42 protein-coding genes, 2 tRNA genes, 1 other RNA gene and 20 pseudogenes (2 of these 65 running past the window's edge) are annotated in these 56,879 nt (G+C 65.5%); 39 read left to right on the forward strand and 26 right to left on the reverse strand.

The window, feature by feature from the left end:
- Together AC0IX7_RS04790 and AC0IX7_RS04795 are read left to right on the forward strand one after the other, a co-directional pair.
- Positions 1-280, forward strand: partial view of an ExbD/TolR family protein gene (locus tag AC0IX7_RS04790; protein ID WP_187502377.1) — the 3' portion only. Its footprint begins 149 nt before the window's first position; the window shows 280 of its 429 coding nt (coding positions 150-429); its start codon lies beyond the left edge, outside the window; the stop codon is at positions 278-280.
- A gap of 200 nt (positions 281-480) precedes the next feature.
- Positions 481-840 (forward strand): tetratricopeptide repeat protein, encoded by a 360-nt coding sequence (locus tag AC0IX7_RS04795; protein WP_471810729.1) that lies wholly within the window; start codon positions 481-483, stop codon positions 838-840.
- Positions 841-1,561: 721 nt separating this feature from the next.
- Here the strand turns inward: AC0IX7_RS04795 and dcd are convergent.
- Entirely contained in the window at positions 1,562-2,116 is a 555-nt protein-coding gene (dcd, locus tag AC0IX7_RS04800; RefSeq protein ID WP_055878967.1) for a dCTP deaminase, read from the reverse strand.
- Between the two features lie 244 nt (positions 2,117-2,360).
- Between dcd and AC0IX7_RS04805 the strand changes: the two genes are divergently transcribed.
- From AC0IX7_RS04805 to AC0IX7_RS04820, 4 genes are all read left to right on the forward strand, one after another.
- Positions 2,361-3,050 (forward strand): N-acetylmuramoyl-L-alanine amidase, encoded by a 690-nt coding sequence (locus AC0IX7_RS04805; protein WP_471810730.1) that lies wholly within the window; start codon positions 2,361-2,363, stop codon positions 3,048-3,050.
- A 195-nt stretch (positions 3,051-3,245) separates the two neighbouring features.
- An RNA gene (gene rnpB, locus AC0IX7_RS04810) (RNase P RNA component class A) lies at positions 3,246-3,630 on the forward strand.
- 48 nt (positions 3,631-3,678) lie between these two features.
- Positions 3,679-4,131 carry a hypothetical protein gene (locus AC0IX7_RS04815; RefSeq protein ID WP_471810731.1) on the forward strand — a complete coding sequence of 151 codons (453 nt, stop codon included), beginning with the start codon at positions 3,679-3,681 and terminating at the stop codon, positions 4,129-4,131.
- Positions 4,023-5,657, forward strand: coding sequence for a hypothetical protein (locus tag AC0IX7_RS04820; protein WP_471810732.1), 1,635 nt, complete (start codon positions 4,023-4,025; stop codon positions 5,655-5,657). The genes AC0IX7_RS04815 and AC0IX7_RS04820 overlap by 109 nt, the downstream gene beginning before the upstream one ends.
- A 154-nt stretch (positions 5,658-5,811) precedes the next feature.
- Here AC0IX7_RS04820 and AC0IX7_RS04825 read toward each other — a convergent pair whose 3' ends face one another.
- A complete protein-coding gene (locus tag AC0IX7_RS04825; protein ID WP_187502373.1) occupies positions 5,812-6,450 on the reverse strand; it encodes a carbonic anhydrase in 639 nt (212 codons plus the stop codon).
- Entirely contained in the window at positions 6,447-8,027 is a 1,581-nt protein-coding gene (locus tag AC0IX7_RS04830; protein ID WP_471810733.1) for a SulP family inorganic anion transporter, read from the reverse strand. Before AC0IX7_RS04830 ends, AC0IX7_RS04825 begins: the two co-directional genes overlap by 4 nt.
- Before the next feature lie 227 nt (positions 8,028-8,254).
- Between AC0IX7_RS04830 and AC0IX7_RS04835 the strand changes: the two genes are divergently transcribed.
- Both AC0IX7_RS04835 and AC0IX7_RS04840 read left to right on the forward strand, forming a co-directional pair.
- Positions 8,255-8,794, forward strand: coding sequence for a J domain-containing protein (locus AC0IX7_RS04835; RefSeq protein WP_187502371.1), 540 nt, complete (start codon positions 8,255-8,257; stop codon positions 8,792-8,794).
- The gene (locus AC0IX7_RS04840; RefSeq protein WP_471813744.1) at positions 8,794-9,099 is read left to right on the forward strand and encodes a (2Fe-2S) ferredoxin domain-containing protein; all 306 of its coding nucleotides are present in this window, start codon (positions 8,794-8,796) and stop codon (positions 9,097-9,099) included. Before AC0IX7_RS04835 ends, AC0IX7_RS04840 begins: the two co-directional genes overlap by 1 nt.
- A gap of 132 nt (positions 9,100-9,231) precedes the next feature.
- Here AC0IX7_RS04840 and AC0IX7_RS04845 read toward each other — a convergent pair whose 3' ends face one another.
- From AC0IX7_RS04845 to AC0IX7_RS04880, 8 genes and pseudogenes are all read right to left on the reverse strand, one after another.
- A complete protein-coding gene (locus AC0IX7_RS04845; protein ID WP_471810734.1) occupies positions 9,232-9,639 on the reverse strand; it encodes a SufE family protein in 408 nt (135 codons plus the stop codon).
- 219 nt (positions 9,640-9,858) lie between these two features.
- Positions 9,859-10,098, reverse strand: coding sequence for a hypothetical protein (locus AC0IX7_RS04850; protein WP_187502368.1), 240 nt, complete (start codon positions 10,096-10,098; stop codon positions 9,859-9,861).
- 12 nt (positions 10,099-10,110) lie between these two features.
- A complete protein-coding gene (locus AC0IX7_RS04855) occupies positions 10,111-10,338 on the reverse strand; it encodes a hypothetical protein (RefSeq protein ID WP_471810735.1) in 228 nt (75 codons plus the stop codon).
- A 37-nt stretch (positions 10,339-10,375) separates the two neighbouring features.
- A pseudogene (locus AC0IX7_RS04860) lies at positions 10,376-10,668 on the reverse strand (hypothetical protein).
- A 27-nt stretch (positions 10,669-10,695) separates the two neighbouring features.
- A complete protein-coding gene (gene pspC, locus AC0IX7_RS04865) occupies positions 10,696-11,079 on the reverse strand; it encodes an envelope stress response membrane protein PspC (protein WP_471810736.1) in 384 nt (127 codons plus the stop codon).
- Position 11,080: 1 nt separating this feature from the next.
- Positions 11,081-11,353 (reverse strand): annotated as a pseudogene (gene pspB, locus AC0IX7_RS04870) (envelope stress response membrane protein PspB); the annotation flags it as partial.
- A gap of 15 nt (positions 11,354-11,368) precedes the next feature.
- Entirely contained in the window at positions 11,369-12,034 is a 666-nt protein-coding gene (gene pspA, locus AC0IX7_RS04875; protein WP_187502363.1) for a phage shock protein PspA, read from the reverse strand.
- A 52-nt stretch (positions 12,035-12,086) separates the two neighbouring features.
- Positions 12,087-12,230: a hypothetical protein gene (locus AC0IX7_RS04880; RefSeq protein ID WP_181321087.1), complete on the reverse strand. Its 144-nt coding sequence runs from the start codon at positions 12,228-12,230 to the stop codon at positions 12,087-12,089.
- Between the two features lie 171 nt (positions 12,231-12,401).
- Between AC0IX7_RS04880 and pspF the strand changes: the two are divergent.
- A pseudogene (gene pspF, locus AC0IX7_RS04885) lies at positions 12,402-13,437 on the forward strand (phage shock protein operon transcriptional activator).
- A gap of 138 nt (positions 13,438-13,575) precedes the next feature.
- Here the strand turns inward: pspF and AC0IX7_RS04890 are convergent.
- Positions 13,576-14,785: pseudogene (locus AC0IX7_RS04890) on the reverse strand (cation:proton antiporter).
- Between the two features lie 244 nt (positions 14,786-15,029).
- Here AC0IX7_RS04890 and AC0IX7_RS04895 point away from each other — a divergent pair.
- Positions 15,030-15,949 (forward strand): annotated as a pseudogene (locus AC0IX7_RS04895) (right-handed parallel beta-helix repeat-containing protein).
- Positions 15,950-16,136: 187 nt separating this feature from the next.
- On the opposite strand, the gene AC0IX7_RS04900 reads toward AC0IX7_RS04895, so the two are convergent.
- On the reverse strand, positions 16,137-17,780 hold the full coding sequence (locus AC0IX7_RS04900) for an alkaline phosphatase family protein (RefSeq protein ID WP_471810737.1): 1,644 nt from the start codon (positions 17,778-17,780) through the stop codon (positions 16,137-16,139).
- 108 nt (positions 17,781-17,888) lie between these two features.
- Here AC0IX7_RS04900 and AC0IX7_RS04905 point away from each other — a divergent pair, with 108 nt between their 5' ends.
- The 4 genes from AC0IX7_RS04905 (at position 17,889) to AC0IX7_RS04920 (ending at position 23,394) form a co-directional block, all read left to right on the forward strand.
- Complete coding sequence (locus AC0IX7_RS04905) at positions 17,889-19,928, forward strand: protein-disulfide reductase DsbD family protein (protein WP_471810738.1); 2,040 nt, start codon at positions 17,889-17,891, stop codon at positions 19,926-19,928.
- A gap of 196 nt (positions 19,929-20,124) precedes the next feature.
- A complete protein-coding gene (locus AC0IX7_RS04910) occupies positions 20,125-21,651 on the forward strand; it encodes a circularly permuted type 2 ATP-grasp protein (protein WP_187502436.1) in 1,527 nt (508 codons plus the stop codon).
- A complete protein-coding gene (locus AC0IX7_RS04915; RefSeq protein ID WP_471810739.1) occupies positions 21,651-22,670 on the forward strand; it encodes an alpha-E domain-containing protein in 1,020 nt (339 codons plus the stop codon). The genes AC0IX7_RS04910 and AC0IX7_RS04915 overlap by 1 nt, the downstream gene beginning before the upstream one ends.
- Positions 22,585-23,394, forward strand: a complete 810-nt coding sequence (locus tag AC0IX7_RS04920) for a transglutaminase family protein (RefSeq protein WP_471810740.1) — start codon at positions 22,585-22,587, stop codon at positions 23,392-23,394. The genes AC0IX7_RS04915 and AC0IX7_RS04920 overlap by 86 nt, the downstream gene beginning before the upstream one ends.
- 149 nt (positions 23,395-23,543) lie before the next feature.
- Here AC0IX7_RS04920 and AC0IX7_RS04925 read toward each other — a convergent pair whose 3' ends face one another.
- On the reverse strand, positions 23,544-24,320 hold the full coding sequence (locus AC0IX7_RS04925; RefSeq protein ID WP_471810741.1) for an arginyltransferase: 777 nt from the start codon (positions 24,318-24,320) through the stop codon (positions 23,544-23,546).
- Between the two features lie 139 nt (positions 24,321-24,459).
- The gene (locus AC0IX7_RS04930; protein WP_187502354.1) at positions 24,460-25,719 is read right to left on the reverse strand and encodes a threonine ammonia-lyase; all 1,260 of its coding nucleotides are present in this window, start codon (positions 25,717-25,719) and stop codon (positions 24,460-24,462) included.
- Between the two features lie 57 nt (positions 25,720-25,776).
- Between AC0IX7_RS04930 and AC0IX7_RS04935 the strand changes: the two genes are divergently transcribed.
- Together AC0IX7_RS04935 and AC0IX7_RS04940 are read left to right on the forward strand one after the other, a co-directional pair.
- Positions 25,777-26,631: an NAD(P)-dependent oxidoreductase gene (locus AC0IX7_RS04935; protein ID WP_471810742.1), complete on the forward strand. Its 855-nt coding sequence runs from the start codon at positions 25,777-25,779 to the stop codon at positions 26,629-26,631.
- A gap of 179 nt (positions 26,632-26,810) precedes the next feature.
- Positions 26,811-28,430: an amidohydrolase gene (locus tag AC0IX7_RS04940; protein WP_471813745.1), complete on the forward strand. Its 1,620-nt coding sequence runs from the start codon at positions 26,811-26,813 to the stop codon at positions 28,428-28,430.
- A gap of 18 nt (positions 28,431-28,448) precedes the next feature.
- Here the strand turns inward: AC0IX7_RS04940 and AC0IX7_RS04945 are convergent.
- The 6 genes and pseudogenes from AC0IX7_RS04945 to AC0IX7_RS04970 all read right to left on the reverse strand — a co-directional run bounded on the left by AC0IX7_RS04945 (position 28,449) and on the right by AC0IX7_RS04970 (position 36,616).
- Positions 28,449-29,337: pseudogene (locus AC0IX7_RS04945) on the reverse strand (acyl-CoA thioesterase).
- Positions 29,338-29,459: 122 nt separating this feature from the next.
- A pseudogene (locus AC0IX7_RS04950) lies at positions 29,460-30,588 on the reverse strand (acyl-CoA dehydrogenase family protein).
- A 138-nt stretch (positions 30,589-30,726) separates the two neighbouring features.
- Complete coding sequence (locus AC0IX7_RS04955) at positions 30,727-31,905, reverse strand: acyl-CoA dehydrogenase family protein (RefSeq protein WP_471810743.1); 1,179 nt, start codon at positions 31,903-31,905, stop codon at positions 30,727-30,729.
- Positions 31,906-31,909: 4 nt separating this feature from the next.
- Entirely contained in the window at positions 31,910-33,214 is a 1,305-nt protein-coding gene (locus tag AC0IX7_RS04960) for an amidase family protein (protein WP_471810744.1), read from the reverse strand.
- A 37-nt stretch (positions 33,215-33,251) separates the two neighbouring features.
- Positions 33,252-35,281 (reverse strand): annotated as a pseudogene (locus tag AC0IX7_RS04965) (3-hydroxyacyl-CoA dehydrogenase NAD-binding domain-containing protein).
- A 114-nt stretch (positions 35,282-35,395) separates the two neighbouring features.
- Positions 35,396-36,616: a serine hydrolase domain-containing protein gene (locus AC0IX7_RS04970; RefSeq protein ID WP_471810745.1), complete on the reverse strand. Its 1,221-nt coding sequence runs from the start codon at positions 36,614-36,616 to the stop codon at positions 35,396-35,398.
- A gap of 193 nt (positions 36,617-36,809) precedes the next feature.
- On the opposite strand from AC0IX7_RS04970, the pseudogene AC0IX7_RS04975 reads away from it, so the two are divergent.
- From AC0IX7_RS04975 to AC0IX7_RS04990, 4 genes and pseudogenes are all read left to right on the forward strand, one after another.
- Positions 36,810-38,515: pseudogene (locus tag AC0IX7_RS04975) on the forward strand (class I adenylate-forming enzyme family protein).
- Positions 38,516-38,887: 372 nt separating this feature from the next.
- Positions 38,888-40,034: pseudogene (locus AC0IX7_RS04980) on the forward strand (AI-2E family transporter).
- Between the two features lie 53 nt (positions 40,035-40,087).
- Positions 40,088-40,164 (forward strand) — tRNA-Asp (locus tag AC0IX7_RS04985).
- 97 nt (positions 40,165-40,261) lie between these two features.
- Positions 40,262-40,338: transfer RNA gene (locus tag AC0IX7_RS04990), tRNA-Asp, on the forward strand.
- Positions 40,339-40,632: 294 nt separating this feature from the next.
- Here the strand turns inward: AC0IX7_RS04990 and AC0IX7_RS04995 are convergent.
- From AC0IX7_RS04995 to AC0IX7_RS05015, 5 genes are all read right to left on the reverse strand, one after another.
- Positions 40,633-40,833, reverse strand: coding sequence for a DUF2842 domain-containing protein (locus AC0IX7_RS04995; RefSeq protein WP_471810746.1), 201 nt, complete (start codon positions 40,831-40,833; stop codon positions 40,633-40,635).
- On the reverse strand, positions 40,830-41,120 hold the full coding sequence (locus AC0IX7_RS05000) for a 5-formyltetrahydrofolate cyclo-ligase (RefSeq protein WP_471810747.1): 291 nt from the start codon (positions 41,118-41,120) through the stop codon (positions 40,830-40,832). The genes AC0IX7_RS04995 and AC0IX7_RS05000 overlap by 4 nt, the downstream gene beginning before the upstream one ends.
- Positions 41,099-41,362 (reverse strand): 5-formyltetrahydrofolate cyclo-ligase, encoded by a 264-nt coding sequence (locus tag AC0IX7_RS05005; RefSeq protein ID WP_471810748.1) that lies wholly within the window; start codon positions 41,360-41,362, stop codon positions 41,099-41,101. The genes AC0IX7_RS05000 and AC0IX7_RS05005 overlap by 22 nt, the downstream gene beginning before the upstream one ends.
- Positions 41,363-41,562: 200 nt before the next feature.
- Positions 41,563-41,886 carry a cell division protein ZapA gene (locus AC0IX7_RS05010; RefSeq protein ID WP_471810749.1) on the reverse strand — a complete coding sequence of 108 codons (324 nt, stop codon included), beginning with the start codon at positions 41,884-41,886 and terminating at the stop codon, positions 41,563-41,565.
- A 64-nt stretch (positions 41,887-41,950) separates the two neighbouring features.
- A complete protein-coding gene (locus tag AC0IX7_RS05015; RefSeq protein WP_471810750.1) occupies positions 41,951-42,145 on the reverse strand; it encodes a hypothetical protein in 195 nt (64 codons plus the stop codon).
- A 144-nt stretch (positions 42,146-42,289) separates the two neighbouring features.
- Between AC0IX7_RS05015 and gap the strand changes: the two are divergent.
- The 19 genes and pseudogenes from gap to nuoG form a co-directional block, all read left to right on the forward strand.
- Positions 42,290-43,299, forward strand: a pseudogene (gene gap / locus AC0IX7_RS05020) (type I glyceraldehyde-3-phosphate dehydrogenase).
- A gap of 178 nt (positions 43,300-43,477) precedes the next feature.
- Positions 43,478-43,887: pseudogene (locus AC0IX7_RS05025) on the forward strand (MOSC domain-containing protein).
- Positions 43,884-45,075, forward strand: a pseudogene (locus tag AC0IX7_RS05030) (phosphoglycerate kinase). The pseudogenes AC0IX7_RS05025 and AC0IX7_RS05030 overlap by 4 nt, the downstream one beginning before the upstream one ends.
- 48 nt (positions 45,076-45,123) lie before the next feature.
- Complete coding sequence (gene relB / locus AC0IX7_RS05035; protein ID WP_187502342.1) at positions 45,124-45,354, forward strand: type II toxin-antitoxin system RelB family antitoxin; 231 nt, start codon at positions 45,124-45,126, stop codon at positions 45,352-45,354.
- Positions 45,351-45,680 (forward strand): type II toxin-antitoxin system PemK/MazF family toxin, encoded by a 330-nt coding sequence (locus AC0IX7_RS05040; RefSeq protein WP_471810751.1) that lies wholly within the window; start codon positions 45,351-45,353, stop codon positions 45,678-45,680. The genes relB and AC0IX7_RS05040 overlap by 4 nt, the downstream gene beginning before the upstream one ends.
- 14 nt (positions 45,681-45,694) lie before the next feature.
- Positions 45,695-46,614: pseudogene (locus AC0IX7_RS05045) on the forward strand (class I fructose-bisphosphate aldolase).
- 74 nt (positions 46,615-46,688) lie between these two features.
- Positions 46,689-47,378: a thiamine phosphate synthase gene (thiE, locus tag AC0IX7_RS05050; protein WP_471810752.1), complete on the forward strand. Its 690-nt coding sequence runs from the start codon at positions 46,689-46,691 to the stop codon at positions 47,376-47,378.
- A 195-nt stretch (positions 47,379-47,573) separates the two neighbouring features.
- Positions 47,574-48,583: pseudogene (locus tag AC0IX7_RS05055) on the forward strand (L,D-transpeptidase family protein).
- Between the two features lie 270 nt (positions 48,584-48,853).
- A pseudogene (locus tag AC0IX7_RS05060) lies at positions 48,854-49,096 on the forward strand (M23 family metallopeptidase); the annotation flags it as partial.
- A 180-nt stretch (positions 49,097-49,276) separates the two neighbouring features.
- Positions 49,277-49,840 (forward strand): elongation factor P, encoded by a 564-nt coding sequence (gene efp / locus AC0IX7_RS05065; protein ID WP_254687355.1) that lies wholly within the window; start codon positions 49,277-49,279, stop codon positions 49,838-49,840.
- A pseudogene (locus tag AC0IX7_RS05070) lies at positions 49,803-50,761 on the forward strand (inositol monophosphatase family protein). The gene efp and the pseudogene AC0IX7_RS05070 overlap by 38 nt, the downstream one beginning before the upstream one ends.
- A gap of 453 nt (positions 50,762-51,214) precedes the next feature.
- The gene (locus AC0IX7_RS05075) at positions 51,215-51,589 is read left to right on the forward strand and encodes an NADH-quinone oxidoreductase subunit A (protein ID WP_121903273.1); all 375 of its coding nucleotides are present in this window, start codon (positions 51,215-51,217) and stop codon (positions 51,587-51,589) included.
- The gene (locus AC0IX7_RS05080; protein WP_187504417.1) at positions 51,580-52,128 is read left to right on the forward strand and encodes a NuoB/complex I 20 kDa subunit family protein; all 549 of its coding nucleotides are present in this window, start codon (positions 51,580-51,582) and stop codon (positions 52,126-52,128) included. Before AC0IX7_RS05075 ends, AC0IX7_RS05080 begins: the two co-directional genes overlap by 10 nt.
- Positions 52,125-52,973 carry an NADH-quinone oxidoreductase subunit C gene (locus tag AC0IX7_RS05085; protein WP_471810753.1) on the forward strand — a complete coding sequence of 283 codons (849 nt, stop codon included), beginning with the start codon at positions 52,125-52,127 and terminating at the stop codon, positions 52,971-52,973. The genes AC0IX7_RS05080 and AC0IX7_RS05085 overlap by 4 nt, the downstream gene beginning before the upstream one ends.
- Complete coding sequence (locus tag AC0IX7_RS05090) at positions 52,970-54,205, forward strand: NADH-quinone oxidoreductase subunit D (protein WP_471810754.1); 1,236 nt, start codon at positions 52,970-52,972, stop codon at positions 54,203-54,205. The genes AC0IX7_RS05085 and AC0IX7_RS05090 overlap by 4 nt, the downstream gene beginning before the upstream one ends.
- Complete coding sequence (locus AC0IX7_RS05095) at positions 54,202-54,444, forward strand: hypothetical protein (RefSeq protein ID WP_471810755.1); 243 nt, start codon at positions 54,202-54,204, stop codon at positions 54,442-54,444. Before AC0IX7_RS05090 ends, AC0IX7_RS05095 begins: the two co-directional genes overlap by 4 nt.
- A pseudogene (locus AC0IX7_RS05100) lies at positions 54,444-55,201 on the forward strand (complex I 24 kDa subunit family protein). Before AC0IX7_RS05095 ends, AC0IX7_RS05100 begins: the two are co-directional and overlap by 1 nt.
- A pseudogene (gene nuoF / locus AC0IX7_RS05105) lies at positions 55,110-56,412 on the forward strand (NADH-quinone oxidoreductase subunit NuoF). The pseudogenes AC0IX7_RS05100 and nuoF overlap by 92 nt, the downstream one beginning before the upstream one ends.
- Positions 56,412-56,879, forward strand: a pseudogene (gene nuoG / locus AC0IX7_RS05110) (NADH-quinone oxidoreductase subunit NuoG); it runs 1,523 nt beyond the window's last position. Before nuoF ends, nuoG begins: the two co-directional pseudogenes overlap by 1 nt.

Here is a 56,879-nt window from a genome sequence, read left to right on the forward strand (position 1 = left end):
TAGCCCGAACCAGCCGCAGAACCCGGTCAATCCCGAGAAGAACAAGATCTCGATCGATGCCGCCGGTGTTATCGCGTGGAACGGTGCGCCGGTCGACGAAGTCACGCTGCGCCAGTATCTGGATCAGTCCGCCGGGATGACGCCCGAGCCCGAACTCCACTTCCAGCCTGATCCGCAGGCGCGGTACGAAGTGGTCGATCGTACGCTGGCCGTCATCAAGCGGTCTGCGATCACGAAGCTCGGCTTCATCGGCAACGAGCAGTATCGCAACGACTTCTAAGTCGCCTGCGTACAGTATCGAACGTCCAAAGGGCGGTCCTCCGGGGCCGCCCTTTTTTCTTGTGTTCGACGGCTTGGGGCCGCGCGTGGTGGCCGGCAGCGAAACTTGATCAATGTACTTGTATCGACAGTCATCGAAGTGACATACCGTTGTCACAAAAATGAAACCTTCCGATCGGCGAAGGTCAGCGGAGATGAGAGATGCGCAAGTCCGTCCTGTTCGTTCTCGCAACCCTTGGCGCGGCAACGCCGGCGCTGGCGGCCCCATCCGCTTACCAGGATCGCACCGGCTACACGGCCATCGCGGCGGGCGACCTATCGACGGCGGAACAGCGCATCGTCGCCGAGCGGAAGATTTTCCCGCAGCGTCCCGAACTGATGCTCAACCTGGCGTCGGTATACCGCCGGACCGGCCGCGACTCGGAAGCCCGGGCGCTGTATTCTGCGGTTCTGCAGCGGCCCGCGGTCGCGATGGACCTGCCGTCGGGTGCGGTGGTTTCGTCGCACGATCTCGCGAGCCGCGCGCTGGCCCGTCAGACGCAGCAGATCGCGACTCGCTGATCTCGACGATGCTCGGGAGCGTCCGACCTGTCCTCTCGCGAAGGCGGGGCCCTAATTTAGGTCCTGCCTCCGCGAGGGCACGAAGAGTGGGTGGCCTGGAGGCTGGAGGCGCTCGCCGGGCCGAATGACGGCGTGCGGGTCGAGGAGCGTTCGCCTCAACTGGGGGGCTTCTGGTTCCGCGGCCTGCGTTCCTAGGCGTAGCTCGCTTCGGGGCATCATATTTTGCAGCGTTCAGTCTACGAAGGCCGGTGGGCAAAACTTGTAAGCTGAGCGTTCCGCTCCGTTATTGCGACCGTTCCAATTGAGCCCGACCTCGCCGGGGATGGCGGGTTTGGACGGATCCCAGAAATGGGCGCGCGGAAAAAGTCGGACTCTCCGCGTTTACCAGGCGGAGAACGGCTAGTGGGGCTGCCGCCCACGGACGTACCCCTCTTCGCGACGCGCCGGAGGAGCGGTAAACGGATCTGTCAGCAGAATCTTTGCGTCATCGCCCGATACTTCGGTGGCGGAATGCCAGCTACAACTCGTTGGTGATAACCGCGGGCTGACACGTAGCTTCGGCGTTCTGGTCGAGGAGCGAGACTGGGCGTCGAACGCTGCGTTCAAGTCGACCGGCCTGCAATCTTAGCTTCCGCCCGAGCAAACGCGATAATCTACCGCGTTCAAGCCAAACGACGAACCGAGCCGGACGACAGACAAGCCTCTCACGCAGTCCCCGACCTTACAAGCGCGGCAACGTCACCCCGCGCTGCCCCATATATTTGCCCGCGCGGTCGGCGTAGCTCACTTCGCACGGCTCGTTCCCCTTGAGGAATAGGAATTGGCACGCGCCTTCGTTGGCGTAGATCTTGGCCGGGAGCGGCGTGGTGTTGGAGAATTCCAACGTCACATGGCCTTCCCATTCGGGCTCGAGCGGGGTCACGTTGACGATGATCCCGCAGCGCGCATAGGTCGACTTGCCGAGGCAGATAACCAGCACGTCGCGCGGTACGCGGAAATACTCGACGGTGCGGGCGAGCGCGAAGCTGTTCGGCGGGATGATGCAGACGTCGGTCTTGCGATCGACGAAGCTGTTGGCCGCGAAGTCCTTCGGGTCGACGATCGCGCTGTCGACGTTGGTGAAGATCTTGAACTCGTCGGCGACGCGCGCGTCATAGCCATAGGACGACAGCCCGTACGAGATGCAGCCATCGCGGCGCTGCGCTTCGTGGAACGGTTCGATCATCGCATCGCCCAGCGCGCGCTCGCGGATCCAGCGGTCGGACATCACGGACATGGCAACTCCCTTTTTCGGGAGCGGCTTTCGCGCGGATGTCGCCCGACGGCAAGAGGGGTAGGCGGAAAGAGCGTAGGTGCGTTCCGCGCTCGGCTGTTTCGCGCACCGCGCGTTGGCTATTGATGCGGTCGGGCGGTGGCGTCACAATGCGGCGTCGCAATCGTCATGATCGGGCGCCACGATCGGGCGCCATGATCGGGACTGCGCCGTCGGAGCAAGCCCGGCGGCTCGAAGGGAAGCTGGCTTGAAGTTCATCGAGACACCGTCGCCCAATTTCGACGACCGCACGCTGCCCATTACGATGATCGTGTTGCATTATACCGGCATGCAGGACGGCGCGTCGGCGATCGCACGGTTGCGCGATCCCGAGGCGAAAGTGTCGTCGCATTACCTGGTCGAGGAGGACGGCACGGTCCTGCGGATGGTCGCAGAGGATAAGCGCGCCTGGCACGCGGGCCGGTCGCACTGGCGCGGGATCGAGGACGTCAATTCGGCGAGTGTCGGCATCGAGATCGTCAATCCGGGGCATGAGTTCGGCTATCGTCCTTTCCCGCCCGAGCAGATCGCGTCGGTCGTGGCCCTGGTCGCGGAGATCAAGGATCGGCACGAGATCACGCGCGGGAATATCGTTGGACATTCGGACATCGCCCCGACCCGCAAACGTGATCCCGGCGAGCTGTTCCCGTGGCACGAACTGGCGCGGCGCCGGCTGGCGTTGCCGCGGCCGACCAAGAATCTGATGGATCCGGGCTGGACCGAGGGTGGATTCTGCCTCGCGCTCGAACGCTTCGGGTATGACGTGGAGAACCGGATGGCCGCGACGATGGCGTTCCAGCGGCGGTTCCGACCGGAACTGGTCGACGGCGAGGTCGATGCGGAGTGCCGGTGTATCCTGCTGGCGTTGCTGCTGCCGAAGCCGATGGGCGACGACTGAGGTCTTCCCCTCGTCCCTGGAAGGGAGGGGCTGGGGGTGGGTTTGGTTCCGTATCGCGAGACGGTCGCGACCAAAGCTGGCCGACCCACCTCGTCCCCTCCCTTCCAGGGAGGGAAGACCGTCGCACTTACGCGCGAGCATTTTGGCCACGAAAACGGTGGTGCATCCGACCCACCCGCGCTAGGGCTCGCCTCGCCAGAGGGTCGGGCGGCCGCGGGTGTCTTTACGACACGCGAGGAAAGTCCGGGCTCCGCGAAACGACGGTGCCGGGTAACGCCCGGCGAGGGTGACCTCAGGGAAAGTGCCACAGAGAGCAGACGGCCAACCCTCGGCGCAAGTCGGGGCGGTCAGAGTGAAAGGGTGCGGTAAGAGCGCACCGCGCGCCTGGTAACAGGGGCGGCACGGCAAACCCCACCGGGAGCAAGATCGAATAGGGGTGGCACATGGGCTTCGTTTCAGCTCGTCACCCGGGTTGATTGCTTGAGGCGGCGGGCAACCGTCGTCCTAGAGGAATGGTCGCCTAACTTTCGACCGAAGGGTCGGAAATGGACAGAACCCGGCTTACAGACCCTCTGGCATCCTTCCCCGAACCATTGCAGACTGCGACGAAATTGCGTCGGGGGAAGTGATGCGTATCGACAGGGCCGGGTTGATCGGCGCGGGCATGATGGCGGTCGCCGTCGCGACGGTGCAGGTGGCCGTTCCGGTCACGGCGCAGGCTCCCACGACGACGGTGCAGCAGGATTTCGATGCCGCCGCCGCACTCGATGTGAAGGGTGACAGGCCCGCGGCGTTGGCGGCGTGGGAAAAGCTCGAGGCACGTACCAAGCCGGGCTCGCGCAGCCGCGGCATCGCGCTGATCCGCAAGAGCGCGGCGCTATTCAAGCTCGATCGATCCGACGATGCGGTGACCGCGGCGCGGGCGGGGCTGGCATTGTTGCCCGCGACCGACCCGACGCTCGCCGAGGATCGTTGGCGAGCCTTTACGACCTTGGGATCATCGCCCAGAACGCGCTCGACTATGCGGGCGCGAGCGACGCCTATGCGAGCGCGGAGGCGGCGGGCGGCACGCCGTCGCTGAAGGCCGCATCGTTGCTGGCGCTGGCGGAGACGAGGACGTTTACCGATCCCGCCGCCGCAGAGGCGGCGCTGGCCCGTGTCGATGCCCTGGTGAAGACCGCTCCGGCGGATGCCAGGGTGAAGGCCATGATCGCACGTCGCCATGCAATCCTGTCGCTCAATCGCGGCGCATACGAGCCTGCGCGGGCCTATGCGATCGACGCGGTCAAGCAACTCGGCGGGCTGACGTCCCAGACCGATTCGAACGACGTATCCGCGCGCTCCGACGCGGCGATCGCCTCGCTGCTAGCCGGCAAGCCCGACGACGCGCGGCGGTATATGGCGATGACCGGGGCGGGGCGGCTCACCAAGGGCGAGTTCGACCCAGCCGTGCAGATGGACGTACCGCCGTGTGGCGGCGAGGCCGATTTGCGCCCCGCCGACATGGCGGTGGTCGAGTTCACGATCGGCGACGACGGTGTGGTGAGAGATGTTTCGCCGATCTATGCCGCGGGCGGCGGTGCGGTCGCGCTGGAGTTCGCACGGGCGGTGCGCGACTGGTCCTGGACGCCGGAACAGGCAAAGGCGTTACCGGCATTCTTCCGACGCAATGTCCGGATCGAGATGCGGTGCTCGACCTTGTTCGAGCGACCGTCGATCGGCAAGTTCCTCGATTCCGACATGGCGACGTGGCTCGAATCGAAGGGCTTTCGCTACCGGCCGAGGAACGTGGGGCGGATGCCGTCGCGGTCGTCCGCCAACGTGCGGCGCTCGCTGCCGCGGAGGCGAAGTCCGGACCTAATTCGCTCGCGACGCTGCCGCCGCTGTACCAGTTGGTCAATAATGCGGTCGTCGGCCGCGAGGAATCCAACGTGTTCGCAAGGCGCGCGCTCGCGATCGCCGAAGCCCAGGGGCGCCCGCATCGGCAAGGCTGCCGCTCGATATCAGCGTGCGCGTGACGGCCAGTGCGGACAGCTGGAAGGACGGGGCGTTCACCCGCGCCGTCACGCCGCTGCTGTCGATGCCGGTCTATGCGAACGATCCCAAGGCACGGTCGGCGATCCTGTTGTTGATCGCCGAGCGGACCAATGCGCGAAACCGCCGTGCTGTGCTGTTGCAGCAGGTTGCGGACGACAAGGGACTGGCTGCGAACGATCCCATGCGCGTCGGGGCGCTGATCCGTTTGGCCTCGCTCCAGCAACAGGCAGGCGATACGGCCATGGCGCGCGCGACGTTCGACCGGTCCGGGCTGGCGGCAAGCCAGTGTGCGATCCTCGACGCGCCGCCACGATTCCTTTCGGCTGGCGGCGTCTTTCCGAACGAGGCGCAGGCGTGGGGTTTCGAAGGGTGGACCAAGACGCAGTTCGACGTTGGCGCCGACGGCAAGGTTCTCAACCAGCGCGCCGTGCTGAGCTACCCCCGTTCGTGTTCACCAAGGCCGGCGTGCAGACGATCGCGGGCGCACGGTACACCAAGACGTTCCGGCCCGATGGCGGCGTCGGCTGCGGCGGCCTGTCGCAGAGCGTGCGGTTCAAGCTGCCGGGGTGAGGTTCTGATTTGTCCTTCCCCTGGCGGGGGGCAGGCGTCAGACTGACGGAGGGGAGATAAGCGAAAACCTCTGGCTCGTATCCTCCCCTCCGTCTGGCGAGTGCCAGCCACCTCCCCTGGCGGGGGAGGATTGGGGTAGTGCAACCCTCTCGGCTTACACCAGCACCTTGTCCGGCCGGCCGACCTCTTCGAGAACCGTCTTCGAATCGATTTCCATCATCGGTTTGATCAGGCCGTCGCGGATGTCGTAGACCCAGCCGTGCAGCAGCACTTCCTGCCCGCGGGCGAAGGCGCCCTGGATCGTCGCGGTGCGCGCGAGACGGATGAGTTGGTCGCGGACGTTGACCTCGACCAGCCGGTTGACCTTCTGTTCGCGGTCGGGCTGCGCATCGATCTCGTCCGCATGGTCGTGCAGGACGCCGCGCGCGGTCGAGAGCCAGTCGTCCACGGCGCCGCTCGTGCCGCCGTCGAGCGTCGCGCGGATCCCGCCGCACGCATAATGGCCGCAGATGATGATGTGGCGCACGCCCAGCACGTCGACCGCGTATTGCAGCACCGACATCAGGTTCATGTCGTCGTCGTTGACGAGATTGGCGATGTTGCGGTGGATGAACATGTTGCCCGGCGGCGTCATCGTCATCTGTTCCGGACTGACGCGGCTGTCCGAACAGCCGATCCACAGGAACTCCGGGTTCTGCCCGACGAGCTGGCGCTGGAAGAAGTCGGCGCTTTCCTCGATGATCTCGGCCGACCACGCCTTATTGGCGAGCAGCAGCTGCTTGTATTGCCTCATGCGAAACGGACCTCGGTCTGGGGGGCGTTGATCAGCTTCACCGTACGAAGCGCGAGATCGCCGCGGATCAGTACGGTGATGCCGCGGTATTGCGCGCCCTTGATGAACGCGTTGATGATGTCGACGTTGTCGAGATCGACATAGCTGGTCGACGAGAGATCGATCAGCAGGTTCGCGTTGTCCGGCACGCGATCGAGCGACTTCTGCAACTCGTATTTATGGATGAAATACAGGTTGCGGCGGGCACGGACGAGGCAGTCCTCATCGTCGCAGGCGAAGGTGATCGCAGTGCGAAAGTTGCGCGCGACGACGAACACGAAGCCGACGGCGAGACCGATGACGATGCCTTCGAGAAGGTCGGTGAACAGGATGGCGACCACGGTGACGACGAACGGGATGAACTGCGTCCAGCCCTGCTTGAAGCGCTCGGTATACAGCTTGGGTTTGGTCAGCTTGTAGCCGGTTGCGATCAGCACCGCGGCGAGCGCCGAGAGCGGGATCATGTTGAGCACTGTCGGGATCAGCGCGACGCTGACCAGGAGCCAGAAGCCGTGGAGCATTGTCGACAGCTTGCTCTCGGCCTTCGCGTCAACGTTGGCGGACGAGCGCACGATCACCGAGGTGACGGGCAGGCCGCCGATCAGCCCAGACAGGATGTTGCCGCCGCCCTGTGCCATCAGTTCCCAGTTCTTGTCGGTCGAGCGGCGGCGCGGATCGATCTCGTCGACCGCCTTGACGCTCAGCAAGGATTCGAGGCTGGCGACGATCGCGAGCGTGACCGCGCTGCTCCAGACGATGCCCATCGTGACCCCGGAGAAATCGGGAAAGGTGAACAGCGACGGGAATTGCGACAGCGTCTGCGTGATCGGGACCTGGACGAGGTGGGTGGCCTGCAGCTGCCAGTCGGGCTTGACGACGCCCAACAGCATGTTGCCGAAGATGCCGATCAGCACGACGACCAGCGGGCCGGGGACGAAGCGAAGCGGGCCGTCCTTGGGCTTGGCGCCATCCCACCAGAACAGGAAGGCGAGGCTGAGGCCGGCGATCAGGATGGCCCCGGGCGTCACGCTGGCCGAGAGGCTCTCGACGATCCGCGAGAAGGTGTTGACGCCGTTCGCGGTGCTGAATTCGAAGATGCCCACGGCTTCACGGTCGAAACCGACCGCGTGCGGGATCTGCTCAAGGATCAGGATCAGGCCGATCGCGGCGAGCATCCCGGTGATCACCGAGGACGGTACGAACTCGCTGAGGATGCCGGCGCGGGTCAGCGAGAAGCAGATCTGGAGCACCCCGGCGAGCACGACGGCCATCAGGAACATCTGGTAGCTCGGCATGCTTTCGATCGCGGTCAACACGATCACCGTCAGGCCGGCGGCGGGACCGCTGACCGACAATGGCGACTTGGAGAACAAGCCGACGGCGATGCCGCCGACGATCCCGGAGATGATGCCGGCGAACAGAGGCGCACCCGACGCAAGCGCGACGCCGAGACAAAGGGGTAGCGCGACGAGCGCGACGACGATGGAGGCGGGAAGATCCGCGCGCCATGTGGTGAGCTTTGGAATAAGAGTCGGCACCGATGCTCCTGTCGCTAAGGTGTCGGCTGGGAATACGTCCGACCCGGACGCGTCTATCCATGCCACATGACAAATAGTTCATGTTCAGTAAGCGATGAACGGTGACTGACTCAAGGTGGAATGTCGCGGCGCGGACGATTGGTGCCGAACGGGTCGATTTCGGTGTCGACCAGCTAATACTCGGTGCGCGGTTGCGTTGTCGGCGGGGACGCCTATCTCGGGCCGCTATGGCGAGAAGCACGACACGTTCGTCCGATTGGGGATTTCCGCGCTGGCGCGAGTATGGCGCGAGCTCCGAAGCGGTGACCGTTCGGCTGTGCGATCGGCATGGCTGCAACGAGCCGGGCAATTGTCCGGCGCCGAAATCGCCGAACAGTCCGGACCGCTGGTATTTCTGCATGCACCATGCCGGCGAATATAATCGCGGCTGGAATTACTTCGAAGGATTGAGCGCGGAAGAGGCCGCCGAGCGCGAGGCTGCCGAAACGCGGACCGCTGACGGGTATACCGATCCTAAGCATTACGCCTGGGCCGGGTCTGGCGACGGCAGCCGGTCGCGCGACGAGATGCGCGCGTTGGAAGTGCTGGACCTGGAACCCGACGCGACGTTCGAGGATGTCCGCGCGGCGTGGCGGCGGATGGCGAAGGCGAACCATCCGGATGTGCGTCCCGGCGATAAGGACGCGGCCAAACGCTTCCAGGGCGTGCAGGCGGCATATGAGGTGCTGAAGGCGGCCGAGGATCAGCGGACGTGGAAGCCGGCGTGATCCGCGTTCTTGCCAGCCGCTGGCAGGGAAGCGTTCTAGTCTGCGGGAAGTGTTCGAAGAAGCTTGGTGGCGGGTTTGGCGAGAAGGGGCGTACGCCGCTGGTCAAGCTGTTGCGTCAGGCGCTCGGCGTGAAGAAAGGTCGCAAGGCTGATCGCGGGGTCGTCGAGGTGAAGTGCCTCGGGGTGTGTCCGAAGAACGCGGTGGTGATGGTGGATGGCGCGCGGCCCGACCGGTGGATGCTGGTGCCGGCGGGGGCGGATGTCGGCGAGGTTGTGCAGACGCTTACCGGACCCGACTCTGCCTGAGCGATCCTCCCCCGTAAGGGGGAGGTGGCTGGGGCTTGCCAGACGGAGGGGGAGGAGAGTGCAACCGCTGCTCCGTGTCCTCCCCCTCCGTCGCCTTCGGCGCCACCTCCCTGGCGGGGGAGGATCGAAGTTTTACCCCGCGTAGCGCTCGGCCGTTTCCCGGATCAGCGCGATCATGTTCGGAATTCCCTGCGTCCGGTTCGAACTCAACTGCTTGCTCAGATCGAACGGCGCTAGTTCCGCCTTGATATCGGTCGCGACGATTTCGCCGGGCGCCTGATCCTGCACCGTCAGCAAAACCAGCGCGATGATCCCCTTGGTGATCGCGGCGTTCGAGTCCGCCAGGAAATGCAGCCGGCCATCGTCGGTGGTGGTCGGATACACCCACACCGACGCCGAACATCCGCGCACCAGCGTCGCATCGGTTTTCAGCGCATCCGGCATCGGTTCGAGGTCTTTGCCGAGATCGATCAGCAGGCGGTAGCGATCGTCGGGTTCGAGGAAGTCATATTCCTCGCGGATGTCGGTGAGGGTGGCCATGGGGTGGTCGATTACGCCGGTGAGGGGCCACTCGCAACAGTCCGTCCGGTCATACTCGTGGACCTGAGCCACCTACGTTACCCGAAGCCCAATCGCGCCGCCCTAAGCCCATTTCCGTCACCCCAGCGAAAGCTGGGGTCTCATCATAACGGGGAGACCCCAGCTTTCGCTGGGGTGACGGGTGACGGTCGGGGGATGCCGGGGGCGGCGCGGGATGTTTTAAAGATCCACCCCGGCGGCGATCGCCTCGAGCTTCTTGATGCGCTCCTTCAGGTCGGCGATCTCGATCCGCGATCCTGTCGATACCGCGACCGGCATGCCGCCGTCGTGCATCTGGCCCAGCTCCATCCGCCGCAGCGAGAGCCAGCCGCGCCATCCCGCCAGCCCGCCGGCGACGATCATCGCCAGCCCCGCAAGGCTCGCCAGCGCCAGGATGATATAGACGTTGGGTTCGATCATGTCCGCCTCCTGTTAGCGGTCGCGGAGCCGCTCGATCTCTCGGTCGAGATCGACGCTCTTGTGGTTGTCGGTGATCACGCGCTCCAGCACCTGGATGCGCTCCTTCATCTGCTGCACTTCATCGCGCAATCGCAGGGCGTCGATGCTGTCGACCGGGCTCTGCGGGATGTTTTCCATCGCGCAGTAACGAGCAGTCAGGACCCTGGCGACCATCACGATCAGGACGATGCAGACGACCATGGAAAAGGATTCATCGATACTCTCCAACGTCGTGGGCTTAGCGGTGGCGAAGCGCTTCGATTTCGCGCGCGGTACGCTCGGCGGGATCGGTAGCGATGCGTTCGAGGACCGCGATCCGTTCCTCGAGACGGAAACCTGCCCGGTCAGTCGCTCATTCTCGCTGCTGAGCAGTTCGACCTGCCGCTCGGCATTGGGCTCGCGCTTCATCGTTCTGCCCCAATCGTCGCTCGGTGCGTAACCGTGTCGTGCACGGATCCAGTTGTTGATCACCCACCCCGCCGTCGAGATCGCGATGATCGCGATGACAAATAAAGGTTTACCCCAGTCCATCGTCGGTCTCCCAATAGATGCCGCGTCTCAGCGCAGGCTGTCGATCTCTGCCGCAAGGCTGGTGCTATTGCGGCTGGTGTAATGCGTCTCGATGTCGGCGAGGCGGCGGTCGATGTCGCGGAACTTGCTCCGGACCTCGGCGGTCGAGCGCTTCGGGTTCGAGCGGACACCCTGCCAGAACTTCGCGTCGTCGGGCGTCTCGTACAGCCCGATTGGCTTGGCGTGCCCCATCCAGGCGACCAGCCAATAGGCGAGCAGCGTCCAGGGAAAGCCGCCGGCGAGCGTGAGCACGACCATCGCGACGCGGACGAAGAGCACGTCGATCCCGGTATAATCGGAGATCCCGGCGCAGACGCCCTTCCACTTGGCATTCTGCTTATCGAGGTAAAACTGGGTGCGCCTGCCGGACATTTCAGTTCCTCCGATCAGAAGTGCGGTCGGATTGCTGGTCCGACAGATATGGCGATTGCGTGGTGCCTAGGCCCGGCTTCCAGTCCGGATTGTCGGCGGCGATAATCCGTTCGACGGTCATCACGCGGTCTTCGAGGCGGCGGGCGAGCATCTGCATCTCGTCGAGCAGCTTCTCGTCTTCTTCGGTGATCCGCGGCGCCTGCTTCCACTTGGTGATGTAGTGCAGGATCACCCACGGGAGCCCGATGAACAGTACCGCGCAGACGAGAACGGGGTCAGGTCATCCATCTCAATCGTCCTTCTTCATGCGCGCCTTGAGCGCGGCGAGCTGGGCGTTGACCTTGTCGTCGCTGCGCAGTTCGGCGATTTCCTCTTCGAGCGTCTTAACGACGCCGAGCCCCATCGCGTCCGCGCGGCCCTCGGCCTCGTCGACGCGGCGATCGAGGATCTCGAAGCGGCTGAACGCCTCGTGCGTCTTCGGGCCGTTGTACATTTCCCGAAGTCGCGTCCGGTTGTTCGCGCTCTCGAGCCGGGTCTGCACCGCGTTCTGCTTGGTGCGCGCCTCGCGGAGCTTGGTCTGGAGTTTGGCGATGTCCTCTTCCGACGCACGGAGCGCATCGTCGAGCACGCCGACCTCGGCCTTCAACTGCTCGGCCATGTCGAACGCCTTCTGACGCTCGACCAAGGCAGCCTTGGCGAGGTCCTCGCGGTCCTTGCTCAGCGCCAGTTCGGCCTTCTCGGTCCAATTGTCCTGAAGCTGCTCCAGCTTCGAGATATGGCGGCGCATCTCCTTCTGGTCGGCGATGGTGCGCGCGGCGGAGGCGCGAACCTCGACCAGCGTCTCCTCCATCTCGAGGATGATCATGCGGATCATCTTCGACGGATCTTCGGCCTTCTCGATGAGATCGGCGAAGTTGGCGGCGACGATGTCGCGGGTGCGGGAAAAGATGCCCATGTAAATCCTACTCCAGGGGTCGGCCCGAGGCTCTCGGGGAGCCGTCGGGGTCTTATGCCACGATTGCGGTATGGACCGCGATGGGCGTTGCGTTGGTTGCGATCGCTGGGCCGACTGCGCCGAGGACGCAGGTTGCGCTGACGACGATGGTGCAGAGGGTGGCGGCGACGGTGCGGGCGATGTTGGTATTGAACATGGTGGGTCCCCTTGAGGTTGGTTGGTTCCGCTATTCAGCGGGTTGCCTCAAGCATTGCATCTGTCGTGCCAGTTTTGAAAATGGCCGAATTGCAGGGGTTTGCGCGATTTTCCGTGTTGAGCGCCGCCCGCAAGCTTGCCAAGAGTTGGGAATTCGCGCCACATCTTCGCCATGGAGCGAACCACACAGGTCATCGGCGAATCCGGCACGTTCATGGCAGCGCTGGAGCGCGCGTCGCGCGCGGCGGCTTTGACCGACCTGTGCTGGTGATCGGCGAACGTGGTACGGGCAAGGAGCTGGTCGCCGAGCGCCTGCATCGCCTGTCGCCGCGGTGGGACCAGCCGCTCGTCATCATGAACTGCGCGGCGCTGCCCGAGACGCTGATCGAGGCGGAATTGTTCGGGCATGAGGCGGGCGCGTTCACCGGTGCGACCAAGGCGCGGGTAGGGCGGTTCGAGGAGGCCGATGGGGGACCTTGTTCCTCGACGAACTGGGGACGCTGTCCATGGCGGCGCAGGACCGCCTGCTCCGTGCGGTCGAATATGGCGAGATTACCAGGATCGGGTCGTCGCGGCCAATGCGCGTCGACGTGCGGATCGTGGCCGCGACCAACGAGCATCTTCCCGACAAGGTGGATCGGCACGAGTTCCGCGCCGATCTGCTCGACCGGTTGTCGTTCGAGGTCGTCACATTGCCCCCTTTACGCGCGCGGACCGGCGACGTGGTGGTGCTTGCGGAGCATTTCGGGCGGCGGATGGCGTCCGAACTGGGCCGTGAGCGCTGGGAGGGCTTTGGCCCCGTGGCGATGGACGCGCTGACCGCATACCGCTGGCCCGGGAACGTCCGTGAGTTGCGCAACGTCGTCGAGCGCGCGGTGTATCGCTGGGAACAGGCCGGGCCGATCGATGCGATCGAGATCGACCCGTTCCAGTCGCCGCATCGGCCTGGGGCTTCGACCGCGCCGAAGCCCGCGGCCGTAACCCCGCAACCGGCCGAAGCGGAGGATAGCGAAGACCCGGTCGTCGCCTGCGAGGAAGGCCCATCGGACTTCAAGTCCCGCGTATCCCGCTTCGAACGCGACCTGCTGTCCCGCGCGCTGTCCGAACACCGCTTCAACCAGCGCGCCACCGCCGAGGCGCTGGGCCTGAGCTACGACCAACTCCGCCACGCGCTGAAGCGCCACGACCTGCTCAACGCGGGAGCTTGAGTCGCAGTGCTTCCCTCCCTGGAAGGGAGGGGCCGGGGGCGGCTTCCGCATCGTGAAACGTCGGCGGCATGAGCTGGCCGACCCACCCCAACCCCTCCCTTCCAGGGAGGGGCGAAGAAGATGTACCGCCGGGCAGCGTCAGCCGCTCTTCCCAACCAGCCCCGCCAGCTTCTTCAACTTCGGCGCAACCATCGGCACGGTCAGCATCGTGCTCGCCAGCGCCATCAGCAGCAGCGCGGTGAACGTCTCGTTGGTGATGATCTTCTTATCGAGGAGGATGTTGACGAAGATGATCATGATCAGCGCCTTGGTCTGAAGCAGCCAGCCGATCGCCGACGCCTCGCCGGGCCGCCATTTCAGGATCCGCCCGGCGGCGTGCACCCCCGCCAGCTTGCCGCCGACCGAGGCGACCAACAGCAGCGCCGCCGCGCCGAACACCGCAAAGCCACCGACCGCCCACTGCGTCTTCAACCCCGTCGACAGGAAGAACACCGGCATCACCGCGAGCAGCACGAAGTGACGGAACTGGTCCATCTTCGCGGTCGTGAACCATTTCGAGATCAAGCACCGCGCCGGACAGGAACGCGCCGACCATGAAGTGCAGCCCCGCCCAGTCCGCCGCGAATCCGCAGCCCGCAAGCCAGATCAGGCTGACATACCAGCGGTCGCGCTCCTCGATCATCCCCATCAGTTTCCGCACGATCAACGTCGCCACGGCGAACCCGACCAGGAAGCCACCCTGCCGTCCGACGCGCTCCCAATCGAGCAAGATCAGCGCGAGCACGCCCCAGATCGCGATGTCGTCGAGGCTGGCGTAGCGCAGGATGCGCTGGCCGATCGGCTGGCGCAGCACGTCGAGCTTTTCGAGGAACAGCACAAGGATGGGGAGGGCGGTGACCGCGCAGGCCATGCCGATGCCGAGCACCACCTGCCACATCGCGCCGTCCGGTCCGCGCCAGCCGAGGTATTGCAGCATCAGCGTCGCAGCGATGCTGCCGGTCATCAATGGCACCGCGAGCGCGAGCCCTGCGGTGACGCCGGTCTCGGCGCGCCGCTTCCACGCCTCGCCGAGATCGAGTTCGATCCCCGCGACCCAGACGAACATCATCACCGCCCACCATGCGATGCCGTTGAGCGAGCCCATCGTCGCGGGGGTGAAGATCGTCGCATAATAATCGGGATACGCCGCGCCGAGCACGCCCGGCCCGAGCAGGATGCCACCGATGATCTGCACCACCACCAGCGGCGCCCAGTAATCGGTCCGCCCGAGCCGCCACACCAGATACGGCACGGTGAAGATGATGAGCATCGCAAGGAGGAAGACCTCCGTCGGCGTCATGGCGTGCATGTGATCCCCCGCGTCCGGTCGGTTCCCCCGCCGGCTTCGTTACGGTAGCGGTATTATGCTGCGCGGAGAGCCGCGGCAATACGCGGCTGTGTCTCCGGGGCGTGCCGTGACTGACCCTCCACCCTTGCGCCATTCCGGGACAGGTAGGGCGCCGGGGACCGTTGGGTGCGCTGGGCAGCGATGGTATTCGCGAGCAGCACTAGGCCCGCGGCGCGCACGCACCGGGACCGCGAGGGGATTTACCATGAAACGATCGTTGCTTGCGCTGACGCTGCTGTCCGTACCGTCGCTGGCACAGACCAACGCGCCGTTCACCGTCAACGGTCGCGGGTTCGGCTCGCTCCAGGACGCGGTGTCGTCGATCCAGCAAGGGACGGCGACGATCCTGATCGCGCCGGGTACGTATCGGCAGTGCGCAGTGCAGGCTGGCGGGCACATCACCTTCAAGGCGGTGCAGCCGGGCACCGCGATCTTCGAGAGCGTCGCGTGCGAGGGCAAGGCGGCGTTCGTCCTGCGTGGGCTGGGCTCGGCAGTCGATGGCATCGTCTTCCGTGGCTACAGCGTGGGCGACGGCAATGGTGCGGGTATCCGGATCGAGATGGGCAACCTCGCGGTAACGAACTCGATGTTCCTCAACAGCCAGGAAGGCATATTGGGCGGTGGGCCCACGACCAAGCGGATCACGATCGATCGCTCGACCTTTTCCGGGCTGGGCCAGTGCGACGTGTCGCCGGGCTGCTCGCACGCGATCTACCTCGCCAACGACGGCAGCGTGACGGTGACCAATTCGCGGTTCGAGCGCGGCACCGGCGGGCATTACGTCAAGCTGCGCAGCCCGACGGTGACGATCACCGACAACAGCTTCGACGATACGGGCGGGCGCAAGACCAACTACATGATCGACCTGTCCGATGGCGGCACCGGCCTGATCGCGCGCAACACGTTCGTGCAGGGCACGCACAAGGAGAATCACAGCGGGCTGATCGTCGTCGCCGCGGAGGCGAAGACGTATCGCTCTACCGGGTTGCGGATCGAGGCGAACGATGCGCGGCTGTCGCCGGGGACACGACCAGCCCTGCATTCGTAGCCAATTATAGCCGCGACAAGCTGGCGATCGGCGCGAACCGGCTGGGGGCCGGGCTGCGGGCGTTCGAGACGCGGTGACGGAACTGTCTGATACCACCACGCCATCCTGACGAAAGTCAGGATCTACAGCCACTCAGGAGGGGGCAGGATGACGGGCGAAGGGGAAGGCGTTATGCTCGAGCAAGAGATTGTTCTCCCGCGAAGGCGGAGCCCAGACTGGACTCCCGCCTTCGCGGGAGAACATACTACGCGAGCGAGACCTGCCTCAATTCGGGCAGGTGCTCGCAGCCCCCGGATCGAGATCGAGGCACCGTCCGTCCAGCCCGTTCACTGGCAACCCGATCGTCGCCGCCAGAGTCGGCACGATGTCGACCGTCTCGACCGACAGCGGCTGCTCGAACCCGCTCATCCCCTTGCGCCAGAACAGGATCGGCACGCGGCGGTCGTAATCCCACGGCGAGCCGTGCGTCTCGACATAGCCGCCCGCCGGCGACACGATCGTCGTCACGCGCGGCTTGAGCAGTACCACCAACTGCCCCGACCGATCCGGATCGAACGACGCCCGCGCGCGCTCGATCAGCGTCCAGTTTTCGGGTGGGGTCTTCGCCATCGGCGTCGCCATGATCTCGGCGGCGGAGTACGCCCCCGCGATCTGCGGCAGCGCGCGATAGCGGCGCAGCGCCTCGGCGAGCACCTTCGCGCGGGTCTTCTCCGGCAGCGTGTCGGCGATATACACGTCGCCCTCGGTCCCGAGCAGCACGCTGCCCGACAGCCCCATATCCTTGGCGATCGCGGTGCCGACCTGCTTGGCCAGCACGTTCTCGTCCATGTGCGCCTCCATCGGCATCGCGCGCTGCTGCTGGCGCTCGGTCGCATCGTGCGCGCCGTGATCAGCGGTCAGCACGACCTCGTAATCCACCCCGGTCTCGTCCATCACGTTGAAGAAATCGCCGAGCGTCTTGTCGAGCTGTGCCATCTGGATGCACATTTCGGAGCCCTGCGTGCCGTAGGTATGCCCGATATAATCGGTTGCCGACGCGCCGATGTCGATGATGTCGGTCTGCGGGCCCTTGCCGAGTTTCATGTCCTGGACGAGCGCGGCAGCCATCGCGAACACCGCCGCGTCGGACGCAGGCGATACGCGGAAGCCCTTCGCATCGCCCGCCTCGCGTTCGAAGCGTCCCTGACCGTAGGTCTTGCCCGCGATCACGATCGGATGGTTCACGCCTGCGCAATAGCCCGGCAGCGGCAGCGCCGCCTGCGGCTTGGCGATCAGCGCGGCGACCGCGTCGCGCGTGCGCTGCACCGCCGGCGGCACAGCACGCCCTGCATAGGAGACATAGGTCTTGCCGTCCCACCACCAGAGCTCGTCGACCTTGTGGCCGCCCATCATCACCGCCGCGCGATCCTTCCCCGCGACCGACACAGAGCGCGTCCGCGGATCGCGCGCCTTCATCATCTCGCCGAGCGTCGGCACCTTCAGGTGCATGTCGGACACGGTGTAGCTGTCGTGCGTGCTGCCTGTGACGCGCTCGTCCTCCGAGCAATAGACGATCTTGTCGGGCCGTCCCGCGCGCTGGTCGACCCAGTTGTTGGCGATGATCCCGGTATGCGCGGGCCGCATGCCCGTCAGGATCGTCGAATGGCCGGGGCACGTCTCGGTCGCCGCGTGGCTCTGGTACCCGCTCGGAAACACCGCGCCGTTAAGCAGCCGGGTGAAACCGCCGGTGTAATGGTTGCGATATTGCTGGAACAGGTCGGCGGCGAACTGGTCGACCGAGATCGCGACGATGAGCTTCGGCGGAGTCGTCGGAGTCGGGGCAGGCGACGCGGCTGTCGGCGCTGGTGAAGTCTGGGCGGATACCGATGCGGCCGTCGTCAGGAGCAGGGCGGCGATAAGTGCTTTCACGAACAGTCCTTTAGCCAGCGACGTCCCTCGAACGAGGCCGTCGCTTTGAAGTGCAATACGACAAGGTCACCGCTATGGCTTTGCGCGATGAACGACACAAGGATGGCCATGCGCAGTTTACGTTGCGTCCTGATGACGGTCTTGCTGACCGTGTGCGGGCTGGCAAGTGCGCCCACGTTTGCGGAATCGCTCAACGGCTCGAGCCAGCATCTGATGATGAAGCTGGTCGCCGAGAGCGATCACCCCAAGGCCGGCGCACCGCTGACGATCGCGCTGGCGACGACGCCCGAAACCGGCTGGCACGGCTATTGGCGCAACCCCGGCGACGCGGGTTTTCCGGCGACGTTCGACTGGACCTTGCCCGCGGGCGCGAAGGCGGGCGAGCCCGAATGGCCGGTGCCGACGACGCTGCTGATCGCGGGCCTGATGAACTATGTGTACGAAGCGCCCTATGCGCCGCTCGTGACGATCCAGGTTCCGGCGGGGCTGGCGGCGGGGACGAAATTCCCGATCCGTTTGAAGACGAGCTATCTTGTGTGCTCGGCGACGATCTGCGTGCCCGAGGAAAAGGCGCTGTCGCTCGACCTGACGATCGGCGACGGCGCGCCGTCGCAGGCGGCGGCGTTCGCCGGCTGGCGGCAGGCGATCCCGAAGCCGCTCGATGCCGGCGCGACCTATGCGGCGAGCAACGGGACGATGCGGATCGCGGTCCCGTTCCCGGCGAGCGCGAAGGCGGACAAGGCGTATTTCTTCCCCCTCACCACCGGCGTAATCGAGAACGGCGCCGCGCAGAAAGTGACCCGCGACGGCGACCGGCTGACGATCGAGACGAAGGTCGCGGCCAACGCGAAGACCGGCGGACAGATCGAGGGCGTGCTGCGGATCGGCGACGGGCAGGGGCTGGGCGTCAAGGCGACTCCCGGCGCCGTGGTCGGCAGCAGTTCGAGCACGGAGACCAGCGAAAGCATCTGGCTGACCGCGCTGATCGCGTTCGCGGGCGCGGTGCTAGGCGGATTGATCCTTAACATCATGCCCTGCGTCTTCCCGATCCTCAGCCTGAAGGCGCTCAGCCTCGCGCGCGGCGGTGCAAGCGAGAAGGACGCGCGCGGGGAGGCCCTGGCCTACACCGCGGGCGTCGTGCTGGTATGCCTCGGACTCGGCGCGGCGATCCTGGCACTTCGTGCAGGCGGCTCGGCCGTCGGCTGGGCGTTCCAGTTGCAGCATCCGGCGGCGATCGTCGTCCTGTTGCTGTTGAGCGTGGCGATCGCGTTCAACCTTGCCGGGCTGTTCGAGGTGCCGACGCCGCGCTTTGCCGGCGAGAGCGGCGCGAGCGGGGCGTTCGCGACCGGTGCGCTCGCGGCGTTCATCGCTACGCCGTGCACCGGGCCGTTCATGGGCGCGGCGCTCGGCGCGGCGCTGGTGCTGCCGTGGCCGGCGGCGCTTGCCGTGTTCGGCGGGCTCGGGATCGGCTTGTCGCTGCCGTTCCTCGCGATCGGGTTCGTGCCCGCGTGGCGGCGGTGGTTGCCGAAGCCCGGCGTGTGGATGGAAACGTTTCGCCACATCCTGTCGGTGCCGATGTTCCTGACCGCGATCGCGCTCGGCTGGGTGCTGGGGCGCCAGACCGGGGTGGATACGCTGACGCTCGCGCTGGTCGCGGTGCTGGCTGTCGGCGCAGTGCTCTGGGTCGGTGGCACCCGGCAGCGCAAGGGCAAGTCGTTCGGCGTCGCGGTACAGGTCGCGCTGGCCGTGGTGTTCGTCGGCAGCGCGGTTCTGATCGCGCGCGCGCCGCCGGCGGCGGCCAAGGTCGCGACCGCTGGGGACGAGCCATTCACCGAAGCAAAGCTCGCCTCGTTGCGGGCGGAAAAGCGTCCGGTGTTCGTGTATTTCACCGCCGACTGGTGCCTGACGTGCAAGGTCAATGAGAAGGCCGCGATCGACACGGCGGGCGTTCGCGACGCGTTCGCCAAGCATAAGGTGGCCGCGCTGATCGGCGACTGGACCGACGGCGATCCGGTGATGGGCCGCTTCATCCAGGCCCACAACCGTGCCGGTGTGCCTTTGTACCTGTACTACGCGCCAGGTGCCGCCGAGCCGACCGTGCTGCCGCAGGTCCTGACGCCGGGCTTGCTCGAAGGGCTGGGCGCCTAAGCGGATTCCCTCCCTGGAAGGGAGGGTTAGAGTGGGTCGGCCCATTGGCTGGCGTGGCAACCGCCTCAAGCCAACCCACTCCAGCCCCTCCCTTCCAGGGAGGGAGCAGGTCAATCAGTCATATTCTTGACTTGTGCAGCGCAGCGAAGCGTTGCAGCATGGAACCGTAACGCTTGATGGGGAATTGACCGTTCCGATGGGGAAACAGGCGTTCGACGAAATCATGGGGACGCCGGGCGATACGACCGCTCGTCCCGAACTTGCGGCTCTCGGGCATTGGATCGAGGAGACGCCCGACGCCGAGCTGCGCCGTCGGCAGGAAGCCGCCGAGACCACGTTCCGCCAGCTCGGCATCACCTTCGCGGTGTACGGCGAGAACGAAGCGGCCGAGCGGATCATCCCGTTCGACATCGTGCCCCGCGTATTCCTCCACGACGAATGGACCCGCCTGTCCGAAGGCCTCGTCCAGCGCGTCGAGGCGATCAACGCATTCCTCAACGACATCTATGGTGAGCGGCGCATCCTGAAGGAGGGCATCCTTCCCGAGGACCTCGTGCTCGGGAATGCGCAGTTCCGCCCCGAAATCGCCGGCATCCGCCCGCCGCACGGCGTGTGGGCGCATATCTGTGGGATCGATCTGGTCCGCACCGGGCCCGACGACTTCTTCGTCCTCGAAGACAATGCTCGCACGCCGTCGGGCGTCAGCTACATGCTCGAGAACCGCGAGGCGATGCTCCGGCTCTGCCCCGAGCTGTTCCGCGAGTTCCGCGTCGCAGCGGTCGACAGCTATCCCGACCTGCTGCTCGAGACGATGAAATCGGTCGCGCCGCACGGTACGGGTTCGAATCCGACCTGCGTGCTGCTGACACCCGGCCACTATAATTCCGCCTATTACGAGCACAGCTTCCTCGCGGACTCGATGGGAATCGAACTCGTCGAGGCCGCAGATCTGGTGGTCGACGATGATATCGTCTGGATGCGGACGATCGCGGGGCGAGTGAAGGTCGACGTGATCTATCGTCGGATCGACGACGATTATCTCGATCCGCTCGTGTTCCGTCCTGACTCCGCACTCGGTGTGCCGGGGCTGATCGCAGCCTATGCGGCAGGTAACGTCGCGATCATGAATGCGCCGGGCAACGGCATCGCCGACGACAAGGCGATCTACAGCTACATGCCCGACATTGTGAAATTCTACTCTGGCGGCGAGTGCAAGCTGCGCAACGTCGAGACTTGGCGCTGCCGCGAACCGCAGGCGCTGAAGTACGTGCTCGACAATCTCGAGGACGTCGTCGTGAAGCTGGTCGACGGCTCGGGCGGCTACGGCATGCTGGTCGGGCCGACCGCTTCGAAGCAGGAGATCGAGGATTTCCGTGCCGCGCTGATTGCCGAGCCGCATCGCTACATCGCGCAGCCGACGCTGGCGCTGTCGACCGTCCCGACGATGGCCGATGGCGGCCTGTCCCCACGCCACGTCGATTTCCGTCCCTTCGTGCTGAGCGGGTCGAAGGGCGTGCAGGTGGTCCCTGGCGGTCTTACCCGCGTCGCGCTGAAGGAAGGCTCGCTGGTAGTGAACTCCAGCCAGGGCGGCGGGACCAAGGACAGTTTCGTCCTGATGAAGGATCAGTCGCAGCGGATGGGAGCGGGCGGGATGACGCAGACGATGGGCGGCATGTCGCAGACGCTCGGCACGATCCTGCCGTCGCCGGGAGCGAATAGCTGATGCTCTCGCGTACCGCATCGTCGCTCTACTGGCTCGGCCGCTATTTCGAACGTGCCGACTTCATTGCAAGACTGGTCGAGGCCACGGTGCGTCTAGACGTCCTGTCGTCTCAGCCTGCGGGCGAGGCGGCCTGGGCCTCCGCGCTCGCCGTCACGGAGACCGAGGAGCCGTTCGCGACGCTCGGCGGCAATCTCAGCCAGACCGAAGTCGTGCGCTTCCTGACGCTCGATTCGAGTCATCCCGGCTCGATCGTCCGCTGCGTCGACATGGCGCGCAACAACGCGAAGGCAGTCCGCACCGCGCTGACCCGCGAGGCCTGGACCGCGATCAATCGCGCGTGGCTGCTGTTCGAGAACCGGACGACGCCGCGCAGCACGACCGACCAGCTGAACCTGGTCGAGGCGGTGAAGACCGAGACGCGCGGGTTCGAGGGCGCGGTGCACCGGATGCTGCGCAACCAGACGACGTGGTTCATCCGGCTCGGCCAGGCGGTCGAGCGCGCGGACAACACCGCGCGACTGCTCGACGTCAAATACCATATCCTGTTGCCCGAGGGCGAACGGCTCGGCGGGGCGATCGATCGCGACCAGTGGACGACGATCCTCCAGACCGTGTCCGCGGTGACCGCCTATCGTTGGCTCTACAATGACGGGCTGCGCCCTGCCGACGTGATCGACCTGCTGCTTGCGCGTGCGGAATTGCCGCGCAGCCTGGCGGCGTCGGTCGAGGAGACGGTCGACGTGCTCAATTTGCTGGCGAAACGCACGGGCAATCACGGGGAGGCGGACAGGATGGCACGAATGCGCGCATCACGCATGGCCAAGACGCGATCGGGCGAGGTCATCGCCTCGGGACTGCACCAGTTTCTACAAGCCTTCATCGCCGAGAATGCGCTGCTCCACGGCGCGATCGGCCGCCAGTTCAAGTTCCATAATGCGGTTGTCGATCGATCATCACACGATCTACCGCTTCACCCAGCCGCAGGGCCGGCTCGTCCAGATGCTTCGGCTGACCCCTGAGAACACGCATGACCAGACCGTGGCGTCATGGCGGATCGACGTCGATTGCGACGCGCGGTTGCGGCCGGGACGCGACGGTTTCGGCAACGCGGTGACGATGCTCTATGCCGAGGGGCCGGTCGACGGGATCGAGATCACCGTCAAGGGCGAGGTGCTGACCAGCCACTCGGACGGCGTGCTGCGCGGCGTGCACGAGACGTTGCCGCCTGCGTTGTTCCTGCGTGCGACCGAGGCTACGGCGCATGATGCCACGATCGCAGAGTTCGCCGCGGATGCCGTGGTCGGCGCGCGCGACCGGATCGGCGCGCTGCACCGGCTCAATCGGGCTTTGCACCAGCAGTTCGTGTTCGATGCCGGCCGCCCCGAGCCGGGTCTCACCGCGGGTGCCGCGTTCCGCAAGGACAGCGCCACGCCGCGCGACATGGCGCAGATGTTCGCGGTCGCCGCGCGGTCGCTGGGGGCGCCGGCACGCTATGTGTCGGGCTATCATCACACTGATTTCGAGGTGGTGCATTTCCCTACCCCGCATGGCTGGGCGGAGGCGCATGTCGACGGGCTTGGCTGGGTCGGGTTCGATCCGTGCACGGGGATGTCGCCCGAGGAGCATTACGTGCGGGTTGCGATGGCGCTCGATGCGGCCGGGGCGGCACCGGTTGCTGGCTCGCGGCTGGGTGAGGGTGGCGAGGAGCTCGACGTCGACGTGGTCGTTCAGCGCGAGGACTGATTGCAGTCAGGCTCGGTAGCGTTTGGGATCGTGTGCGCGACTCAAAACATTGTTTCCCCGCGAAGGCGGGGACCCAGACTGGGCTTCCGCCTTCGCGGGAGAACAAGAAGTAGAGTGCAACGGATCAACACTCGGGCTAGCAAACTGCTTCAAACCAGCGCCGCAACCCGTTCCGGCTGCGTCACCAGATCGGCCTCAGTCAGCCGCCGCCAGCCCGCCGGCCCCAAGACCTCCAGCGGCCGGTACCGCGTCTTGTATTCCATCCGCGGTGAGCCCTTCACCCAATAGCCGAGATACACGAACGGCAGCCCCGCATCGCGCGCGCGGAGGATGTGGTCGAGGATGATGAAGTTGCCCAGCCCCGGCCGGTTCGCATCGTCGGCGGCGAAGAAGCTGTAGACCATCGACAGCCCGTCCGCCTGCCGGTCGGTCAGGCACGCGCCGATCAGCCTTCCCTGCACACCATCGACCGAAGGTTCGCGATATTCGACGATCAGCGAATTGACCGGCGAATGCTCGATCATGTCGGCATAGTCGTCCTCGTCCATGCCCGCCATGCCGCCGCCCGGATGGCGCGTGCCGAGATAGCGGCGGAGCAACTGGAACTGCTCGTCGGTCGCCCAGGCCTTGCACGCCGTGATCTCGATATCACCGTGCCGCCGCAGCAACTTGCGTTGCGTCGCGTTGGGCACGAAATCGCCCGCGACGATCCGGACCGACACGCACGCGGTACAGGCCGCGCAGGACGGGCGATACGCCACGCCCTGGCTGCGACGAAAGCCGATCCGCCCGAGCGCGTCGTTCAGCTCGCCGGCATGCGGCCCGGTCAGTTCGGTGAACACCTTGCGCTCCTGCCGGCCCGGCAGATACGGGCACGGGGACGGGCTCGTGACGAAGAAGCGCGGAAAACGAAAAGGCGCAGTCACCGAACCAAATGTCCTTCAGGCAGGCGGGGGAGCCGCGGTTTCGACATATGGTCGTAACGCACGCTACTGAAAAGCGGGTTTACCACGATAGAGCGTTAACGCCGTAAATTACGGCGCTACCGCAATAATCGCGGATAGGTCAGGCGAGTTCGACGGTCGACGTCTCGTACCCGCCGGCGCGCAACGCCCCCACCAGCCGGTCGAGATGCGCGCGGTCGCGGAGTTCGCATTCGATATCGGTGATGAGGCCCTTCGCCGGCAGCGTCGTGAAGACGCGCTGGTGATAGATCTCGATGATGTTGACGCGTTCCTGGTCGAAGATCCGCGCGACGTGGAACAGCGCACCGGGCTTGTCCTGCAACCGGATCCGCAGCCGCGCGAGACGACCAGACCGCGCCAGATCGCGCAACAGCACGTTGGCGAGCAGCCGCGTATCGATGTTACCGCCACACAGCACGATGCCGACGGTCTTCCCCGCGAACCGCTCGGGATGCGACAACAGCGCCGCGAGCCCGGCCGCACCCGCGCCCTCGACCACGGTCTTCTCGATCTGGAGCAGCAGGCTGACCGATTCCTCGAGGCTGCGCTCGCTGACCAGCACGATGTCGTCGACCAGCTCGGCGACGATCTTCGCGGTGATCGCGCCCGGCTCCTTGACCGCGATGCCCTCGGCCAGCGTATCGCCCGCACACGCCATGTCGGTGCCGTTGATGCGGTTGTACATCGACGGGAACAGCTCGGCCTGCACGCCGACAACCTCGATCGGGTGACCACCGGGCGCTTCGCTCAAAGCCCGCGCGACTGTCGACATGCCCGAGATCAGCCCGCCGCCGCCGATCGGGATAACCAGCGTGTCCAGTTGCGGCACGTCCTCCAGCATCTCGATCGCGACGGTGCCTTGCCCTGCAATGACGCGGGGGTCGTCGAACGGGTGGACGAAGGTGAAGCCGCACTCGCCTTCGAGGATGCGGGCGTGCGCATAGGCCGCGTCGAACGTCTCGCCGTGGAGGACGACGTTGGCGCCGTGCCCTTCGGTCTGCATGACCTTCACGGTCGGCGTGTTGGTCGGCATCACGATGGTCGTCGGGATGCCCAAGCGGTTGGCGTGATAGGCGAGGCCCTGCGCGTGATTGCCGGCCGAGGCCGCGATGACGCCCTTGGCGCGCGCTTCGGCCGACAGCTGCAACAGCGTGTTGAGCGCGCCGCGCTCCTTGTACGCCGCGGTGAACTGCAGGTTCTCGAACTTAAGATACACCGTCGCGCCGGTCATCTTGCTCAGCGTCTTGCTGATCAGCGTCGGCGTGCGGACGATCGAGTCGCGGATCCGGTCGTGCGCGACGCGGACGTCGTCGATCGAGACGGGGAGGGTGGGTGCCGCTACGGCAGCTTGGGTAGCCATGTCCGACCCGCTAGACCATCTGGCGCGCGTGGGAAACACCGCTTATGCGCGGAGGCTATGGCAAAACTGGCATTCATCGGAACCGGCGTCATGGGCGCGCCGATGGCGGGGCATCTCGTCGCGGCAGGGCACGACGTCACCGTCTATAATCGGACTCAGGCCAAGGCGTTGGCATGGGCCGATAAATATGGCGGCTCGGTGGCGGAAACGCCCGCCGCCGCGGCGAAGAATGCCGATGCGGTATTCGCGTGCGTCGGCAATGACGACGATCTTGCCTTAGTCACGTTAGGCGAGGACGGTGCGTTCGCGGCGATGCGCGACGAAGCGGTGTTCGTCGATCACACCACCGTCTCCGCCTTGATCGCGCGGCGACTGGCGGGCGAGCGGGCGCTCGTGGTCGACGCGCCGGTGTCGGGCGGGCAGGCTGGCGCGGAGAACGGCAAGCTCTCGATCATGTGCGGCGGCTCGGCCGAGGCGATGGCGAAGGCCGAACCGTTCATGCAGGCCTATGCTTTGCGTGTGGTCCATGTCGGCGAGGCGGGCGCGGGCCAGACCACCAAGATGTGCAACCAGATCGCGATCGCCGGGGTGATCCAGGGCGTCGCCGAGTCGATCCGGTTCGCGCAAAACGCCGGACTCGATCTCGACAAGGTGTTCGAGGCGATCTCGGGTGGTGCGGCGCAGAGCTGGCAGATGGTCAACCGCTGGCCGACGATCGCGAAGGACGAGTTCGATTTCGGATTCGCGGTCGACTGGATGCGCAAGGATCTCGGGCTGGCGCTCGACGAGGCGCGGCGCAACGGCGCGGTGCTGCCGGTCGCGGCGCTGGTCGATCAGTTCTACGCGGATGTGCAGGCTATGGGTGGCGCTCGGCAGGATACGAGCGCGCTGGTACGGAGATTGCCGAAGTGATTAAGCGCGACACCGCAGCTTGCCTTCTCCCTGGAAGGGAGGGCCGGGGTGGGTTGGCCCGTTGTCCAGGCGTCACGCTGCCCCAACTGGCCGACCCACTTCAACCCCTTCCCTTCCAGGGAGGGGCGCAGCATAGCGCTTTCGGCGCTGCTCCTCCCGACCCCGCGCTCGCGGACGGGATCGTCGACAACGTCAACGGCATCACGGTCGCCGACGGTGGCCGCGTGATCCACTTCAAGGCGATCCTGATCGACAAGGACGGCAAGGTCACGCGGCTCGTGCCGCCGGGCGAGGAAGCGCCCAAGCTCAGCCGCAAGGAATTGAAGAAAAACGCGGGCAAGCCGCTCTACGACTGGCGGATCGACATGGGCGGCAAGACCGTGCTGCCGGGCTTCGTCGACGCGCATGGCCATGTGATCGAGATGGGTTTCGGCGCGCTGTCGCTCGACCTGTCGATGACCAAGTCGCTCGAGGAGGCGAAGTCGCGGATCGCCGCCTATGTCGCCGCCAATCCCGATCGGAAATGGGTGATCGGGCGCGGCTGGAACCAGGAGGCCTGGGGACTGGGTCGCTTCCCGACGGCCGCGGATCTCGACTCCGTCTCGGGCGGGCACCCGATCTGGCTGTCGCGCGCCGACGGTCATGCCAGCTGGGCGAACCGCGAGGCCATGCGCGAGGCTGGCGTCACCGGCGCGACCGTATCTCCGGCAGGTGGGCGCATCGAGAAGACCGGCGGCGCGCCTGCGGGCGTGTTCGTCGATGGCGCGCAGGCGTTGATCGAGAAGGTCGTCCCACAGCCACTCCCCAAGGAGCGCGACGCCGCCTTCCTGACCGCGCAGAGCATCCTGCTGCGCTACGGCGTCACCGCGGTCGCCGACATGGGCACGACGCTCGACGACTGGCTGACCTATCGCCGGATGGCGGACATCGGCGGGCTTCGCGTCCGTATCATGAGCTATGCGCTGGGCGTCGAGACCGCGAGCCGGATCGGCGGCAAGGGGCCGACGCCGTGGCTCTACAATGATCGCCTGCGGATGGGCGGCGTGAAGCTGTACGCCGATGGTGCACTGGGATCGCGCGGCGCGTGGCTGTTGAAGCCCTATGTCGACGCGCCCGGCCAGTCGGGGCTGGGTTTCGTGACCGACGACCAGCTCCAGAACCAGATGAGCCGGGCGGCGATGGACGGCTATCAGGTCGCGGTCCATGCGATCGGCGACAGGGCCAACCAGATGGTGCTCGACGCGATCCAGGTCGAGAGCGAGACCTATACCGGCGACCGCCGCTGGCGGATCGAGCATGCGCAGGTCGTCGATCCGACCGACCTGCTGCGGTTCGGGAAGTTCGGCACGATCGCCTCGATGCAGCCGACGCACGAAACCAGCGACCGGACGATGGCCGAGGCACGGCTCGGGCCGAACCGCCTGGCGGGCGCCTATGCGTGGAAGTCGATGTTGACCAACGGCGCCAAGCTTGCCTTCGGCACCGACTTCCCGGTCGAGAAGCCCGATCCGTTCGCAACCTGGGCCGCGGCGTTCACGCGTCAGGATGCCGACGGGCAACCGCAGGGTGGCTGGCAGCCGCAGGAACTGATCACGCGCGAACAGGCGTGGTGGGCGATGACCGGCGCGGCGGCCTATGCCGGGTTTGCCGATAAGCAGTTCGGTGCGCTCGCTCCCGGGCAGCGTGCGGACTTCATCATAGTCGACCGTGACCCGACGATGGCGTCGCCGACCGACCTGCGCGGCACCGTCGTCCAGGAAACCTGGATCGGCGGCGAGAAGGTCTGGACGCGCAAGTAACCCCGACGATGTACGGGGCTATTTGCGCATCCGGATAAGCCCTTCCTGCGCGACGCTCGCCACGAGGCGGCCATCGCGCGCGAAGATCTTGCCGCGGTTGAAGCCGCGCGCGTGGCCTCGACCAGGGGCTGTCACAGGCGTAGAGCAGCCAGTCGTCGGCGCGGAAATCCTCGTGCAGCCAGAGCGAATGGTCGAGGCTGGCGGTCTGCAGCCCCGGCGTGATCCAGTTCTTGCCATGCGGCAGGAGCGCCGTGCCGAGCAGCGCCATGTCCGACGCATAGGCCAGGATCGCACGGTGCATCGCCGGATCGTCGCCGATCGGCGCGACCAAGCGGAACCAGTTGGCATAGTTGGGCTCCTGCGGGGCTGGATGGATCCAGCTGCGCGGGTTGACCGGGCGCACCTCGATCGGCCGCCAGCGGAGCATGTGCGCGCGGAATTTCTCGGGAATGCCGTCGATATTCTCGAGCCGCAGGTCGCGGTCCGAGCGGAGCGTTTCGGGGGCCGGCACGTCGGGCATTGCGTCCTGATGGTGCAGGCCTTCCTCCGGCATCTGGAACGACGCCGCCATGTTGAGGATCGGCTGCCCCTTCTGCATCGCGATCACGCGCCGCGTCGCGAAACTCCGGCCCTCGAAATCGCGCACGACGCGATAGACGATCGGATAGTCCTCGTTCCCCGGCCGCATGAAATACGCGTGCAGTGAATGCGCGGCCTTGGGGCTTTCGGTCGAGCGCTGTGCGGCCTGGAGTGCCTGCGCGATCACCTGCCCGCCGAACACGCGGCCGACTCCGCCGGGCTGGCGCTTGCCGACGTAGAGATCGGTGTCGACCTCCTCGATTTCGAGCAGGCCGACGAGACCTTGGGCGAGTGCTTCGGGCGAGGTATCGGCAGTATTTGAAGTCATACATAGTTACCTTGTTCCCGGCGGAGGCCGGGGCCCAGTTGGGAAGGCCGCAGTAACGGAGCACGGCGCCACACCGCAAGGTCCCCCAACTGGACTCCGGCCTCCGCCGGGGAACGGTAAGGTCAATACCCCGCCGCTACTGCCAGCTTGTCCGCGTGAAAGTTCGCATCCCCAAACATCTCCGCCAGCACCCGCGCGCGCTTCATGTAGAAGCCGATGTCGTATTCGTCGGTCATGCCGATGCCGCCGTGCATCTGGATGCCCTCCTGGACGCTGAGCGTGGTCGCCAGCGCGGTCATCGCCTTGGCCACCGAGACCGCTTCGTCCGCCCGCTCGCTCCCCTGATCCAGCAGCTGCTGCGCCTTGAGCACGGCGGCCCGCGCGACCTCCATTTCCGAATACAGATGCGCGGCACGGTGCTGGAGCGCCTGGAAGCTGCCGATCAGCGTCCCGAACTGCTTGCGCTCCTTCATGTAGCCGATTGTCATGTCCATTGCCCCGCCACCGACGCCGAGCAGCTCCGCGGACGCACCGGTCCGGCCTGCGCGCAGGAGGCGATCGAGCGGCGTGCGACCGGCATCGACCTCGCCGATCACCGCGTCCGCATCGACCTCGACGCCCTCGAACTCGAGCCGCGCGGCCAAGCTCGAATCCGCGAGGCGTTCGGCGTTTGCCGTCAGCCCTGCGGCATCCTTCGGCACCGCAAACAGCGTGATACCGTCCGCGTCGTTATCCGACTCCCGCGGTGCGCGCCGCGACGATGATCAGGTCGGCGGTGTGGCCGTGCGTTACGAAGCGTTTGGCGCCGGTCAGCTTGAAGCCGTTGCCCGAGCGTTCGGCCTTCATCGCCACCGTGTCGCGGTGTTTGGCGGCTTCGTCGATTGCGAGTGCGGCGACGGTGTCGCCCGCGATAATACCCGGGAACCAGCGTTCCGCCTGACCCGTGCCCTTGAGCGCCTCGACTGCCGCGACCGCGGTCGAGAGAAACGGGGAGGGTGACAGGTTCCGCCCGATCTCCTCCAGCACCACGCCGGCCTCGACATGGCCGAGCCCGAGCCCGCCATGCTGCTCTCCGATCAGGATGCCGGTAAAGCCCATCTCCGCGAACTGCTTCCACAGGTCGCGCGAGAAGCCGGTCTTGTCATCGGCGTCGCGCAGCGCGCGCATGTGGCTGACCGGCGCGTGTTCGGCGACGAAATCGCGGATGGTGTCCTGAAGAACGGTCTGGTCGTCGTCTAGATACAATGGCATTTCTTCGTCCTTCTACTCCCTCGCCCCGTCGGGGAGAGGGTAGGGATGAGGGGCTGTTGGGTCGGATCGTCCGAGCCTCATTGCCCCTCACCCGCCTGCGCTTCGCTGCGGCACCCTCTCCCCGAAGGGGCGAGGGAATTACGCAGGCAATTCCAAGATCCGCTTGGCGACGATGTTGAGCTGGATCTCGCTCGTCCCGCCCTCGATCGAGTTCGCCTTGGTCCGCAGCCACGACCGCGGGACCGCCCCGCCGCGCGACCGCTCGCTGTCCCATTCGAGCGCATCCGATCCGCCTGACGCCATCATCAGCTCGTACCGGCTCTTGTTCAGCTCAGTGCCGTAGTATTTCATCATGCTCGGCTGGGCGGGATGCGCCTTGCCCGCCTTCAGCTCGTCGATGAACCGTTCGGACATCGCTCCGAACGCCTTCGCGCGCACCTCGAACAGCGCGATCGCCGCGCGCAGCAGCGGATCGGCGAGGCGCACGCCCTCAAGCCCCAGAGTGGCGATCGCGCCGTCGATCAGCGGATTGCCGCCGCTCGACGCCAGGCCCATCCCCGAGATCATCTCGCGCTCATGCCCGAGCAGGTATTTCGCGACGTCCCAGCCCTTGTTCTCCTCGTAGACGCGGTTGACCTTCGGCACCTTCACATTGTCGAAGAACGTCTCGCAGAACGGCGAATTGCCGCTGATCAGCAGGATCGGCTTGGTCGACACGCCGGGCGAGGCCATGTCGAACAGCACGAAGCTGATCCCGCCCTGCTTCGACGTCTTGTCGGTCCGGACGAGGCAGAAGATCCAGTCGGCCTTGTCGGCATAGGAGGTCCAAACCTTCTGGCCGTTGACGAGATAATGGTCGCCCTTGTCCTCCGCCGAGGTCGCAAGCCCGGCGAGATCGGACCCCGCATTGGGCTCCGAATAGCCCTGGCACCAGCGGATCTCGCCGCGCGCGATCTTGGTCAGGTGATCGAGCTTCTGCTCCTCGGTGCCATATTTCAGCAGCGCTGGCCCGAGCATAGATATCCCGAACGAATTGAGCGGGTTGCGCGCCTTTATTGCCGCCATCTCTTCGCGCAGGATCTTGGTCTCGGCGGGCGACAGACCGCCGCCGCCATACGCCTTGGGCCAGTCGGGCACGGTCCAGCCCTTGGCCGCCATCTTGTCGAGCCATTCCTTTTGCGCAGGGTGCGACGGCTTGAACTGGCGGCCGCCCCAGCAGACGTCGTCCTCCGAGCGCACGGGTTTGCGCATCTCGGGCGGGCAGTTTTCCGCGAGCCAGGCGCGGGTTTCGGACCGGAAGGTGTCGAGGTCGGACATCGGATCAGCTCCTGCTTAATCGGTGGGCGAGCGCGGCGACGGCGATCGCGTCGTGGTCGCGGTGACGGTTGGTAATGACCTGCACGCCGATCGGCAGGCCGCGCGGGTCGGTCCCGACGGGCACGCTGGTCGCGGGCAGATTGGGGAAGGTGGCGAGCCCCGCCCAGGCGAACTGGACACCGAAGGGGGTATCCTCGCCGTCGATCGACAGCGTCCGTCGCGCGACGTTGCGTTCGGCGATGTGCGCGAAGGCGTTCACCCCGCTGGCCGGCGCGATCACCGCGTCGAACTCTTCGAACAACGCACCCCAAACGCGTTGCATCCGCGCCTGCGAATCGAGCAGGTCGAACCAGTGCGACAGCGTCGCGACCTTGCCGTCACGCGCCGGGCCGCCGCGGGTCATCGCGATGCCGAGCATTCGCATGTAGTCGGCGTGTTGCGCGGCGAGGTCGATTGGTGGTTCGGCATGTGAAACGGTTGCGCCAGAGCGGCCCAGCGCCTCGCCGACATGCTCGATCGCCGAGACGATCGACGCATCAACGCGCGCCGACGGATGCGCCGTCAGCAGCAGGATACGCGGCCGTGCGAGGTCGATGCTCGCGCGTGGCAAAGGCAGATCGGCGAGGATATCGAGCGCAACGGCCAGATCCTCGGGATTGCGCGCGAGCGGGCCGATCACGCCGAGAACCGCGCTGGCCCCATCCGTCCCCGGCACGCGGTGGCCGAGGTCCGACAGCGCGCTATAGGTCGGCTTGTGACCCCAGACGCCGCAGAACGCGGCCGGAACGCGGATCGAGCCGCCGATGTCCGAGCCGAGTTCGAGCGGCACCATGCCCGACGCGAGCGCCGCCGCGGCACCGCCCGACGAGCCGCCGGGCGTCAGCGTCGGATCGAGCGGATGGTTGGTCCGGCCGTAGATCGGGTTGTCCGCCTGCCAGTCGCTCAACCGCACCGGCACGTTGGTCTTGCCGAGGATCACCGCGCCCGCCGCCTTCAACCGCGTGACGGCCAAGGCATCGCTGTCGACGACATTGTCGCGGTGGACCCCGACGCCCCAGCTGGTCGGCAGGCCGGCGACGTCGAACGATTCCTTGACCGTCATCGGCACGCCGAACAGCGGCCGGTCATCGGGACCTTCCGCATCGAGTGCGCGTGCAGCCTCGCGCGCCCGCGCGAAATCGCGGACGACGACGGCGTTGATCGCACCGTCGCGCGCCTCGATCCGCGCAATCGCCGCGTCGCATTCGGCGAGCGCGGTCGTCTCGCCCGCACGGATCGCCGCCGCGGTCTGGAGCGCAGACCGCTCCATCAGCGTGCGACCACCGGCAAGAAACGACCGCGACCGGTCACTTCAGCCGACCGCCCGATGCCGCGGCATCCTTCAGCGACTTCGCCACCGAGAACCCGTATTTCTCGAGCCCCGCGACGACCTTCGGCAAGCCTTCCGACTGCGCCCAGAACATCGGCCCGCCGCGGTACACCGGCCAGCCATAGCCGTAGATCCAGACCACATCCACGTCCGACGCTCGTTGCGCCTTGCCCTCTTCGAGGATCAGCGCGCCCTCGTTCACCATCGTGTAGAGCGTCCGCACGACGATCTCCTCGTCGCTGATCTCGCGCGGCGTAACGCCTGACTTCTTGCGGAAATCGTCGATGATCTCGGCCACGCGCGGCGAGTTCGACGGCGTGCGCCTCTCGTCGTAATCGTAGAAGCCCGCCTTGGTCTTCTGGCCCCAGCGGTTTTCCGCCGCCAGCGCATCGCGGATGTTCTCGATCCGGCTCGCGTCGCGGTGCCAGCCGATGTCGACGCCCGCCAGATCGCTCATCTGGAACGGCCCCATCGGCATCCCGAACGCGACATGGACCTTATCGATCTGCTCGGGGCTCGCGCCTTCCAGCAGCAGCTTGGTCGCCTCGACCTGCCGGGGCATCAGCATGCGGTTGCCGATGAACCCGTAGGTGACGCCCGCCACCACGGCGACCTTCTTGATCTTCTTGGCGAGCGCCATGACCGTCGCGAGCACGTCGTCCGCAGTCTTGTCGCCGCGCACGACCTCCAGCAATTTCATCACGTTGGCGGGCGAGAAGAAGTGCATCCCGACCACGTCCTCGGGCCGCTTGGTGCACGCCGCGATCTCGTCGATGTTCAGGTACGAGGTGTTCGACGCGAGGATAGCGCCGGGCTTGGCGATCGCGTCGAGCTTGGTGAAGATATCCTTCTTCACCTCCATCGTCTCGTACACCGCCTCGATGATCAGGTCGCACTCGGCGAGGTCGGCGAAGTCGAGCGTCGGCTTCAGCGCGCCCATCGCCTGTTCGACCTGCTCGGGCTTGATCCGGCCCTTGGCCGCGGTCGCCTCGTAGTTCTTACGCACGACGCCGGTGCCGCGGTCGAGCGCGTCCTGCTGCATCTCGACGATGGTCACGGGGATGCCCGCGGACAGGAAGTTCATCGAGATGCCGCCGCCCATCGTGCCCGCACCGATCACGCCGACGCGCTTGATCTCGCGCAGCTTGGTGTCGGCGGGGACGTCGTCGATCTTGGCGGCCTGGCGCTCGGCGAAGAAGATGTGGCGCTGTGCGGCCGACTGCACGCCGGTCATCAGCTTCATGAATTCCTGGCGCTCGAAGGCGATGCCCTCTTCGAAGCTGGAACCGTCGGCGGCCTTCTCGACGCAGGCGATATTGGCGGCCGGCGCGTCGAAGTTACGGAAACGCCGCGCATTCTCCTTCTTGAACGCGGCGACGGCGTCCGGATCGGCCTGCGCGGTCTTCTCGGATGCACGGGCAGGGGACGCTTGGTCGCAATCTCGCTCGCGAACGCGACGGCGTCCGCTTCAAGCGAGTCTTCGCCTACGATCTTGTCGATCAGGCCGGCGTCGAGCGCCTTCTTGGCCGAAATCGGATCGCCCTTCGCGGTCATCTCCAGCGCGAGCTTCACGCCGGCGATGCGCGGGATACGCTGCGTGCCGCCGGCGCCGGGAAGTAGGCCGAGCTTCACTTCTGGGGTGCCGATCTTCGCCGAGGGGACGGCGACGCGGTAATGGCAGCCGAGCGTGACTTCGCAGCCGCCGCCGAGCGCGGTGCCGTGGATCGCGGCGACGACGGGCTTCGACGAGGCCTCGATCATGTCGACGACGGTCGGCAGGCCGGGCTCGACCATTTCCTTGCCGAACTCGGTGATGTCGGCGCCCGCGAAGAACGTGCGGCCGTCGCAGCGGATCACCATCGCGGTGACGCTGTCGTCCTTCACGCCTTCCTTGATCGCGGCTTCGAGGCCCTGGCGGACCGCTGCGCCGAGCGCGTTGACCGGCGGATTGTTCGAGATGATGACGAGGACGTCGTCATGGCGTTCTGTGCGGATCGGACTGGTCATTGGTTTCTCCTGTGCCGGCCCCGTCATCCCGGCGAATGCCGGGACCCAGAGCCAAAATCGTTGTGCGTGCGGCCCTGGGTCCCGGCGTTCGCCGGGATGACGGCCGTTTGGGGATCAGGTCATCGCGGCGTAGATCATCGTCTTCAGTTCGCGACGGATGGGATAGACACTGCTCGGCGAAAGCTGGGTCATGAACACCATCGACACGCGCTCGACCGGGTCGACGAAGAACGCGGTCGAGAACATCCCGCCCCAGTAGAATTCGCCTTTCGACCCCGGCACCATCGTCTTGGCGACGTCGTCGGTGATCGCGAAGCCGAGCCCGAACCCGGTGCCGGCGTTCGACGCCTCGCTGAACAGCGACTTCGACATCGTCGCGAGATCGGATTTTCCGGGCAGGTGGTTCTGCGTCATCAGGTCGAGCGTTTTCCGCCCGAGGATGCGCGCACCGTCAAGTTCGCCGCCATTGAGCAACATGGTGTTGAACCGGTGGTAATCGAGCGCGGTCGAGACGAGCCCGCCGCCACCGGACAGAAGTTTCGGCGCGCGGCTCCAGGCACTCTCGGCGCCGCGATCGTACATCACGCGGCCTTTACCGGCGACGAGCGTGTAGCAGTCGGTGAGGCGATCGAGCTTGCCCTTGGGAACCTGGAAGAACGTATCCTTCATCTTCAGCGGCGTGAAGATGCGGTCCTTGAAGAACTGGTCGAGCGGCAGGCCCGACACGCGCTGGACCACCGCGCCGAGCACGTCGGTCGCGACCGAGTAATTCCACGCGGTGCCGGGCGAAAATTCGAGCGGGATTTTGGCCAGTGCGCCGATGAAGCCGTCGAGGTCGTGGCCGCCATGCCAGCTCTCGATCTTGCCCTCGCGGTAGGCCGCATCGACGTTCGAGCGGTTCTGGAAACTGTAGGTCAGCCCCGAGGTGTGACGGAGAAGGTCGACCATCCGCATCGGCTCGGCGGTCGGCTTGGTCACGAACGGCACGCCGCCACCGCCGCCGTCATAGACGCCGATATCCTTGAACTCGGGCAGCACGTGATGGACCGGCGTATCGACCGCGACGAGGCCCTGCTCGACCAGCATCATGAACGCGACCGAGGTGATCGGCTTGGTCATCGACGCGATCCGGAACAGCGACGCTTCGTCGACCGCCTTGCCGCCCTCGCGTGCTGCGCCGACGTGCGAGAAATGGACGATCTCGCCGTCGCGCGCGATCAGCAATTGCGCGTTCGGGAGCTTGCCCGAATCGACATAGCGACATTGGATCAGCGTATCGATCGCCGCCAACCGGCCTGCATCGAAGCCATGCGCCGCGGGCTTGGCGATTTTCATGATTCGACCGTTCCCGCCATCACCCGCTCCATACCCCTAGTTCGAACTTGCTGCCTCTATTGCCTTGAGTGCGGCAGGAATCAACTATAACCTGTCTTCGAACAGGCGATAAGCCAAACCCGAAATTCAACTCTGGAGTCAACCGGTCTTGGCAAGCGAACCGATCATCGCACTCGATCCCTCCTGGCCGGCGATGTCGCTCGCCGATGCCGAGCGAATGCTGACCGCGCCCGGCGCGAAATTCGAGATGGAGACGATCACGATCGCGGGCATCGAAACACGGATCTGGAAGAATGCGCCACCGTCGCTGCGGTGGCTGGCCGAGCGGCGCGCGCGCATGGCGAGCGGGTGTTTACGGCGTATGAGGACGAGCGAGTCACCTACGAGGCGAACTTTCGTGCGATCGCCGTGCTTGCGCACCGGTTGCGCGAGATGGGGATCGGTCCCGGCGATCGCGTCGCGCTGGCGATGCGCAACCTCCCCGAATGGCCGGTCGCGTTCTTCGCCGGCGCAAGCATTGGCGCGATCATGGTGCCGCTCAACGCGTGGTGGACCGGTGCCGAGATGGAATACGGCCTCGCCGATTCGGGTGCGCGCGTGCTGATCACCGACGACGAGCGGCACCGCCGGCTGGAGGCGGCGTATGCGACGCTGCCGGAGCTGGAGCATGTGTTCGTCGCGCGCGCCGCGGAGCCGCTGACCGGGATCGTCACGCGGCTGGAGGACGTGATCGGCACGCCGCACGACTGGGCCGCGTTGCCCGATGTCGGCCTGCCGGAGGCGACGATCGCGCCCGATGACGATGCGACGATCTTTTACACCAGCGGCACCACCGGCGCGCCGAAGGGGGCGCTCGGCACGCACCGCAACATGATGTCGAACATCCTGTCGGGCGGCTATTCGTCGGCGCGCTCGTTCCTGCGCCGCGGCGAGGTACCGCCCGAGCCGACCCCGCGTGTGACGCTGACCGTGATCCCGCTGTTCCACGTCACGGCGTGTTCGGCGGGCATGATGGGCGTGATCGCGACCGGCAGCACGATGATCTTCATGCGCAAATGGGACACGATCCGGGCGATGGAGATCATCGAGCGCGAGAAGGTCAACGTCACCGGCGGCGTGCCGACGATCGCGTGGCAGCTGCTGGAGCATCCCGATCGCGCGAAATACGATCTCTCGTCGCTCGAATCGATCGCCTATGGCGGCGCGCCCGCCGCGCCCGAGCTGGTGAAGCGCATCCATGCCGAGTTCGGCGCGATGCCCGGCAATGGCTGGGGCATGACCGAGACGATGGCGACCGTCACGCATCACGGGGCTGAGGATTATCTCAACCGACCGACCAGCGCGGGGCCACCGGTCGCCGCCGCCGACCTGAAGATCATGGCGGACGACGGCGTGACCGAGATGCCTCTTGGCGAAGTCGGCGAACTCTGGGCGCGGGGGCCGATGATCGTGAAGGGATATTGGAACAAGCCCGACGCGACCGCCGCGACGTTCGTCGACGGCTGGGTGCGGACAGGCGACTTGGCGCGGCTCGACGAGGAGGGGTTCTGCTACATCGTCGACCGCGCCAAGGACATGATCATCCGCGGCGGCGAGAACATCTATTCGAGCGAGGTCGAGAACGTCCTCTACGCGCACCCTGCGGTGACCGACGCGGCACTGATCGGCATCCCGCACCGGATCCTCGGCGAGGAGCCGGCGGCGGTGGTGCACCTCGCGCCGGGCGCTGTGACGACCGAGGCGGAGTTGCAGGGCTGGGTCCGGCAGCATCTGGCGGCGTTCAAGACGCCGGTCGCGGTGCGGTTCGTGCATGAGACGCTGCCGCGGAATGCGAACGGGAAGATTTTGAAGAAGGACCTGCAGGTGCTGTTCGCGGATCGGGTCGGTGTGACGGCGTAGGGGGCCATACCTGATACTGCTCCGTCATCCTGACGAACGTCAGGACCCAGGGGTAACGGAGGGCAGCGATTTTGGCTCTGGGTCCTGACTTTCGTCAGGATGACGAAGAGCGGGCGTCTCGGGATCAAGGCATGATCAGACATAACGGGGTCTTTTCGAGGAATTCCATCACGCTGGCACCGCGCGCCGCTTGAATGCCGACCGCGATTACGGGATGGGGGTGGCAAAGGAATTGCCATGACGGACGCCATGACGGGCGAGGGACTTCGCCAGGAACCGGACCAGCCACAGGGCGAGGGCGGCGCCGTTGCGGAAGGTCCGCCGGCCGAGAGTGCGTTCGGGTTGCCGATTGCGGTCGGGGTCGAGGATGCGATGCGGATCGCGCAGCGTCGCGACCGGTTGCTCGCGGCGCTGACGCTGACCGCCGGGGTCGGGCTGATCCTCGCCATCCCGTTCGCGCTGAAATCCGGCGCCGAGTTCTTCCTGCCGCTCACCATCGCGCTCGTCATTTCCGTCGCGCTCGTGCCGGTGCTGGAATGGCTTGAGCGGCGCCATGTGCCGTCGCCGCTCGCCGCGATCCTGTGCATTCTCGTGTTCCTGATCGCCGCGAACATCGCGATCGCCGCGATCCTCGTGCCGGCGACCGATTTCTTCCGGCTGTTGCCGACCCGGCTTGATCGAATCCAGAGCAACCTCGCGCCGCTGCTCGATCTGTATTCGAGCCTCGAGAAATACGTGAACAAGACGCTGCGGCAGGTCGCGTCGACGCCGATCAAGCAGCCGGCGACCGCAGGCGTCGCCGCGCCGGGATCGATCCTCGAACTGGCGGCCACCTCGGCGCCGGCCGTCATCGTGCAGTTCCTGTTCGGGGTGCTGATCGTGTTCTTCTTCCTGTCCGGCTGGACGCGGATGCGGCGGCAGACGATCACCGGCCGGACCAGCTTCGATGGCGCGATGGCGACGGCCCGCGTAATTCAGGACATCGTCGACGACGTGTCGGCGTATCTCGGCACGATCACGCTGATCAACATCGTGTTGGGGATCGTCACCGGGGTGGCGCTGTGGTTCATCGGCATGCCCTATCCGGCGATGTGGGGCGGGATCGTCGCGCTGCTCAATTACATCCCGTATTTCGGGCCGGTGATCGGCGCGTTCCTGCTGGCGCTGGGTGGGCTCATGACGTTTTCCGACATCTGGATGGCGATGCGCCGCCGGCGCTGATGTACGGGTTGCATCTGGTCGAGGCGAACGCGATCACGCCGTTCGTCGTCGGCCACCGGCTTACGATCAGCCCATTGCTGATCCTGATCTCGCTGAGCTTCTGGGGATGGGTGTGGGGCACGTCGGGCGCATTGCTGGCGGTACCGCTGCTGATCATCATCCAGACGGTCGTGAAGGCCGCCGGAAGCCCGATATCGCGGGTTTCCTGTTCGAGCACGGCACCCTGGTGCAACCCAAGGCCGGGCGAAATCGCCGTCGCGGCGATCCGCCCGAGGCACAACGTGAAACTGGCGGATAATTTGGGTTGACGGTATCCGAACCCTCCCTAGTTGCCGCCTCCACGCTGTTTCAGCGGGTGTAGCTCAGTTGGTTAGAGCGCCGGCCTGTCACGCCGGAGGTCGCGGGTTCGAGTCCCGTCACTCGCGCCATCGTTTGCCCCGACCGGGTAGATGGTTCGAGATTGTGTTAAGGTTTTGACGAGCCTTCGCGGTGTTCTTCGGGACGCTAGGGTTCGTCAATGGGAATGCGGGTGTAGCTCAGTTGGTTAGAGCGCCGGCCTGTCACGCCGGAGGTCGCGGGTTCGAGTCCCGTCACTCGCGCCACCCTAGAGGGTGGCCGAGACCCTTTTAGATTTTGGATGCCGAGAGCATTCTGTCCTACCGCTTGGTCAGGACTATCTTCCCCCCCACACCGTTCGTGCTGAGTAGAGACCGAGTAGCTCCTTCAGGAGCGTATCGAGGGCTCGTATCGAAGCATGGGTTCCGCGCGCCAACCTGTCCTTCGATACGCCCCCTCGATACGCCGCTGCGCGGCTACTCGATGGCTACTCAGGACGAACGGTAGGGGCCGGGGGCAGCGGAGCGCAACGGCTCTGGGAGACGGCAGGCAGGGCTGCTTTACCGCCCGAGCTCCATCCAGCGCAGGACCGGCTTCAACGGTGCGATCCAAATCAGGCCGGTAAGCAGGTAGAACACCAACTGCCCCAGCCAGTGCCAGCTACCAACGATGTTCGACAGGCTGACGATGGCCACGCACCACACCAGGATCAGGAGCAAGATGCCGAGCATGCCGACGGGTTTGCGCCAGGTTGGCGTCATGGCGTGATCCATTCGAGTTCGGTGGCGATGGCGTGGAGCGGGACGTCCCACGGGTCTGGGGTCAGGGTATCAACCTGTTGCACCGACAGCGCAATGCCGACGCGCCAGGCGTTCGGGTGCGCGAGGAAGGCGCGGTCGTAATAGCCGGCGCCCTGGCCGATTCGGTTGCCGCCTCGATCGAAGCCGACGAGTGGCGTCAGGATGATGTCGGGTTCCAACTCTGCCGCGTCCTCGGCGGGCTGGTGCAGTCCGAACGGTCCGGCGATCAGCGCCGCCTCGGTTTCCACGACAGGAACCGCATCGGCAGCGACCGGCGGACCACATGGGGCAGGGCGATGACGCATCCGGCGTCGACCGCAGCGCGCGCAAATGGCGATGGATCGGCCTCGCCGCCGAACGGGACATAGGATGCGACCGTCAATCCGGGTTTCAACCACGCCAGAAACGCGGACGGCACGGGAATTTCGACGGGCGGGCGCGCTTCGCGGGCGGCGCGCAACGAGGCTCTCAGCTCGCTCTTGCCGGTCATGCGCAGGAAACCTCGCAATGGGGTGGGGTGGGGTGGCGGGCCCACCATGGCCGTGTGCCGGGTTATCCACTGACGCACGGTACGTCAGGTGGGGACCATATGCTTCGGACCAGGATCCTAACAGGGACAGCCCCCTATGGATGATGAATAGCCTCAGGGATAATAAAGGCTCGTACCGGGCAGAACCCGCCACCACCAATCTAGGCGCTCGGCCCACTTTGCTCAAGGGGGCTTAGCTCAAGGGCTTCCGCGAGGCCTTCGAGACGATCTGCGATCCGGGTCAACGCGATTTCGCTGACGGCCGAGCCTTCGGGTGGGCGGTGCGCGGCTTCGTCGAGGTCGTCCGCGAGCATCAGCGCCACGAACAGCATCGCGCGTTCGGCACTGAGGCCGCCGGCGGCGCGGTCCGCGATCGGCCAGCGTTCGGCAAGCATCGCACCGAGCAAACGAACGCGCGATTCCTCGCCATCGCGGCAGGCGACGGCGTGCGGGCGGCCGCCGATATCGAGCATGACTTGTGCCATCAGTTGGGGCTCCCGCGCGTGATGACGTCGTCGAGCGCTGCGACGGCTTCGGCCATCCGTGCTTTCAGCGCGGCGTGGCGTTTGGCGAGGAATCGCTGCTGCGGGCGCGAGCGGTGATCGCGGCTTCGATCCGCGCGATCGCGGCGTCGATCCGGTCGACCGCCGCCGTATCCGCCGCCCTGTCCTGTATCGCGTCGGCCCCGGTATCGGCCCTCTTATCGGTCGTCGTATCGGATATCGTGTCTGGAGTATCTGGCATGCCGTCGAGATAGCATGGCCGGGGTGTGCGACAAGCCGCTTTCGCCGCCCCGATCCGCGATCCACGGTGTTGACAGGGCGCCCCACCGCCCCGCAAAGGCTGCGCGCCCGGAACGGACTCGCGGGCGTTAGCGGAGATACGGCAATGACGGTCAAGGTTGCGATCAACGGTTTCGGGCGCATCGGCCGTCTCGTCGCCCGCGCGGTACTCGAACAGTCGAACGGCGCACTCGAACTCGTCGCGATCAACGATCTCGGCGATGCGAAGTCGAACGCCTGGCTGTTCAAGCGCGACAGCGTGCACGGCAAGTATCCGGGTGAGGTTTCGGCCGAAGGCAACGAGCTGGTCGTCGATGGCAAGCGCATCCGCGTCACTGCCGAGCGTGATCCGGCAAACCTGCCGCACGCCGAGCTGGGCGTCGACATCGTCCTCGAATGCACCGGCTTCTTCACCGACAAGGCGAGCTGCCAGAAGCATCTCGATGCCGGCGCGAAGAAGGTGCTGATCTCGGCACCGGGCAAGAACGTCGACCTGACCGTCGTCTACGGCGTCAATCACGACAAGCTGACCGCCGAGCACACGATCGTCTCGAACGCGTCGTGCACCACCAACTGCCTCGCGCCGGTCGCCAAGGTGCTCAACGATGCGATCGGTATCGAGCGCGGCCTGATGACGACGATCCATGCCTATACCAACGACCAGAAGATCCTCGACCAGATCCACCCGGACCTGCGTCGCGCACGTGCCGCGGCGATGTCGATGATCCCGACCACGACGGGGGCGCGCGTGCCGTCGCCGAAGTGCTGCCGGAGCTGAAGGGCAAGCTCGACGGCTCGGCGATCCGCGTGCCGGTGCCGGACGTTTCGCTGATCGACCTGACCTTCACCCCGTCGCGCGATACGACGCGTGAAGAGGTGAATGCGGTGCTGAAGGCGGCCTCCGAGAGCGGCCCGCTGGTCGGCGTGCTCGACTGGTCGGACGAGCCGCTCGTCTCGATCGATCTTCAGCATACCCCGGCGTCGTCGACGATCGACAGCCTGGAGACCGCGGTGATCGACGGCAAGCTGGTCCGTGTGGTCAGCTGGTACGACAATGAATGGGGCTTCTCGAACCGCATGGTCGATACGGCCACGGCGATGGCGAAGTTCATCTAAGCCTGCGAACCATGCACCCCCTCTTCCGTTCGCTTCGAGCGCAGTCGAGAAGTCGTCTTCCGTGACAGATAGTGTCTCGACTGCGCTCGACACGAACGGGGAGGGGGCGGTGGCTCAGGCTTTGAAGAAAGCCGGTACGATCGCCGGGATCGCCCGGCACCCCCGCGCGAAAGCCCCGATGGAGGTCATCGACCATGTCGAGATCACCATCGAGGCCGGCCTGCACGGCGACTTCCGTGGTTATGTGAAGCCCGGCGGCAAGGGCCGGCGCCAGGTCACGTTGCTGGAACGCGGTGACTGGGATGCAGCGATGGCCGAGGTCGGCCACGATATCCCCTGGTACCAGCGCCGCGCGAATCTGCTGGTCGACGGCTTCGACCTCCCCAGATACCCGGCACGCGGCTGCGCATTGGTGCCGACGTCGTGCTGGAGGTGACGCGCCACACCGATCCGTGCGAACGCATGGAAGCACTGGCGCCAGGATTGTTCGCCGCGCTGACGCCCGACTGGCGGGGCGGGGCGTGTAGCCGAGTTGTGATGGGCGGCAGAATCGCCGTCGGTGATGAGATCAGGATCGAAGAACCATGACCAAGCCATTCAAGACGCTCGACGATATGGGCGATGTCCAAGGCAAGCGCGTGCTCGTCCGCGAAGACCTGAACGTGCCCATGGCCGAGGGTCGCGTCACCGACGACACCCGCCTGCGCGCGACCGTCGCGACCGTCGGGGAACTCGCCGACAAGGGCGCGATCGTCCTCGTCCTCGCGCATTTCGGCCGTCCTAACGGCGTGCCGAGCCCGGAGTTCTCGCTGTCGCAGGTCGTGAAGCCGTACAGCGAAGTGCTCGGCCGCGAAGTTCGCTACATCGACTGGGAGGGCGCGGATGACGCCGTTGCCATGCTCGAACCCGGCGACATCGCGGTGCTGGAAAACACGCGCTTCTTCGGCGGTGAAGAGAAGAACGACCCGGCGGTGGTCCAGCGTTTCGCTCGCCTTGGCGACTTGTACGTCAACGACGCCTTCTCCGCCGCACATCGCGCGCATGCCTCGACCGAGGGGCTTGCCCACGTATTGCCCGCCTTTGCCGGCCGCGCGATGGAAGCCGAACTCGACGCGCTCCAGAAGGCCCTCGGCGAGCCGGAGCATCCGGTGGCCGCCGTCGTTGGTGGCGCGAAAGTGTCGTCGAAGCTCGACGTGCTGCGTCACCTCGTCACCAAGGTGGATCACCTGATCATCGGTGGCGGTATGGCCAACACCTTCCTCGCAGCGCGCGGCGTCGATGTCGGTAAAAGCCTGTGCGAGCATGAGCTTGCAAGCGTTTGCGAACAGATCATGGAAGCAGCGGACAAGGCCAACTGCACGGTCCACCTGCCGTACGACGTGGTGGTCGCGAAGGAGTTCAAGCCGAACCCCGCCACCCGCACCGTCAACGTCCACGAAGTCGCCGCCGACGAGATGATCCTCGACGTCGGCCCCGCCGCGGTCGAGATCGCTCGGCGATGTGCTGAAGAACTGCCGCACCTTGGTCTGGAACGGTCCGCTCGGCGCTTTCGAGACGGTGCCGTTCGACAAGGCAACCGTCGCCCTAGCGAAGACCGCGGCGGCATTGACCGAGGGCGGTTCGCTCGTCTCGGTCGCCGGTGGCGGCGATACGGTCGCGGCGCTCAACCACGCCGGCGTCGCGGACGCGTTTACCTTCGTCTCGACCGCAGGCGGCGCGTTCCTGGAATGGATGGAAGGCAAGACCCTCCCTGGGGTCGCCGCGCTCCACGGTTGAAATACGCGGGCATCTGAGCTATGTTTAACATGTTAAACGGAGACTCGGATGCTTGGCGTCAGGCTCGATAGCGAACTCGAAGAACGACTCGCGGCGGTTGCGCGCACCCAAGGGCGCAGCAAGAGCGATATCGCGCGCGAAGCCGTGCGTCGGTATGTCGAGCGGCACGACGAGGCGTTCCTGGCGGAGGCGAAGCGCCAGTCGCTCGCGGCGGCCGCGCAGGATCGACACGCGATCGACGAAGACTGGGACGTGATGATCGCGGCGTCCCCCGCATGAAACTCACGCGGGGCATGGTCGTAGTCGGAGCCGGAAAGGGGGACTCCTCCCGGACGCTGCGACCCTTTATCGTCGTGCAGTCAGACGTGTTCGCGGATCACGCGACGATATCCCTGTGCCCTTTGACGAGCGTCATCAGCGGCACAAACCTCTTCCGCGTGTCGCTCGAGGCATCGCCAGAGACCGGCCTCACTCGCGACACCGAAATCCAGGTCGACAAACTCGATACGCTCGACCGCAACGCGATCGTCAAAATCATCGGTACGATACCCATCACAACCATGACCCGGGTCGACGACGCGTTGCGCCGCTGGCTCGAACTCTAAGACAGGAATTCAGCATGACCTCGACGATCACTCCGCAAGTCAAAACCATTCTCGACAAATACGAAGCCACCAGCCCGGCGGTGAAGGCGAACCTCGCGCGCATCCTGATGCAGGGCAAGCTCGGCGGCACCGGCAAGCTGGTGATCCTGCCGGTCGACCAGGGTTTCGAGCATGGTCCGGCACGCAGCTTTCGGTAAACCCGGCCGCGTACGATCCGCATTACCACTACCAGCTCGCGATCGATGCGGGGCTCAGCGCCTATGCGGCGCCGCTCGGCATGCTCGAAGCGGGCGCCGATACGTTTGCGGGCCACATCCCGACGATCCTGAAGTGCAACAGCTCGAACAGCTGGGCGACCTCAATCGATCAGGCGGTGACCGCGACCGTGTCCGACGCGGTGCGGCTCGGGTCGGCGGCGATCGGCTTCACCATCTATCCGGGTGCGGATCAGTTCTTCGATCTCGTCGAGGAAATCCGCGAGCTGAGCGAAGAGGCCAAGTCGGTCGGCATCGCGACGGTGATCTGGTCGTACCCTCGCGGCGGCGAGCTGACCAAGGACGGTGAACTCGCGCTCGACGTCGGCGCCTATGCCGCGCACATGGCGGCGCTGCTCGGCGCGCACATCATCAAGACCAAGCTGCCGACAGCGCATATCGAGCAGAAAGAAGCCAAGCCACTCTACGCGAACACCGACTGGTCGAAGCAGTCGGACCGCGTGAAGCATGTCGTCCAGTCGAGCTTTGCCGGGCGTCGCATCAACGTCTTCTCGGGCGGCGCGTCGAAGGGCGAGGACGCGGTATTCCAGGACGCGCGCGATATTCGCGACGGCGGCGGCAACGGCTCGATCATCGGCCGCAACACCTTCCAGCGCCCCCGCGACGAAGCACTGGCGATGCTCGACCGGATCATCCGCATCTACAAGAACGAGGAATAAGTCGCGCACTGCCCGTTCGTCACCCTTGCCACGCGCCGGGGTGACGCGCGCGCATGGCAGGCTAGGGGCCGGACATGACCGAATTCGAAGATCCGCTGGGCTCGCTCGATCCCAATTTCGCCGAGAATTTCCGCCGCGACATGCGTCGGCCGCCGTGCCAGCTTTACCTGGTGTCGCCGCTGGATGTCGGCGGTGACTTTCCCGAGCGTCTGGCGCGGGCGCTCGACGCTGGGCCGGTGGCCGCGTTCCAGTTCCGGGTGAAGGATATCGACCAGCATGCGGCTGCTGCACTGGGCGAGCCGTTGCGTGCGATCTGTGCCGAGCGTGACGTTGCGTTCATCGTCAACGACGACATTGGGCTGGCCAAGCGCCTCGATGCGGACGGCGTGCATCTCGGCCAGGACGATGGCGATCCGCGCGAGGCGCGGGCGCAGCTCGGGCCCACTGCGCAGATCGGCGTCAGCTGCCACGGCAGCCGTCATCTGGCGATGGAAGCGGGCGAGGCGGGGGCCGACTACGTCGCGTTCGGCGCCTTCTATCCAACCACGACGAAGGTTGCGACGCATACCGCGGAGCCGGTGACCCTGTCGTGGTGGTCCACCTTGTTCGAAATTCCCTGCGTCGCGATTGGTGGCATCACGCCGGAGAACGCTGCGCCGCTCGTCGCGGCCGGTGCGGATTTCATCGCGGTATCGGGCGCCGTCTGGGGTGGCGACGAGGTCGCGGCGATAAAGGCGTTCGGCGAGGTTCTCGCCAAGCGCTGAGCCGACTAACGAAACACACCGCCCGTCATCCTGACGAAAGTCAGGACCCAGAGCCACGAAGGGCGGCGTTTGGAACTCTGGGTCCTGACTTTCGTCAGGATGACGGGAGTAGGTGAACGGGGTCGTTTCGTTCAACGGAAACAACCGTCGTCCCAACCGTTTGATGCAGAAGCGTAACGGTTTGGGATGACGGGCATGACGGCATTTGTGAAGGCTTCGGTTCTTGTAGCGGGTCTGTTCGGCTTGGCGTCGCCAGCGCTTGCGCAGACGTCCCCGGCAAAGTCCGTACCGATCGACCGCAGCATCCTCCACGTGCAGGTGATCCTCGATCATCTCGGTTTCGGGCCGGGCGTGCTCGACGGGCGTGGCGGACAGTCGCTGGTCGCTGCGTTGAAGGGGTTTCAGGAGGCTAAGGGCCTGCCGATCACCGGCAAGTCCGATGCCCGGACGTTGCAGGCGCTGTACCCGTATCGCGCCGCTCGGCCGACGGTGACGGTCGCGTTGACGCCGCAGATGCTTGCCGGCCCGTACATCAATCCGCTGCCGAAGGATCCGGCGAAGCAGGCCGAACTGCCGACGATCGGCTATCGCTCGGTCATGGAGAAGCTGGGTGAGATGTTCCACACCACGCCCGCGGTCATCATGGCGTTGAACTCGCCGACGACGATGCTGACGCCCGGCACGAAGGTCGTGTTCCCGAACGCGCTGCCGACGTCGCGCGACTATGATGCGAAATTCACCCCGAATGGCGGGCAACCCTCAACATGCTGAACGTCGATGCGAAGCAGCCGCAGGCGGATCATGTCGTCGTCGACAAGTCCGACGGCGTGCTCCGCGTGCTCGACGCGAACGACAAGCTGATCGCGCAGTTTTCCGCGACGATGGGGTCGAGCCACGATCCGCTGCCGCTCGGCACGTGGACGATCAAGGGCTCCGACTACAATCCGAAGTTCCACTTCAATCCCGCGCTGTTCTGGGATGCGAAGAAGGGGCAGCAGAAGGAGATGCTCCCGCCGGGGCCGAACGGTCCGGTCGGGGTCGTCTGGATGGATCTGTCCAAGGAGCATTACGGCATCCACGGTACGCCCAACCCCGAGACGATCGGGCGCGCGGAGAGCCATGGCTGCATTCGCCTGACCAACTGGGACGCGGCGCGGCTGTCGATGATGATCAAGCCGGGGACCAAGGCAGTTTTCCAGGCGTAAGGCGATGACGCGGACGTTCTGGATCATTCTCGGGCTGATCGTGGTCGTGATCGGCGGGTTCGCGTCGATGCTGTCGTTCGGCGGTAGCGGTGGCGCCATCGAGCGGCACGTGCCCTGGCGCAAGCCCGCGCCTCCTGCCGAGGTCGTTGCTGCCCCCGTGACGCCGGGCGTGCTCGCCGTCCCGGTGGCCGGCGTTCCTAGAAAGGCCATCGCGGACAGCTGGAACGATGCGCGGGGAGGGGGCTGCGTGGCCATCACGGGACGGACATCATGGCACCGGGCGGCACCCCGGTCGTCGCGGCGGCACCGGGCCGGATCGAGAAGCTGTTTCAGAGCGGGCTTGGCGGCATCACGCTGTACGTTCGCTCACCCGATCGACGCTGGACCTATTATTACGCGCATCTTGCTGGATATGCCGCGGGTATCCGCGAGGGCATGGCGGTCAAGACCGGCGAGGTACTCGGCTATGTCGGCGATACCGGCGATGCGGGGGCTGGCAATTACCACCTGCATTTCGGGCTGACCAAGATGCAGCCGGGCGAGCGCTGGTATCAGGGCGAGAACGTGAACCCGTACCCATGCTTGCCGGAACCCGGTCGCCCCGCTAAAGCCCGCCGCTTCGGGTTTCCGCAGAGCCACGCCTACGGGCCATGCTTCGCGGAGGGCCCTAGCTCTTTCCAGCAGGAATCGGTCATGAAGATCAACGCGGTCGAGATTCGTCCCGGCAACATTCTTGAATATGAGGGCGGCATCTGGCGCGCCGTCAAGATTCAGCACACCCAGCCCGGCAAGGGCGGCGCCTATATGCAGGTCGAACTCAAGAACCTGATCGACGGTCGCAAGAACAACATCCGCTTCCGTTCCGCCGAGAGCGTCGAGAAGGTCCGGCTCGATACCGTCGACTTCCAGTTCCTGTTCCGCGAAGGCGACATGCTCACCTTCATGGACAAGGTGAACTACGAGCAGATCTCGCTCGATGCCGACATCCTGGGCGACGCCGCGGCGTTCCTGCAGGACGGCATGGACGTGGTGATGGAGCTCTGGGAAGAGCGGCCGATCTCGGTCCAGTTGCCCGACACGATCGAGGCGCTGATCGTCGAAGCGGATGCCGTCGTGAAGGGACAGACCGCGTCGTCGTCGTACAAGCCCGCCGTGCTCGAGAACGGCGTCCGCGTCATGGTGCCGCCACATATCGGTGCGGGTACGCGGATCGTCGTCGATGTTTACGAGCAGACGTACGTGCGGCGCGCGGACTAGAATTCTCCTTCCGCTTGCGGGAGGGGTTAGGGAGGGCCTTCTTCCAGCTTCGCGTATTGGTTCAAGCCCTCCCCGACCCCTCCCGCAAGCGGGAGGAGAGGAGATTTCTAATGCCCAGCCATTCCGGCATCATGACCGTCATCGAGCGCGCCGCCCGCAAGGCCGCGCCGCGCTTGCGCCGCGACTTCAACGAGGTCCAGCAGCTCCAGGTGAGCCGCAAGGGCCGGCCGACTTCGTCAGCCAGGCCGATCAGCGCGCCGAGCAGACGATCTTCGAAGAACTCAGCCACGCCCGTCCCGATTGGGGCATGCTCATGGAGGAGCGCGGCGAAGTCGAGGGTGATCCCAACAAGCCGCGCTTCATCGTCGATCCCTTGGATGGCACGTCGAACTTCCTCCACGGCATCCGCATTTCTGCATCTCGATCGCGGTCGAGGAGCCGATGCCGAACGGCAAGCGCGAGGTTACGACCGCGCTCGTGTATCAGCCGCTGACCGACGAGAGCTTCTGGGCCGAGAAGGGCCGGGGGCATGGCTCACCGACCAGCGCCTGCGCGTGTCGTCGCGGCGCGATCTCGTCCGAATCGCTGATCGCCACGGGGATCCCGTTCCTCGGCCATGGCGACTTCGCGCAGTGGAGCCGGATCTTCGGCGCGGTCGCACCTGAGGTCGCCGGTATCCGTCGCCTCGGTGCTGCGGCCCTCGATCTGGCATGGCTCGCCGCCGGCCGGTTCGACGGCTTCTGGGAATCGAACCTGAAGCCCTGGGACGTTGCGGCGGGCATGCTGCTGGTGAAGGAAGCCGGCGGTTTCGTCACCGACTTCCGCGGTGGCGACCGCGCGATGGAGCGCAACGAGTTCCTGGCGGCGAACGACGCGCTGCACTCCCGCCTCCACAAGCTGGTCGCCGGCGCGCTGCGTTAAGACCGATGACCGATCCTCCCCCGCCAGGGGAGGTGGCAGGCGTTTGCCTGACGGAGGGGAGGAAAGGAAAACCTCTGCCCCGTGTCCTCCCCTCCGTCACCTTCGGCGACACCTCCCCTGGCGGGGGAGGATTGCAACGTTGGACGCGACCCAGCTCAATCCGTCATGGAGAGCTCGTTCCAGCATTCACCGTTCCGCATGCCCGCCGACCGTTGGTTTGCGGCACTGTAGACCCGGAGTAGACCCCGGAACCAGTCCGGGGTGACGGAGTGGGTTTGGTAACCTCGCGTCCACTCGCCGTGCGCCTCCACCTGCGCACGCGCGCTGAGTAACGCATGTTTCCCGCCACCCAGTCCCTCCTGTTGCGAGTGATTCTCACACCCTCCTAGCCTTGCCCCGAACCCCCCATCGGCCTAAAGCGGCCCCGTTCCGTTCGCACTTGCGAGAAGCAATTTGGTCGACCTGTCGCACTATCTTCCGATCCTCCTGTTCCTCGGGGTCGCCATCGCATTGTCGAGCACGTTCGTGTTCCTGCCGATGGCCGTCTCGCGCCTCACCGGATCGCATAAGCCTACGCCCGAGAAGCTAAGCGAATACGAGTGTGGCTTCCCCGCATTCGAGGATCCGCGCAGCCAGTTCGACGTACGCTTCTACCTGATCGCCATCCTCTTCATCATCTTCGATCTCGAGGCCGCGTTCCTGTATCCCTGGGCCGTCTCGGTCTTCACGCTCGGCTGGACCGCGTGGATTTCGATGATGATCTTTATCGGCGAATTGGCCCTTGGCCTCGTCTACGCATGGAAGAAGGGAGCACTCGATTGGGAGTAGAGCTTCAGCCCGCACTCGGTGCCTCCAGCTCGCTGGTGCCACCCGATCAGGGCTTTTTCGACGGATTGAACGGTGAGCTGACGGACAAGGGTTTCCTCGTCACGTCGACTGAGGAACTGTTCCAGTGGGCGCGTACCGGCTCGCTGTGGTGGATGACGTTCGGGCTCGCATGCTGCGCGGTCGAGATGATCCACGTCAACATGCCGCGCTACGATCTGGAGCGCTTCGGCGCCGCACCGCGCGCGAGCCCGCGCCAGTCGGACGTGATGATCGTCGCCGGCACGCTGTGCAACAAGATGGCCCCTGCGCTGCGCAAGGTCTACGACCAGATGTCGGAGCCGAAATACGTGATCTCGATGGGATCGTGTGCGAACGGCGGCGGCTATTATCACTACAGCTACAGCGTCGTGCGTGGTTGCGACCGGATCGTGCCCGTGGACATCTATGTTCCCGGGTGCCCGCCGACGGCTGAGGCGCTGCTGTACGGCATCATGCAGTTGCAGCGGAAGATCCGGCGGTCCGGGAGCATCGAACGTTGAGGGCTCCCGCACCAGCTTATACGTCCAACGATGGCGTGATCGACAGCGCTCGGGCGGCGCTCGGCGGCATGCTGCTCGACGCGGTCGACCATGTCGGCGAAGTCGCGCTGCACGTTCGTCGCGAAGACCTGTACGATGCGATGATCGCGCTGCGCGACACGCCGGGGCTTGCCTACCAACAGCTCATGGAGATCGCCGGCGTCGACTATCCGGATCGGCCTGAGCGGTTCGAAGTCGTCTATTGCATGCTGTCGCTGACGCGGAACCACCGCCTGCGCGTGCATGTCGCGACCGACGAGGAAAAGCCGGTGCCGTCGGTGACGGACATCTGGCCGGTCGCCGGCTGGCTCGAGCGCGAAGTGTACGACATGTACGGGGTGCTGTTCAGCGGCAATCCTGACCTGCGTCGCATCCTGACCGACTACGGTTTCCGCGGTCATCCGCAGCGCAAGGACTTCCCGCTGACCGGGTATGTCGAGCTGCGCTATTCGGAAGAGTCGAAGCGCGTCGTGTATGAGCCCGTTCAGCTTGCGCAGGATTTTCGCACGTTCGATTTCATGAGCCCGTGGGAAGGTGCCGAATACGTGCTTCCCGGCGACGAGAAGGGCGCGCTGCCCGAGGCCAAGGGCGCACCTACGCCACTCAAGGCTGATGCGATCGTCAAGGCCGATGCGGCGCAGAGCGCGACCAAGGCGCCGGACGCACCGAGCGAGTCCTATGCCAAGAAGGACGCGCAGGGGACGGCGCAAACCGGTTCGGGTGACGCCAATGCTGGCAACCAAAAGCAGGACAAGCCCGTGGAGTCGGATGTCATCCCGACCAAGGGTGGAGGACAGAACCAGTGAGTCTGTACGTAGAGGAGCTTCTCGGTGAAGCCGACGCGTCCGATCCCACGACCGGCGACGTCACGATCCAGAACTACACGATCAACTTCGGTCCGCAGCATCCGGCCGCGCATGGCGTGTTGCGTCTGGTCATGGAACTCGACGGCGAGATCGTCGAGCGCGTCGATCCGCATGTCGGCCTGCTTCACCGCGGCACAGAGAAGCTGATCGAGTACAAGACCTACACGCAGGCGCTGCCGTATTTCGATCGGCTCGATTATTGCTCGCCCTTGTGCATGGAGCATAGCTGGGTGCTTGCGGTCGAGAAGCTGCTCGATCTCGAAGTGCCCGAGCGCGCGCAGTATCTGCGGGTGTTCTTCGCCGAGCTGACGCGCATTTCGAACCACATGCTCAACCTCGGGTCGCACGTCATGGACGTAGGCGCGATGACGCCGAACCTGTGGCTGTTCGAAATCCGCGAAGACTGCATGAACTTCTTCGAGCGTGTCTCCGGCGCGCGCATGCATTCGAACTATTTCCGTCCGGGTGGCGTACATCAGGATGCACCGCTGAAGCTGCTTGCCGACATCGGCGACTGGCTCGATACGCGCCTGCCGCGTCTGTTCGAGGATGCGATCTCGCTCGTCGCGAACAACCGTATCTTCAAGCAGCGCAACGTCGACATCGCCGTGGTCAGCCGCGACGACGCGATCAAGTGGGGCTTTTCGGGCCCGATGATCCGTGGCTCGGGCATCGCCTGGGATCTGCGCAAGTCGCAGCCTTACGACGTGTACGCCAAGATGGACTTCGACGTGCCGGTCGGCACGCGCGGCGACTGCTATGACCGGTTCATGGTGCGCGTCGAGGAAGTGCGTCAGTCCGCGCGGATCATGAAGCAGTGCTTGGCCGAGATGCCCGAGGGGCCGATCGCGTCGCTCGACCGCAAGGTCGTGCCGCCTAAGCAGGGCGAGATGAAGCAGTCGATGGAAGCGCTGATCCATCACTTCAAGCTCTACACCGAGGGCTTTCACGTGCCTGCCGGCGACGTCTATGTCGCGACCGAAAGTCCGAAGGGCGAGTTCGGCGTGTATCTGGTCGCCGATGGTTCGAACAAGCCGTACCGCTGCAAGATCCGCCCGACCGCCTTCTCGCATCTGCAAGCCATGGACTTCATGGCGAAGGGCCACATGCTGGCGGATACGACCGCGATCCTCGGCGCGATGGATATCGTGTTCGGCGAGTGCGACCGATGACCACCGCACAGAACGGCGCAGTGACCAACGAACTGATCTATTCGGTTCTGCAGAAGATGCAGGGCGATATGTCCGAGATGAAATTCGACGTCCGCGATCTCAAGACGCGAATGACGATGGTCGAGGAGCATCTTGGCAGTTCGATCATCGCGATTTCCGGCGTCAATTCGCGGCTCGATCGGATGTCCGATCGGGTCGAACGGATCGAACGCCGCCTAGAACTTACGGATCACGGCTAATGGCTGAAGCACCAAAGATTCCCGACGAGGCCGAGACCCGCGCACGCTGGGGTTCGTTCGCGTGGACCGACGAGAACCAAGTGAAGGCGAACGAGATCCTCGGGCGCTATCCCAGGGTCGCGAGCAGTCCGCGTCGATCCCGTTGCTCGATCTGGCGCAGCGTCAGGTTGGGGCGGAAACGCAGACGCAGGGCTGGTTGCCGGTTCCGGTGATCGAGTTCGTCGCACGCCAGATCGGCGTGCCGTACATGCGCGTGTACGAGGTCGTGACCTTCTACACGATGTTCAATCTGGCGCCGGTCGGTCGTTTCCACGTTCAGGTTTGCGGTACGACGCCGTGCATGCTGCGCGGGTCGGACGACGTTCTCGCCGCGTGCAAGAACCGTGGTCTAGTCAAGGGCGGCACGACGCCGGATGGCATGTTCACGCTGACCGAGGTCGAGTGCCTGGGCACGTGCGCGAATGCGCCGATGGTGCAGATCAACGACGATAACTTCGAAGACCTCGATTACGACAAGACGACCGAGATCCTCGAAGCGCTGGCCAATGGCGGCACGCCAACGCCGGGGCCGCAGTTCGGCCGTCGCGCAAGCTGCCCCGAGGGCGGCCCGACCTCGCTGAAGGCGATGGTCGACGCGAACCACGATTACCGGGGGAGTGGGCCTGATGCTCGCCGACAAGGACCGCATCTTTACCAACGTCTACGGTTTCCAGCCGTGGAACGTCGACGCAGCGATCATGCGCGGCGATTGGGATAACACCAAGGACCTGATGGCACTCGGCCAGGACGCGATCATCGATGTGATGAAGGCGTCGGGCCTGCGTGGTCGCGGCGGCGCGGGTTTCCCGACCGGCACCAAATGGTCGTTCATGCCGAAGGAGCCGAAGCCCGACCGGCCGAACTTCCTCGTCATCAACGCCGATGAATCCGAGCCGGGCAGCTGCAAGGACCGCGAGATCATCCGCCACGATCCGCACAAGCTGATCGAGGGCGCGCTGATCGCCGGGTTCGCGATGCGCGCGCGCGCTGCGTATATTTACATCCGCGGCGAGTATATCCGCGAGGCGGAGACGTTGTTCGCGGCCGTCGCCGAGGCGTATGATCGCGGTTTCATCGGTAAGAATGCATGCGGGTCGGGCTACGACTTCGACGTGTTCGTCCACCGGGGTGCCGGCGCGTACATCTGCGGCGAAGAGACCGCGATGCTCGAAAGTCTCGAGGGCAAGAAGGGTCAGCCGCGGTTGAAGCCTCCGTTCCCGGCCGGCGCAGGGCTCTATGGCTGCCCGACGACGGTAAACAACGTCGAGATCGATCGCGGTCGCGCCGACGATCCTGCGGCGTGGCGCGGCATGGTTTTCCAGCTTCGGCGCGGAGAACAGCCGCGGTACCAAGCTGTTCCAGATCAGCGGCCATGTGAACAAGCCGTGCGTGGTCGAGGAGGAGATGAGCATCTCGTTCCGCGACCTGATCGAAACGCATTGCGGTGGCATCCGTGGTGGCTGGGACAATCTGCTCGCGGTGATCCCGGGCGGTTCGTCCGTGCCGCTCGTCCCCGCGGCGCAGATCATGGATTGCGCGATGGACTTCGACGGCCTGAAGGCGGTCGGTTCGGGCCTCGGCACCGCGGCGATCATCGTCATGGACAAGTCGACCGACATCGTCCGCGCGATCAGCCGTATCTCGTACTTCTACAAGCACGAGAGTTGCGGCCAGTGCACGCCGTGCCGCGAGGGCACCGGCTGGATGTGGCGCGTGATGGAGCGGATGCGCACCGGCGACGCCGAACTGTCCGAGATCGACATGCTCCAGCAGGTCACAAAGCAGGTCGAGGGTCACTCGATCTGCGCGCTCGGTGACGCCGCAGCCTGGCCGATCCAGGGCCTGATCAAGCATTTCCGCCCAGAGATGGAGCGCCGTATCCGCGAACGTGGTGGTGATACCGCGCCGATGATGGAAGCCGCAGAGTAATGCCCTTAGTCAAAGTCGATGGCGTAGAGATCGAGGTGCCGCAGGGTGCCACCGTGCTGCAGGCGTGCGAGCTTGCCGGCAAGGAGATCCGCGTTTCTGTTATCATGAGCGGCTCAGCATCGCCGGCAATTGCCGGATGTGCCTGGTCGAGGTGAAGCCTGGTCCGCCCAAGCCGCAGGCGTCGTGCGCGTTGCCGGCGGCGGACAAGCAGGAGATCTTCACCAACTCGCCGATGGTGAAGAATGCCCGCGAGGGCATCATGGAATTCCTGCTGATCAACCATCCGCTCGATTGCCCGATCTGCGATCAGGGCGGCGAGTGCGATCTGCAGGATCAGTCGGTTGCGTACGGCCGCGGCCATTCGCGCTACGACGAGAACAAGCGCGCGGTCACCGAGAAGTACATGGGCCCGATCGTCAAGACGGTCATGACCCGCTGCATTCAGTGCACGCGCTGCATCCGGTTCG

It is taken from the genome of Sphingomonas sp. AC411, from assembly GCF_979253035.1.

What these genes read in the sequence shown, in the direction of transcription:
- AC0IX7_RS04995 (WP_471810746.1), bottom strand. Translation starts at nt 40,833, where the DNA reads ATGACGCCAACCTGGCGCAAACCCGTCGGCATGCTCGGCATCTTGCTC.
- AC0IX7_RS04905 (WP_471810738.1), top strand. Translation starts at nt 17,889, where the DNA reads ATGCGCAGTTTACGTTGCGTCCTGATGACGGTCTTGCTGACCGTGTGC.
- thiE (WP_471810752.1), top strand. Translation starts at nt 46,689, where the DNA reads ATGACCGAATTCGAAGATCCGCTGGGCTCGCTCGATCCCAATTTCGCC.
- AC0IX7_RS04835 (WP_187502371.1), top strand. Translation starts at nt 8,255, where the DNA reads ATGGCGAGAAGCACGACACGTTCGTCCGATTGGGGATTTCCGCGCTGG.
- efp (WP_254687355.1), top strand. Translation starts at nt 49,277, where the DNA reads ATGAAGATCAACGCGGTCGAGATTCGTCCCGGCAACATTCTTGAATAT.
- AC0IX7_RS05010 (WP_471810749.1), bottom strand. Translation starts at nt 41,886, where the DNA reads ATGGCACAAGTCATGCTCGATATCGGCGGCCGCCCGCACGCCGTCGCC.
- AC0IX7_RS04960 (WP_471810744.1), bottom strand. Translation starts at nt 33,214, where the DNA reads ATGGAGCGGTCTGCGCTCCAGACCGCGGCGGCGATCCGTGCGGGCGAG.
- AC0IX7_RS04815 (WP_471810731.1), top strand. Translation starts at nt 3,679, where the DNA reads ATGCGTATCGACAGGGCCGGGTTGATCGGCGCGGGCATGATGGCGGTC.
- AC0IX7_RS04855 (WP_471810735.1), bottom strand. Translation starts at nt 10,338, where the DNA reads ATGGTCGTCTGCATCGTCCTGATCGTGATGGTCGCCAGGGTCCTGACT.
- dcd (WP_055878967.1), bottom strand. Translation starts at nt 2,116, where the DNA reads ATGTCCGTGATGTCCGACCGCTGGATCCGCGAGCGCGCGCTGGGCGAT.
- relB (WP_187502342.1), top strand. Translation starts at nt 45,124, where the DNA reads ATGCTTGGCGTCAGGCTCGATAGCGAACTCGAAGAACGACTCGCGGCG.
- AC0IX7_RS05040 (WP_471810751.1), top strand. Translation starts at nt 45,351, where the DNA reads ATGAAACTCACGCGGGGCATGGTCGTAGTCGGAGCCGGAAAGGGGGAC.
- AC0IX7_RS04970 (WP_471810745.1), bottom strand. Translation starts at nt 36,616, where the DNA reads ATGAAAATCGCCAAGCCCGCGGCGCATGGCTTCGATGCAGGCCGGTTG.
- AC0IX7_RS04930 (WP_187502354.1), bottom strand. Translation starts at nt 25,719, where the DNA reads ATGGCTACCCAAGCTGCCGTAGCGGCACCCACCCTCCCCGTCTCGATC.
- AC0IX7_RS04910 (WP_187502436.1), top strand. Translation starts at nt 20,125, where the DNA reads ATGGGGAAACAGGCGTTCGACGAAATCATGGGGACGCCGGGCGATACG.
- AC0IX7_RS04880 (WP_181321087.1), bottom strand. Translation starts at nt 12,230, where the DNA reads ATGTTCAATACCAACATCGCCCGCACCGTCGCCGCCACCCTCTGCACC.
- AC0IX7_RS04920 (WP_471810740.1), top strand. Translation starts at nt 22,585, where the DNA reads ATGCGGTTGTCGATCGATCATCACACGATCTACCGCTTCACCCAGCCG.
- AC0IX7_RS05015 (WP_471810750.1), bottom strand. Translation starts at nt 42,145, where the DNA reads ATGCCAGATACTCCAGACACGATATCCGATACGACGACCGATAAGAGG.
- AC0IX7_RS04935 (WP_471810742.1), top strand. Translation starts at nt 25,777, where the DNA reads ATGGCAAAACTGGCATTCATCGGAACCGGCGTCATGGGCGCGCCGATG.
- AC0IX7_RS04845 (WP_471810734.1), bottom strand. Translation starts at nt 9,639, where the DNA reads ATGGCCACCCTCACCGACATCCGCGAGGAATATGACTTCCTCGAACCC.
- AC0IX7_RS04850 (WP_187502368.1), bottom strand. Translation starts at nt 10,098, where the DNA reads ATGATCGAACCCAACGTCTATATCATCCTGGCGCTGGCGAGCCTTGCG.
- AC0IX7_RS04955 (WP_471810743.1), bottom strand. Translation starts at nt 31,905, where the DNA reads ATGTCCGACCTCGACACCTTCCGGTCCGAAACCCGCGCCTGGCTCGCG.
- AC0IX7_RS04795 (WP_471810729.1), top strand. Translation starts at nt 481, where the DNA reads ATGCGCAAGTCCGTCCTGTTCGTTCTCGCAACCCTTGGCGCGGCAACG.
- AC0IX7_RS05095 (WP_471810755.1), top strand. Translation starts at nt 54,202, where the DNA reads ATGACCACCGCACAGAACGGCGCAGTGACCAACGAACTGATCTATTCG.
- AC0IX7_RS05005 (WP_471810748.1), bottom strand. Translation starts at nt 41,362, where the DNA reads ATGACCGGCAAGAGCGAGCTGAGAGCCTCGTTGCGCGCCGCCCGCGAA.
- pspA (WP_187502363.1), bottom strand. Translation starts at nt 12,034, where the DNA reads ATGGGCATCTTTTCCCGCACCCGCGACATCGTCGCCGCCAACTTCGCC.
- AC0IX7_RS04915 (WP_471810739.1), top strand. Translation starts at nt 21,651, where the DNA reads ATGCTCTCGCGTACCGCATCGTCGCTCTACTGGCTCGGCCGCTATTTC.
- AC0IX7_RS04825 (WP_187502373.1), bottom strand. Translation starts at nt 6,450, where the DNA reads ATGAGGCAATACAAGCAGCTGCTGCTCGCCAATAAGGCGTGGTCGGCC.
- pspC (WP_471810736.1), bottom strand. Translation starts at nt 11,079, where the DNA reads ATGTCCGGCAGGCGCACCCAGTTTTACCTCGATAAGCAGAATGCCAAG.